Genomic DNA, 44,784 nt, shown 5'->3' with positions numbered 1-44,784 from the left:
TTTCCAATACCAATCTTACGCTGTCAATTCAATATGTTTATGAACTTATCTTTTTCTTTTCTTAACTCGTTTCCTTGTTAAGCGGGTGCAAATATAAAACCCTTTTTTAAATCTCAAAACTTTTTTTTGACTTTTTTTTGAAAAAAATTAAAATCAATACTCAGTGTTTTTTTTAAGAACTTTTAGGCTTTTTTATTACCCGTTTTTGCGGGTGCAAATGTAAAACCCTTTTTTCGTTTCTACAACATTTTTTTGAAACTTTTTTTTTAAAAAAATTTTAAGTCTTTCTTTATCTTTAGTTTCGCTTAATATTTAAGAACTTTCACGCTAAAACAGCTTCCTGTTTTTTGCGGGGTGCAAACATACAACCCTTTTTTGTTTCTGCAATACTTTTTTGAAACTTTTTTAAAGTTTTTTTTTAAAAACCTTTTACTACTTGTTTCTCTATTTGTTTATGAACGTTGCGCCAACAGTTGCCCGTTTTTGCGGGTGCAAATATACTCCCCTTTTTCTCTTTTAAACAAACTTTTTATAACCTTTTTTTAATCTTTTTTTAATTATTAAACGGAACTCCTTTATTACCCGTTATTTACACCATAATCTTTTTTGAATTTACTTTATATAAAATCCTTTTTTAACCTGGGTTTTATACTTTATCTTTAAAATGACCGCTTATAAACTCATGTTTTGGTTTCTTATTAATTGATTAGATGGTTCGTTTTTTGCAGCAATAAACCTTTATTCTTTATATGTTTTATATAAATAGATTATCTGTTACTGTTTTTTACTCTTTATATAGTAACCTTTTTGATACTCCTTTACCTTATTGCTTAAATCTGCCTCGCAATATTACCCGCATTAGGGATTGTAGCGGCATCCTTTTTGAAGGTACGCACAAAAAGATATAGCGCAAAGCCCGACCGCGACAACCTTTTTTTGGCGTGGGAATGCCTTGATTAACATTATTTGGTTACATAAAGAAGTTCCAAACTACACCAAAGCGAATTATAAAATCGCGGTAAGGGTAATTTGGCGCTGAATAATAGTTGTAACCTGTAAAGGATGAATTGAAATGTTCGGTTTTAAAGAATATGCGCGCTTGACGGATTTTGGCGTTTAAAAAGAAATCGACTAATGGGAAATTCCCGTACTGCGTTTCGTTTTGAACATAAAATTCTGCCAGTAATGGATTATACGCATTTAAATAATACTTGGTAAAGTAATTTACGGTTAGCCCAGTTTGAAGGTATAGTGCTTTTTTAAATAAATGACTTGAAAAATAAAGGGTGTTACGTGTATTGAGTTCGGGTACGTTTAAACTGTTATTGGGATCTTGTACGTTTTGGTACATGATGGTGTTGTTTAATGCAAACTTACCTACTGTAATTTCATTTTCGAATTTGGCTCGTAAATAGGTTATTGTTGAGCTGTTTTGAAACGGATTGACTTGTTGAGAGGTTTCGTCCTCTTTAAAGTATACGTAATCGGTTATTGTGGAATAATCGACGGTTAGATTTGCTAACTTTTTATATTTTGCATTGAACGATAGTTGCTGAGTTTGAATATTACTAAAATTATTTTGCCAATTGTAATTTATATAATCACTTTGATGTAACAGCGTATTATAATTTGGCACTTGAGAACTGTGATTTAATGAAGCACTTGCCGATATATCGTTTTTTATTTTAAATGAGGCTTGCGCTTTTATAAAGTTACCTTCGAAATCGCCCGCAAAATTTACTCCTGCTTCTCCGTTTAAATTAAATCCTTTGTATTGCTTGTTGTATTTTGCTCCCGCGGCGTATATATTGCCTTTTAAACGATTAATAATTGTGGTGCCATTTAATACTATTAGCTTATTGTAACCATAATTATAATTATTATGACTTACGTTAAATTGTACATCGCCTAATAGGTTATTACTATAATTTAATTGTAGCTGATTGTAAAAATTTTCGAGTGTTGCGCGTTCTTGAACTGTGGACACGAAGGATTCGCCAAAGTAATCGGTATCGGCACTGGTTTGATCGAACTGGTAAAATTTATCTTCGAAAGACATTATATGAGCAAAACTTAGTTTGTTTTGCGATAGCGAATCGGCTTTATGAATGAGTTTATAATCGTGTTCTAGATGAAAACGTTTTCCTTTTAGAAAACTTTCAGCATTTTCAAAATTGACTTCGAAGATGGAACGATCGAGAAACTCCGGGTCAGCGTTTTCGAATTCGTCTATATTATCATCTATTATACCGCCGTTTTCTTGATTTAAGAAATCTTGCATGGTTATATGCCCACGCAAATTATACTTTTTGTTTTTAGTTTGATAGTTTGTTGTAAATGTAAAGTTTCCTGTACTGGCTAAAATATTTTGATACTTACCTAAGGAACGAAGTCCTTTATACTCTACCGAAAAGTTTAATTGTGGCGAAGTATTTATTGTAAAAAAAGAATCGGCTAACTGACCTTGCTCGAATGCTGTTTTAAAAAACAACTCGGTTAGTGGTGTTGGCACGCGATAATAATTTACATCGCCTATTTCTGTATAATTAAAATGTTTCGCTCTTGCACCAAAACCTGGCATTAAACTAGTATTGCTAAAATTATAAGTTAAACTGTTATAGGTTTGCCCAAGGTTAGAAAAACGAAGTAGCCCAAAATTATCTTTACGTAGATAATTAAATTTATATTCTTTTTGAATGGTTAATGAGGTATCGACATAAGTAGTATCTCTGTTTTGAGAGATAATTAAATAGTCTTTTATATTCGCTTTTAGCTCTTTATCCTTTTTATTTTCTTTTTTGTTTGCATCTACTTTTAAAGAATCTTGGGATTGACTCTGTCCATTCTTACTTTTTATAGACATTATTTTCTCGTTTTGTTGCGCATTTAAAGCACTTAAAATACATAAAAACAATAAAGTAGTTACTAATTTATTCATAGTTGCAAATTTCCAGAGGCAAAAGTAAATATTTGAACGCAAAGTGAACGCAATTATTTTAAATATTGAGCTTGATAAAAAAATAACACGATTTATTCTAATAAAAAAAGCCTTAACACATATTTGGGTTAAGGCTTTTATTTGTGCTTTATTAGCTCTATGCTAAATTTTTAAAAGAATAAACCATACACTCTTAACGATGGGTCTTCTAAACTTGCAAAGGTAACTGCTAAATTTATATAGCTAAATGTATCACTTTGAAACGAACCTTCAAGTTCTCCAACCATACCTTGTGAGCTATTGAAAAAGTCAATAATATCTTGAGCTAAAAATTGCAAATCGAAACTATCTTGATCTGCCGCACCTTGGAAGCTCATTGTAAAAGTTCTATCATCGTTAATTGTTGCTCCAGAGAAGCAATAGTTTAAAGATGGTAAACCATTAATTCTAACCCTAAGTAATCCTTCACATATATTTCCGTTATCATCGAAATCGAAAAAGAAAATATAATCGAAAAATGAAAGACCAAACTGAGCTAAAAATGCATCTAAACTTTCAATAATATTATCATGTCCGGCGGAAGTAAGTGGATTTGCACCCAAACCTGGTCTGTATAAGAAAATTGGTAAACCGCCATCGATTTGAGCCATTTCATAAATATCGTTAGAGATATATGCTGGCCAATCTGAGAACAAAATAGTAGCTGTTGTACCATTTACAGTAGAGATAAAGCTATTTGAATCTTCATCATAAATAAATTCTGTATAAGATTCGCCCTCGTATTCGATTGCAGGGTTTACATTAAGACCTGTATCGGTGAAAATTATACCAAAACTAAGTTCTTCTAAATCGCCAGAATCTAATGTTAAGGTTGGTGTTGCAAAAAGTCTTAACGTATCGTAATTAAGATTGAAATCTACAGTACCATTGGCATTATCCATTCTTAATACTTGAAAAACAGAAGAAGTAACTTCTGGCAAAATATTATTTTTTTGCTCTATAGAAGCTTCAACCATTTCAATACTTTCTGTTTCAAAATCTGTAAAACCTGATGGTTCCAGTACGAAAGATGACGTATCTCTGTTTCGCACATCTTTAAACTCAAGTTCTCCATCTTCGTTTGAGAAAAGCTGAAATACTGATGTCCCTTTAAAACCTGTACCAATTAAACCACCTAATAAAGGGTCGCTTACTTTTTGAATATGGTTTCTTGTAGTAAACACAAGTTCTGTAGTTGTACCAACTCTTACCTCGTAAGATGATGATGCAATTTCGATATCATCATCGAAATCTGAAGTCATATCTACAGTTCCGTCGGTGTTAAACCTCATAAAAAAGGTAACCCCACCAAATTCGTCGTTTTTGGTAAAGTAACTCGCTTTAAAGCCTTGAGTGTTCGATGTTAATATATTTAATAACTCCTCGTTTGCTTGGGTTAACCTATTAGCCGGAGCCTCATCGAAAACCTCGTTAGAATCGTCACTATTACATGCCACTAAAAGAATAGACATGATAAATAGTAACACATAATTATTTTTTAAAATATTTTTCATAGTATTTTTTTAGTTTACAAGTTCTTGAATTGCAGCATAAGTTAACTCTTGTAGCTCGTATATATCAATATCGAAATGCGTAAGGTAATATTCTGCAACCATTGATTCTTTTAAACGAATTTGAGCTTTAGCCTCTTCATCTTGAATACTTTCAACAATAGCATCGAACTGCTCTTTTGAATGTGTTAACATTTCTGAAACCATTTCTACAAAATCTTCACCTTCACTACTAGAACCATATGCCGTGATATAGCCTAATTCACGAGCAAATTCGTCGGTTCTATTAAACCATTGAGCGGTATAATTTTCTGGATTAATTTGTCCGTATGCAGGATCTAAAGGCACATTTTGATTTAAAATATGCCCATACTCGTGATGTACCGTTTTTAATGGTTGAATGATGCTGTTAATATCTGTAAAATCTAAATAATCTACATTAAATAACGTAATTCTTGTACCAGCTTCGGCAACCCCTAAAGTAATTGTTGGACTATTAGGATTAAAGTTAAAACTACCAGCAAAAACAAATTGACGTGGCGCTATTTCTTTAATAAAATTTTCTCCTCCTAAAGCAGTGTAAGGTTCTATCCATGCTTTTTGTAAAGCTACTGCGGCAGGTTTAACACTTGCCTCGTATGGTGGATGTAAATATCTGTCGATATCGGTGTTATTAATGTTCCACTTATATAAAATTTCGATATTATATGGAGAAACAAAATTTTCTCTTAACCATACATCTGTTTCATTTAAAATAGGTGCAGAAGTATCGATCTGCGTGGTTGAAACACCATCTTCATTTGCACAAGAAACAAAGATTAGCGATGCAAAAACCAAAAATGTATATATTATATTTTTTTTCATTTTTATTTGATTTTGGTTTAAATTTTATCTTGGATTTTCTTCAATTCCAAACGACTGTGCCGATTCTGGAATTTGAATTGCTCGTCTGTTATCTCCTTTAGGCAAAACAAATTCGTTCCCCAAATAATCGTAATGCGTTACCTCAACATCGTGACGTTTTAAGTCGAACCAACGTAAACCATCGTTATAAAACACCGTACGTTTAATATCTAAAACAGCAGCTACATAAGGCAGCGCTTCGGCAGAAATACCATAATAAGGTGTGTAAACATCGGCAGCTAAATCTTGGTATTCTGTTTCAATGTCTGAAGTTGTAAGCTCGTCTGAACTTGTATAACCAGTTGTTTTTACGGAAAGTGATAAGTTAATATCTGCCGTAGCATCTTCATACTGGCCTAACATGGCGTAAGCTTCTGCTCTATTTAATAAAGCTTCATCTGTAGATAATAATACATAAGTTACAAACGCAGATCCTGTATTTGCTGCTTGATTTGTTACTTTAAAGTATTCTTGAAATTTTGGTATGTTATAATATAAATCTGATGAACCATAAACCCCAAAAGACCAAGATTTTCCAGTAATATTTCCATCAAAAAATAAGGTACTTGCTACGCTGTTATTCATTTGGTATCTTGCATTAAAGTGATATCTTGAATAGGTTGAGGCAGAAGACACTAATAATAGGTTAGCCGGCTCTAAAGTAGAGGATGTATATAGAGCTGTTTGCTCTGCATAAGTTGCTGGCGCATAAAAGCTGCTCCAGTCTCTTATTTCGCCAACACCAGATCCGCCACCTAACGCCACCGTACTATGGTCTATTACTTCTTGCCATTCTCCAATATTTAAATAAAATCGAGATGCAAAAGCATTTGCCGCCTTTCTTGTGAAATGAAAGCCAGGTATTTCGTAGTCATCTTCAACTAATGGCAAACCTTCTTCAATGTCTTTTTGAATATTTTCATAAACATAAGCTAAGGTTCCTCTTTCGTATTCACCTAAAAGCACTGTTTCTGGCTCTAACACATAAGGTATACCTAAATTTGATGCTGAAGTTGCAGGATCGTAAGCTTTACAAAATATACTTGCCAACATAAAATGTGCATAAGCCCTACACATTAAAGCTTCTCCTTTTAAATAATCTAAATCAGCGCCACCACCAAGTTCTTCTATAGAAACTAAAGCTTGGTTTGCTTGTGCGATAGCTTTATATGCAGCATTCCAATAATTAGTGGGAGTATCTGAATCTGTAGTATTAATATCCTCCCAAAAGTACATACGTTCGTTTAGGGTTCTAAAAGCATCACTACCTCCTGTAGCGTTAGGGCCTTTATCTCCGGCATTATCAGAGAATGGCTCTAAAAATGTTACGTATGCCGCCTCTGGATAAGCTCCAACCAATAGCTCTGCTACTTTATCTGGAGAATCGATTGTGGTTCTATTATCGGGATTTTCATCTAGAATATCGTTACATGAAATAGAAACGAAAGCTATTGCACACAATAATAAAACTCTATTTTTTATATTTTTCATAGTCATTTAATTAAAATCCAATATTAAGAGAGAATGTGTATAATTTAGAAATTGGGTAAGCAACACCACCAGATCTAAAGAATTCTGGATCTTGACCTCCAAGTTTGGAATCGGAATAAATTAAGAATGGATTTGTGCTTTGTAAGCTAAATCTAAACGAACTTAATCCTAATTGTTTTATTGTTTGAGAATCTAGGCTGTAACCTAACGTTATGTTTTTCATTCTTACAAAACCTCCATCGGCAGTTCTTTCGGTAGAATAATTATAAGCGTTATAAGCACGTTCTAAATTATTAGAACCATAAGATTGTAATAAACTTTCTGACGCTAAAACAGGAACATTAGTTACGTTTTCATCTCCAGGAACTAACCAACGGTTAACAAATTCTCTTGGAAAAACATCTAAATCTGTGTATTCTGACTTATAAGCTGGATTTAGTCTTATTTTGTTACCTGCAGAGAATGACACGAAGAAGCTAAAATCCCAGTTTTTATATTTAAAGGTGTTTGATAAACCTCCAGTTAAATTTGGTTCTGTTGGTCCTTCGTAAACTAAATAATCAAGCACGTCTTCTGTATCTTGGAAATCGATTAAATCGTAAGGATTCTCTGGATCGTAATCTTCGTCGTCTGTTAGGAATTGAGGTAAACCCCATTCGTTTAATCCCTGGAAATCGAAAGAGAATAATGCACCCTTAGCATAACCAACGGCATTACCATTTCCTTGACCAGTAACTAAATCGAATACATTTGGTTCTTGTTTAAGCGATGTAACTTCTTGATTAAAATGAGAAATATTAAAACCTGTTTTCCATCTAAAATTTTCTTTATCGATGTTAACAGTATTTAACTGAAACTCGACACCATTTGTTTTCATTTCAGAGTTGTTTCCAAGTTTTAGCGACTCACCACCAATACCAGTTGTTCTAATTAAATCAATTAAATCAATACCTTTTCTAAAATAAGTATCAAAATTCATCATAATTCGGTTGTTAAAGAAACCAATATCTAAACCAAGGTTTAACTCTAAAGTTTTTTCCCAAGTTAACTCGGTATTTTGTAAATCTTCAATATTGATATAATTTTCTCTATCGTTAGAACTAAATCTATCGGTAACTTCATTTCTAAAAACCGCTAAGTTGTTAGTTGCATTATCTGCTAATAAAGCTACAAGACCATAACTTGGTCGGAACGCCATACTTGAAATTAAGTTGGAGTTTCTAATAAAATCTTCTTTATCTACATTCCATTTACCTCCAATAGTATATGTTGGTAACCATCTTGAATCTGAAGATTTACCTGCACGGTTAGAACCTTCGAGGTTTCCGGTTACGTTAAGCACGTACTTTTTGTTATAATCATAAGTAATATTTGAGAAGAAAGACACTTCACGCTGTCTTGTTTCTTGAGAAGAGAAATAATCTCTACCTTCTAAAATTGCTTTTTTAAGAATTCCAGGATCTGTAAATACAGTTCCTCCTCTATCAAACTGATAACCGTAGCCCGTATTAGAACTACTTGTTCTATCGGTATAACGATATTCTTGACCACCATAAATTCTTAAACCATGAGTATCGTTAAATCTTGTTGAATAGTCTAACGTATTTCTAAAAGTATAAGTTACTAATGTATTTTTAGTTGTTGTTAAAATACCTCCAACTGGAAGCACAACGTATGGTCTTGAGTTTGGCTCGTCTGGATCGGTAAATAAAAATGTATTAGCATCTTGTACAATTGTTGTTTCGTCTGCTCTATATGCTCCAGCTACATTAGAATTTTCTGTAGCACCTTGCTCTCCGTTTGAAGTTACATAACGTGCAGAACCTAAGAAATTATAATTTAACTTATCGTTAATTTTATATTCTGATTGCATTTGAAATTTAATATCCGAAACATTTAACTCTAATGAGTTATTATTGATTTCGTTTATAATATTAAAAGGAGCCCAATTGTATCTAGAATATTCTAAATCGCCATTATCATCGTAAGCTCTTAAAGCTCTACTGGTGTTTAAGGCATAACTAAATGGGTTAATATCGAAATCTCTAGTAAAGGACCCACCTACAACATCTTCTTGTCTTTCAAATGTTCCAGGTGCTTGTTGATTTCTTATAGAACCCTGTATTTGTGTAGTTAACTTTAACTTATCATCAAAAAGGTAATATGTATTTCTTAAGTTACCAGTAATTCTTCGAACGCGATCTGCGATTGTCCATCCGCTATCTGTATAATATCCTAAAGAAGCGTAAGATGTAGAAGTTTCGCTACCACTAGAAAAACTTAGCGTATGTGTTTGTGTTGGTGTGGTTCTAAACAAGGTTTTAAACCAATCGGTATTAGCCAGCTCGTATTTTTGTAAAAATGCTGCTCTGGCTTCAGGTGTATTTTCTAAGTCATATTGTCCGGTATCAGTATTATAGTTATCTATAGCTCTATACATTATATTGTATATACCACCATATCTACCTTGAAAAGCAGATGGCATACTTAAAAACCCTTTCGATTCCATTTCACGATAAACTGAAACCGTTTCTTGTGAATTTAATAAATCGTAATTCGCATAGGTTGGGCGCGCTCTTACGGCATATTCAGCCGCATAATTAAAAGTTGGCTTTTGGTTTTTCTTACCTGTTTTTGTTGTAATAACAACCACACCGTTTAATGCTCTTGCTCCATAAAGTGCCGAAGCTGACGCATCTCTTAAAATTTCGAAACTCTCAATATCGGCAGCATTTAAACCAGCAACAGCCGAACTAAGTAAGGTGTTTGGATCACCAGATACTAAATCGGCGACCGATAGGTTAACAATTTCTTCCTGAATTACACCATCAATAATCCAAATTGGTTTGGTGTCTCCTAAAATAGATGAAGAACCACGAATAGTAATTCTTGGTGCGGCACCAAAAGTACCTGTAACGTTTTGAACGCTTACACCAGCTGCTCTACCCTCAAGTGCGCGAGAAATATCGGCAACACCATCAAGTTTAACATCTGCTGCTTTAATAGTTTGAGAAGCTCCTGTAAAAAGTTCACGTTGCACGTTTTGATAACCTGTAACTACTACGGCATCTAAACTTTCTACATCTTCTTTCATAGTTACGTTAATCGTTGAACTATCGGCAACGGTAACAAGTTGGGTTTGCATACCAACATAACTAAATTTTAAAACATCTCCTACTTTCGCAGAGATGAGATACTCACCATCAAAATTTGATGTTACTCCTTTACTTGTTCCTTCAACAATAATGGTTACACCTGGAAGCGGCAGACCACTCGCATCAAGAACAGAACCAATAATTTGCTTTTCTTGAGCAAAGGAAAATTGCAATGCCAATACTACTAATAGCACGACATAGCCTTTTAGTTTTAATTTCATAAATTATGTATTTGAATTAGTCTCATGACGAATTTCTTAATATTATCTTAATAAAGCAAAATTTTAACGCCAAACTCTTTTAAATTTCACGAAAAACGAAAGTGAAAAATAGATAAAGCCCAACAAATTGTTAGATTCACAAGAAATAAAACTTAAAATGCGACGAAACATTAAATATTTTTTAATGGAAAAATTTTAGTGACACATCTCCAAATTGGCGCATTTTTACTTTATTTGTTTAAGTTTAAACTATGCTTTTATCTCATTTTTCGAATCATTTATTAGAATGTGGCACCGACGAAGCTGGCCGTGGTTGTTTAGCAGGTCCTGTAACTGCTGCTGCCGTAATTTTACCCGAAGGTTTTAATAATAAAATATTAACAGACTCGAAACAACTTAGCGAAAGCAAACGCGATATTTTAAAACCTATTATTGAGCAAGAAGCTTTACATTATGGAGTTTGCCATATTTTTGAAGATGAAATAGATCAAATAAATATACTTAATGCTTCAATTTTGGCTATGCATAAAGCCATTGATAAGTTACAAATAACACCCGAGTATATAATTGTTGATGGCAATAAATTTAAATCTTATAAAAACGTTCCTCACGAAACCATAATAAAAGGTGATGGTAAATATTTAAGCATTGCCGCAGCTTCGGTTTTAGCAAAAACACATCGAGACTTATATATGAGTCGCATTCATGAGGAATTCCCCATGTACAACTGGAATAAAAACAAAGGCTACCCAACAAAACAGCATCGCGAAGCCATTAAAAAATATGGCATTACAAAGTATCATCGAAAATCGTTTAGATTATTACCGGAACAATTAAAGTTAGATTTATAAGTTTTTATATTTGTAAAAATTCATGCCTTTAATATGAGATTTCTTTTTTTAGTTCTTACAGCTTTATTATTAGTTAACTGTAATTATTCCAATTACGAGCGCCTTGAACTCATAGATTTAGTTCCTGAAAATGCCTCCGTAATTATAAAATCTTCAAATGTAGACGAATTAAAAAATAGTATTAAAAACAATGATTTTTTAAATAAACTATCTGCAAGCAACACTTACCAAAGTTTAGAAAACAAACTAAACTCAATAAGTTACTTAAATCCTAAAAACGAAATTTTAATTTGTTTGTTTAACGATGGTAACGACAGCTTACAATACAGCATAATTACTAAATTAAATCCTGATTTTTTTGTAACAGATTCTTTACCAAATTACTCTGAAGAAAGCCTAAAATACAAGAACATAACCATCACAAAATCTACCATAAACGAAGCAACTTTTTACAGCACTTTAATAGACAGCACGTTTTACGCCTCGTCTTCGAAACAAGCCACCGAAGCTCTTTTTAACAAACCGATAAGCAAAAATATTTTAAAACCCTATAAAGCTCTAGACGAAAACAACACCTTTTCTGTATTAGTTAAAACAAGCAATTTTAATAATAACACCTTATTCATTGAAGACTCGTTATCCTTAAAACACTTTAGTAACTATATTGCCGCCGATTTTGATATTACCCAAGATGCCATTTTAATTAATGGTATTACAAATGCGTCAGACTCTACGGAAAGTTTAATTAATGTTTTTAAAAATACGATACCTCAAGAAAATCAAATTAAAAACATTGCACCGTCAAATTGCGATGGCTTTTTAAGTTTTACTTTTGATAGCTTTACAACTTTCAACAACAACCTTACTAAATTCAAAGAAAACGATTCTATTATTAGCAATTCCCTACTCCATGATGTTATTGAAGTTGGTGTTATTTACGAGGGAAACAAGCGCGCCATTGTTTTAAACTCTATTGATGTTATAGCAACTAACGATGCCTTAGTTGCCGAAAAAACCATTACAGGATCCTTTAGAGAAGTAGATATTTACAATTTTAGCACACCTAAACTATTTAAAGAAAACTTATCTCCTTTTGTATCGGTAAGTAACATTTCGATGTATTGCATAATTGATAACTTTTTTATTTTCAGCAATAACCTTGAAACACTGCAAAATATAATTGCCAGTTACCAAAACAAAACCACAATTATAAATACCAATTATTTTGAAGCAGTTAACGAAAAACTGAGTAAAGCATCGTCGTTATTACAAGTTATTAATCCGGCTTCGTTACAAAGTATAATTAATAAAAACGAAGGCACATCGGCTAATTTCAATGTTAGCAAATATGAGGCCTCGGCAATTCAATTTGTTTACGATAATAATTTTGCACATTTACATGCTGTAATAAAAAAGAGCAAGCGTATTATTCATCAAAACTCTGTGTCAGAATCCTTTAACATAAAGCTGGATAAAGATATTTTAAACGATCCTCAATTTGTAAACAACCATATTACGGCTCAAAAAGAAATTGTAGTGCAAGATATAAACAACAATTTATACTTAATTTCTAACCAAGGAAAAATTCTTTGGAAAAAAGCACTACAAGGCCCAATTTTAGGAAGCATTGAACAAATAGATATTTACAAAAACGGACGATTACAACTCGCCTTCGCTACACCTAAACGTGTTTATATTATAGACAGAAACGGAAACGATGTTGGCCCATTCCCAGTTAAATTTAAAGACAATATTACGCAACCCTTAGCCGTTTTCGATTACGACAAAAACAAAAACTACCGCCTATTAGTAACGCAAAACAAAAACCTACTTCTTTATAATACACAAGCCAAAATTGTAAAAGGATTTGGTTTTACAAAAGCCAATAACACCATAATATCGCAACCAAAACATTTTAGGTTAAGCCGAAAAGATTACATCGCGTTTAAAACAAAAAATAAACTTTATATTTTAGATCGACGCGGAAAAACCAGGGTTAGTCCTAAAATTCAAGAAAATTACGCCAATACACCTATTTATTTGTACCGCGATAATTTTACAACCACAACAGCTACAGGAAACCTTTTTACAGTGGACACCAAAGGCAACGTTAACGAAAATCCTATAAATTTAGGCGAAAAACACTTTATTGATGCTAGTAGCAAAACATTAGTTACACTTAGCGAAAATAAATTAACTATTAAAAACAAAACAACCGATTTAGATTTTGGCGAATACACCTCATGCAAATTCTTTTATTTAAACGATAAAATCTATATTTCGGTAACCGATTTACAAGCACACAAGGTGTATTTATTCGATAGCCAATCTAAATTATTAGCAAATTTCCCTGTGTACGGAAACTCAAGTATCGATTTAAACAATATAGACAAAGACAAAAACCTAGAATTTGTAACTAAAGGAGAAAGCAACTCCATAATAATTTATCAAATAAATTAATATTTTATTTTTTAGCTTTTGTATATAGAAACTAATTTCTATATTTAACAAACAAAATCGTTGTAAAACTATTTAATTAGCTCTCTCTTAAATGAAAAGCCCTAACAACCTTTCAATTACAAATATTTCCGTTAAAACATAACACCAACCGATTAAAATCGCAAGTCCTCGAATCTTTTTTGAGCGCCAAAGTTTTTATACTTTGGCGTTCTTTTTTTATAAAAATGTAAACTATATTTAATAGTATTGCAATCTTTAAACTTTAAACTTCGCTGTTATGATTTCACGTAAAAATGCTTCAATTTCAAAATTTATAATCCATAAAGTTGGCAATAAATTTAACGATACAAAAAATGCTTTTTCAGAGAAGTTAGTCGATTTCGACGAAGCTAGTTACGACTTAATGTTGCCGTTTTTATTGCGCCCATTTGGTACAGTGGTTCAAAGCTATCGTTTTAGCCATCATGCCAGTATTGCATTAAACGAAATTAACAGTTATAGTAACCAAATTTTTAACGATGATACTACTTTTATTGAAACATCGAAACACATGGTTACGCATTTATACGAACAATCGAACTCGGCAAATATAAAAACCGGCGACGTTATTGTAGTAGAATTTGAAGGTATAGAGTTTAGAGATATTACAACAAACGCTATTGGTATTTTTAAAATTGAAAATAAAATTAATTTTTTTCAAACCTATCTTGAAAATAACAGCTACGATGTTTTAGTGCAAAAAGGTATCAGTTCTAAAAAAGTAGATAAAGGCTGTTTAATATTAAATCAAAAAGATGAAGAAGGCCCCATTGTGTTTAGTATCGACAATAATAATTACGATGCGCAATACTGGATAAATCACTTTCTAAATATTAAATATGCAGACGATGCCAATAACCATACCCAACAATATATAGAATTGTGTAAAGATTTTGCAGACGAAATAATAAATACCAGTTACGGCAAACAAGAGCAAAATACATTTTTGGCTAAAACTATCGACTTTTTTAAGGAACACGAAACCGTAAATATAGAAGAGTTTAAAGAAGAATTATTTGAAGACGATAAACATAAACGCGAGTTCGACAATTACAAAAAAACCTTCGAAGACGAGCAAAATATAGTAATGCGAAATAGATTTGATGTTGCTGAAGCTGTTGTAACCAAAGAAAAACGAAAAATTAAAACCGATATTAAACTAGACACCAACATACAAATAAAACTAGATATTGATGCACCAGACGCCTCAACCGAATATTTAGAACGCGGTTACGACGACGAGAAAAAAATGCATTACTATAAAGTATTTTTTAATGCCGAAAATTAAACTAACAGCTTAATATTAGCATACGAATTTTTTATTGCTTCCTTAATTTGATCTGCGTTTAACCATTCAACTTTTGTAATACCTTCCTCTTCTTGAGCATGCAAACTACCCGTATAGTTAGTTTTCATCTCAAACCAATAAGTTACTTTAATTTTAAACTGGCCATTACGTTTAAAAATATGATAAGTAGTATCTAATTGTTTTACAATTTCTAAGCCTTTAACACCCGTTTCTTCTTCAACCTCGCGAATAGCGCTAGCTTCAATAGCTTCTTTTCGCTCTTTTTTTCCTTTAGGCAAATCCCATTTATCATTTCTATAAATGAATAAAACTTCCCCGTTCGAATTGTAAACTTTTCCGCCTCCGGCAACTACATTAGGCAGTTTTTTTAAAAACTTTTTTAAAAGCTTCTCTTCCTTTTTATAAACTAAATTTACACCGTGCAAATCCTGTTTAGACTGCAACTTTTTAATAACCTTTTTAATATTAACCGTACGTAGTTTATAGTTTTTAAAATGTGGTACTTTCTCCTTACTAGTTGTTAAAACTATAGGCTTATCACCAACAAAAGCTTTGTACATATGGGGTATGTGTTAAATTATAATTAGGGTAAAAATATCATTTTTTAATTACAACTTTGTTGAAAAATTTATTTTTTATCGACAATTAACACATAAATAAAATTAAATTTATGTGTAATTTTACCCACATGATTTTTAATAAAGATACCGCCAAAAAAACAGCTGAAGTTTTACTGCAAGTTAAAGCTATAAAACTTAGCCCGCAAGATCCATTTACCTGGGCTTCAGGATGGAAATCGCCAATTTATTGCGATAACCGCATTATTTTATCCTTTCCAACTATTCGAAATTATGTTCGCGAAACAATGGCAAAACATATAGAAGAACAATATGGCAAACCCGATGCTATTGCAGGTGTTGCCACAGGAGCTATTGGAATAGGCATGTTAGTTGCAGAATACTTAGGGCTACCATTTATTTATGTGCGCCCCGATGCCAAAGGACACGGACGTAAAAACCAAATTGAAGGATTTATAGAAAGTGGTCAAAATGTTGTAGTCGTTGAAGATTTAATTAGCACCGGCAAAAGTAGTCTTAATGCAGTAAAAGCACTTAGAGACTCCGGAATAAAAGTTAAGGGCATGGTGGCTATTTTCACCTACGGATTTAATGTTGCAAAAGAAAATTTTGAAAACGAAAATGTATTTTTACGCACTTTAGGTAATTACGAGACCTTGCTAGAAAAAGCATTAGAAACAAATTATATTACCGAAAAAGAAATAAAAACTTTATCGGCGTGGAATGCCAATCCTAGCGAATGGAACACAATTTGATTGTAAAAATGTAGTTGAGCTATTAAACTCGACTTTAAAACATAAAAAAACACATATAAAATGAATTTAGAATCCCCAAAGGTTAGTGTCTCAAAATCGCCTGAAGCTGTTTTTAATTTTTTATCAGACATTAAAAATTTTGAATCTTTAATGCCCGAAAACATAAGTAAATTTGAAGTTTTAGACGACGATAAATTCCTATTTGCACTTAAAGGCATGCCAGAAATTATCTTAAAAAAGAAAGAAGTTATACCGCCTAACAAAATTGTTTTAGGTGCTGCAGGTGGCAAAATAGATTTTTCGTTAATTGGAAACATTATTGAAGTTAATGCCAATTCAAGCGAAGTACAATTGCAATTTAGTGGCGACTTTAACCCAATGATGGCCATGATGATTAAAAGCCCAATTACAAAGTTTTTAGAAACCTTAGCAACCAATATGCCTAAAGCAGTTTAATACATTAATGTAATTTGTTTTAAGTCGAACTTTTCTATTATTTCGTCTTCAAGCAAAACCATTAATTTACCGTATTTGGAAACGCCTTTTATAAAACCAGAAAACATAACGCCTTCAGCATTTTTAAATGTTGAAGGTTTATTTTTTCTAAATAAATTAGCTTCATAAGCATCTTTTACAGCTTTGTAATTTTCGGCTTCAAGCATTTCAGAATAAAACTTAATATTCCCAATAATATCGTGCAATACTTCATCTACGTTATACTGCACGCCCGTAATTTTTTTTAACGAACTCGCTTTAGGTAAGCCCTTAAAATTTGTTTGGTTTACATTTAAACCCACCCCAATAATTGTAGATTCCAATTTATTTTTAATGACATTTTCTATTAAAACTCCACAAACTTTGTTGTTAGCTGACAAAATGTCGTTAGGCCATTTTATAGACAAATTAGGCACATTTAACCCTTTTAACGATTTTAATATCGCCAAAGAAACTGCCATACTTATGTAAAAAGGATATACCACTTCATGTTTACTTAAATCTTTAAACACACTAAACATAAGGTTTTTACCTTCTTCAGAATTCCACACCGTTCCCATTTGTCCGCGACCTTTGGTTTGGTTTTGGGTTGCAACAACAGTATAATCTGCCACTACTCCATTAGCAATCATATCCCTTAAAAACGAGTTTGTAGAATCGATGGCACTAAGTTTGATAATAGACATTACAGAGTTGTTATTTTTAGAAAATAAATCTTAAGAATTTTTAAACTGTAAAGAACTAAAAAAATAATAACTTTGCATAAATTAAATAAACTTAATGGCGAAAGAAAATATAAGCGCAGACCAACTCATATCTGTAATAATAAGTGGCATTGAAGATGTTAAAGGTAAAGAAATTAATCTGCTAGATTTAAGAGATATAGAAAATACAGTTTGCGATTACTTTATAATTTGTGAAGGTACTTCAAACACACAAGTAAACGCTATTGTTAACTCCGTTCAAAAAAAAGTAAGTAAAGAATTAAAAGATAACCCATGGCACACCGAAGGTGTCGATAATGCCGAATGGGTTTTAATTGATTATGTAAATGTTGTTGTGCACGTTTTCCAGAAACACATACGTGAGTTTTATGACATTGAGAGCCTTTGGGGCGATGCAAAAACAACAATTATAGAAACCAGTTACTAAAACACAAAAATGACAAACGAAAATAACAACTCGAAAGACAAAAAACCTAAATTTAGTCCTTACTGGATTTACGGAATACTAATAGCCATTTTTATTGGTTTTCAGGTTTTTAGTGGTGCAAATTACCAAAACGACCAATCTATTACACCATCAGAATTTTTTAAATATGTTGAAGAAGGTGATGTAGAAAAAGTGGTTGTGGTAAATCGTAAAATTGCTACGGTATACTTAACCAAAGAAGCCGAAGCTAAAGATGCACACAAAAACTCAATCCCGCAAACGTTCTTGCCTTCTGCTACCAAATTACCAAATTACAAATTTGAAGTTGGTAACCTAGAAAACTTCGAGAACGACCTAAAAGCCATAGGCAAATACAACATTTACAGCCTTAAAACAGACGAAAACTACTGGGGCGATTTCCTAATAGGAATTTTACCATTTATACTGTTAATTGGTGTTTGGTTTTTTATCATGCGAAGAATGTCTGGTGGTGCTACAGGTGGTGCTGGCGGCCAAATTTTTAACATAGGTAAATCTAAAGCAAAATTATTCGACCAAAACACTAAAGTAAAAACCACTTTTAAAGATGTTGCTGGTTTAGAAGGCGCAAAAGAAGAAGTTCAAGAAATTGTTGACTTCCTTAAGTTCCCAGAAAAATACACCACTTTAGGAGGAAAAATTCCAAAAGGAGCTTTATTAGTTGGGCCTCCGGGAACTGGTAAAACCTTATTAGCAAAAGCAGTAGCTGGCGAAGCCAAAGTGCCATTTTTCTCTTTATCTGGATCAGATTTTGTTGAAATGTTTGTAGGTGTTGGTGCATCTCGTGTTCGCGATTTGTTTAAGCAAGCCAAAGAAAAATCGCCTTCTATAATATTTATAGATGAAATTGATGCCATTGGTCGTGCTAGAGGAAAAAATGCTATGTCTGGTAGTAACGACGAACGCGAAAACACCCTTAACCAATTATTAACCGAAATGGATGGTTTTGGTACCAACACAAACGTTATTGTTTTAGCAGCAACAAACCGCGCCGATATTTTAGATAAAGCCTTAATGCGCGCCGGACGATTTGACAGACAAATTTATGTTGATTTACCGGATGTTCGTGAACGCAAAGAAATTTTTGAAGTGCATTTACGTCCGCTTAAAAAAGCCGAAGGTTTAGATTTAGATTTCCTTTCTAAACAAACACCAGGATTTTCTGGAGCAGATATTGCTAACGTTTGTAACGAAGCTGCCTTAATTGCTGCCAGAAATGGTAAAAAAGCTGTAGACAAGCAAGATTTTCTTGATGCCGTAGACAGAATAATTGGTGGATTAGAAAAGAAAAACAAGATAATTACACCAAGCGAAAAACGTGCTGTTGCTTTTCACGAAGCAGGTCATGCCGTTGTAAGTTGGATGTTAGAACATGCCGCTCCATTAGTAAAAGTTACTATTGTACCTCGCGGACGCTCTTTAGGTGCTGCTTGGTATTTACCAGAAGAACGTTTAATTGTGCGCCCAGAGCAAATGCTAGACGAAATGTGTGCTGCTCTTGGTGGTCGAGCTGCAGAAAAAGTTATTTTCGATAAAATATCTACTGGTGCGTTAAGCGATTTAGAAAAAGTAACTAAACAAGCCCGCGCTATGGTTACCGTTTATGGTTTAAGCGATAAAGTAGGAAACTTAACGTATTACGATTCGTCTGGACAAAGCGAATACGGGTTCTCAAAACCTTATAGCGAGCAAACTGCTGAAATTATTGATAAAGAAATTTCGGATATTATTGAAAAACAATACCAACGTGCTGTCGATTTACTTGAAGAACACAAAGATAAATTAACCGAACTTGCCGAAGTTTTACTTGAAAAAGAAGTTATTTTTAAAGATAATTTAGAAAAAATATTTGGTAAACGTGCTTTTGAAAAAGAAGAACCAGAAGTAAGTAAACCGGCCGAGGATATAGACAAAAAACAAGAATAGTAATTTATTCTTAACGTTTTGGTAAAAATCTTAAATTAATCACACGGTTAATTTAAGATTTTTTATATTTGGGCAACATCCAAGGAATTGAGATTAATAGCAAATCCACTAAATGAGTTTTTTTAGAAAATTTTTTGGTTCAAAACCTAAATCGTCAGACGTAGAAATAAAATCTGACGATCGTGGCAAATATATGCCTGAAATTAAGCTACCTATTGACGAAAAGTTTACCATAAACTTTAAAGCCAATGGTGGTAAGTTTCTGTATTGCGAGAATTTAAACGAAATATTCGATAATTTTGAAAACATTATTATTGAAAATAACTGGGCTAACGATAAAGCTTTCGTTTTAGATAAAAACCTAAGAAATAAGTTTAAAACTACAAGCTTAAAACCCACCTTAAAGCTCTCTGAAGCGACTTATTTTTTAACCACATGCGAGAATTTAATTGCCAACGATGGTTCTTTACTAATATCCTCGAAACAAATTTTCGAAAAAAAATTGCATGAATTACCATTTAACCTTATTGTATTTGCCACCACTAGCCAATTTGTTGAAAATATAGGTGAAGGTTTACGCGGCATAAAAAACAACAACAAACAAAATATACCAACCAACATAACTACTATTAAAAATTTTAAATCTGAAGAGGAAGATAAAAACTTTTTAAGTTACGGCAGTAGTTCCAAAAATTTATACCTTCTTCTTTTAGAAGATTTATAGTAATGAAAGAAACTCTCACGCGCTCACTTTCTGGTTTACTATATGTTGCCTTACTGGTTTTCTGTTTACAATACAAGCATTTACTTATTGCCTTATTTTTTATTTTTGGTTTAATTTGTTTAACCGAGTTTAAAAAACTAATTCAGTTTAAAAGTTATATCCCCTACTTTATATTTGCAGTGCTGTATGGTATATTTGGGTATTGGCAAACTATTTTAAATACTGGCTTAGGTTTAAGCGAAGCCATAAAAATCCTTACAGTATTTTCAATTTTTATTAATTTATTTTTAATACAAGATTTATTTTCGGTAAAACGAATTCCTTTATTCTTTACAAAGCGTTATTTACTAACCACTTTTTACTTATCAAGTTCTTTCGTATTTTTAGTTTTAATAGCGAACTACTTTAACAGCTATAACTCATATATTTTGTTAGGTTGTTTTATTTTAGTTTGGAGTAACGACACTTTTGCCTATTTAGTTGGTAAAAATTTTGGTCGCCAAAAACTATTCGAAAAAATATCACCTAAAAAAACGGTTGAAGGCTTTTTAGGCGGATTATTCTTTTCGTGCGTAATTAGTTATTTAATTGCTGAATTTACAAATACCTTAAATTTCACCAATTGGCTAATTTTAAGTATAATAATTAGTGTTTTTGGCACTTTTGGCGATTTAATAGAATCGAAATTTAAAAGACAAGCGCACGTAAAAGATAGTGGTGGTATTATGCCCGGTCATGGTGGTTTACTAGACCGCTTAGACAGTATTATTTTTGCAGCGCCATTTATTTATTTATTTTTAAGAATACTACATTATGTTTCATAAAGAAGGTCATAAAATAATTTTTATTACGCTAGTAACCGTTGTTGCAGCGTGTTTATTAGTTGATAGTTTTGTATCTATAAACTGGCTACGAACTTTAATTTTAATTGCTTTAGTTATTTTTTTAATATTGATTTTGCAATTTTTTAGAAACCCAAAGCGAAATACTGTATTAAACGACAAGCAAGTTGTATCGCCAGTTGATGGCAAAGTAGTTGTTATTGAAGAAGTTTTTGAAAAAGAATATTTTAACGAAAAACGCCTGCAAGTAAGTGTATTTATGTCTCCTTTAAATGTACATGTAACGCGTTACCCAATAAGCGGAAAAGTTATATTTAGCAAATACCATCCTGGAAAATATTTAGTTGCATGGCACCCAAAAGCAAGCGAAGAAAACGAGCGAACAACTGTAGTTGTTGAAAACACTACTTATGGTAAAGTTTTACATAGGCAAATTGCTGGCGCTTTAGCAAAACGTATTGTAAACTATGCTAAAGTTAACGATGCTGCCACGCAAGGCGGCGACTCTGGCTTTATTAAATTTGGTTCGAGGGTAGATTTGTTTTTACCTTTAAATACAGATATAAAAGTAAGCCTTAACCAAAAAGTTCGAGGAGGAGAAAGTATAATAGCAGCACTTAATGAATAAGCGAGACCTTGATAAAGCCTTTATTGAAGCTGTGCAACGTGTAAACGGCCACAAGGAACCATTTCCTGCCGACACTTTATTAAAACTATATGCTTATTACAAGAAGGCGACAAATGATTACAGCAGGCCAAAAAGTAAAAAAGCAATAATTAATGCCTTTAAAACAAATGCCTTATTTCAAGTTAAAAATATAACTCAAGATAAGGCAAAAGAAATTTATATCGATTTAGTAAATAACTACTTTTTATACCGTAAGTAAACTTACTTTTTTTTAAGCTCTAACTTTTCTGCGAAATAATCGCAAAAATCTTTCATCGTTGCAGTCATTTTCTCGTCTTGAGTTGCTCTGTTAAATGTATTACTCATGGCCACTAATGTTTGATGAAAAAACACTTTCATTTCGTCTACTGGCATATCTTTGGTCCATAAATCTATTCGTAAACTTTCTTGTGCTTTATGGTCCCAAACAGCTAGCATCATAGCCTTAGCCTCTTCGTTAGTAATGCCTCCATCTTGCGCTGTCCAACTTAATTTTTCTGGCACACGATTTTCATCGAGTTCTACATTAAGTTCTATTTTCGAGGTTGTATTCGCCATTATTTTCTTGGTTTAAATTTTGTGTTATTATATATATCTTCAGTATTTTTTATAAGCATCTCTTTAAAAGAAACATCATTTTGACTCATGTATGCACGCACTATTTGCCACCCAATAAATTGCCCGATTCTCCCTGGCGAACTGTTATCAACTTCTTCTAAATAAAATTTACTAAAAGGGGCATCAACAATAAAACGCCCAGGTAATTTAGAGTCTGTACTAAAAAGCAATTCGCGCTCGACAAAATACTGCCAAATATAACTTTCGTTTTCTATAGCCCAATTTAACTGATCTTCGGTATAACCAATGCGCTGTGCTTCGGTTTTAAACGGTACTACTTTATCTTTAAAATAAAGTATTTTTCCGAAGTAAATCATTTCATCTAGCAAGGTGCGATGTTGCGGATGATAAATATATTTTTGGGCATATTTTTCGGCCAAATCTACAACCAACTGCTCTTTATTAAAATTAGCCCGAATAAATTTTTGAATCCCACCATAAAACTCATGGTCGTTTCCTAAATACGTATCTAAGGACAAAACAGCAATGGTATCGGTTACAATTACTTTATTTCGGTAATCCACATCGTTAGTAGTTGTAATAACTCGTGGCGGATAAAATTCTGGAAAGTAATATTTTAAATGATTAAAAAGCGACTCTATTTCGACTTGAGACTCGTTAAAATCTCCAAAAGTTTTGTTTACTTCATAAAAAAGCTGTCGTTGTAGCGTATCATTTTTTTTTGCAAGCCAAAATGAGTCGCTAAACTTTTCGGCAAACATAAAAGGGTAAGCTTCTTTTAATTTTGGTAATTTTTCGGCATTTACATTTGCAAAATACTTATCAAAACGCTCAACATTTATTGCAGTATTAATTCTAGCAATGTTAGCTTCTAACTTATTTTCTTTTTTACAAGAAGTTACAACCATTAAAAAAAGTAGTGAAACAATTTTAATTTTAGGCTTAAAGTTAAACACCATAAATTTTTATAAATTAATTGTAAAGGTTATTTTTGTTTACAAAGGTACTATTATCATAATTAAATACACTTAATATGCAAACAGAAAAAGTTGTAGATTACATAGTAAACTGGTTAAAAGATTACGCAACAAAAGCAGGAGTTAATGGTTTTGTAATTGGAATTTCGGGAGGTATAGACTCTGCAGTAACCTCAACATTATGTGCTAAAACCGGATTACAACTTTTATGTTTAGAAATGCCTATTCATCAAGCTCCTTCGCAAGTAAGTAGAGCTTTAAACCATATTAGCTGGTTGCAAAAAAACTTTAACGATGTTCGCATGACCCAAGTTAATTTAACACCAGTTTTTGATACCCTAGTGGACAGCTTACCTCCGGTTGATAATGAGGAAGACCGTTTTATGTCTTTGGCCAACACCAGAGCTCGTTTACGCATGACATCGCTTTACTATTTTGCAGCATTAGAAAAACTTTTAGTTGCTGGAACTGGTAATAAAGTAGAAGATTTTGGTGTTGGTTTTTATACCAAATATGGTGATGGCGGTGTAGATTTAAGCCCAATTGCCGATTTACTTAAAACCGAAGTTTACGAAATTGCTAAATATTTGGGTGTTAACCAAGAAATAATTGAGGCCCAACCTACCGATGGTCTTTGGGGAGACGACCGTACCGACGAAGACCAAATTGGGGCATCGTACCCCGAACTGGAATGGGCTATGAAAATGAATGACGAAGGCAAAACCGCCGATGATTTTAAAGGTAGAGAACAAGAAGTTTTTAAAATTTACAAACGCTTTAATAATTCGAACAAACATAAAATGATTCCCATTCCTGTATGCGAAATTCCAACTTCATTTAAGTAACAAAACTTATAACCTACTTACAAAAAGAAACATTTTATCGAAATAAAACTACATTTAACCTAAACTTTTAGCCTATTAGTTAATTTTTTTTACTTTAGCCATCAGCTTAGTCTCTCACACAATTATATCTCAAATTAATTGTATAAAGCTTATATTAACTATGATAAAATTATTAATAGCAGACAGCCACCCTGTTACAAGAAAAGGGTTAGAGGTCTTGTTTACTGCAACCCAAGACATTGAGGTTGTTGGAAGTGTAGGTGATGGAGAAGCCATCATTGAATTTGTAAAAAGAAACCCTGTAGATTTGGTTTTAATGGAAACCGATTTACCAAAATTAAACGGATTAACGGTTTTACGTTATTTTAAAAAGGATTTCCCTAACATAAAAACCTTAATTTTTAGTGCGCAACCAGAAGAGGTTTACGCTTTAAATGCCATTAAAGCGGGTGCATCGGGTTTTATTTCTAAATCGGAAAACTTAATAACATTAAGCGAAGCTATTTACAAAGTTGCCGATGGCGGCATTTACTTAAGCAACGATTTAACACAGCAATTAGCTTTTGGTAATCGTGTAACTAGTAACGGTAAGGCAGCTTTTTACAAAAAACTTTCTACTAGAGAAGCAGAAGTTTTAAAATTGCTTACCATAGGAAAAAAGAACAAAGAAATATCTCAAGAATTAGATATTAACGAAAAAACTGTGAGTACTTATAAAGCTCGTTTAATGCGTAAGCTTAAAGTTACTAATTTGGTTGACTTGGTTAACCAAGCAAAACTTGCCGAGGAAGTTTTATAACACTCTATTAAGCTTTCTAGACAATAACATTTTTAGACCCGAATAGTCTTTTACTTCTTCCAGTATATTTCTATTCGTGTCTGCTTTGTTATTTATTGTTTGGGATTGAAACTCTTTTACTTTTAAATCTATTAAAAAACAACGCAAACTTAAAATGGTTTCGCTAACCAATTGCGCTACTGTTTCGGTTTTTGCCTTCGGGTAAATATTTTGCCGTTCCCAATCGTCGAGGGTATAGCGTTCATCGTCCATTAAAATGGTTGTTATTTCGCTAGCCATTGTAGTATCGACCGCATTTACAAATTGATTTAATTCGAAATTAGGATCTTGATTTAATTTCTCGATTATGGTATAATAAAGTGTTTTAAAATTGGGGTTCGTAAATTCCATTTCGTCGTCCTGTAAATCTAAAAACACTTTTTCGAACACTTTAGCTTCATGAATAACGGGCTCTAATCCTAGCTCTCCAGATTCGTTTTCTTTTAAAACTAAATCTTCAAACTCTTCGGTTTTATTTCCGTATAACAATAGTATTTCTATTATTTTTCGCTCTAACAAATATTGCACATCAACTTTTTTAACTGGTTGTTCATGCTTAATAACTTCGAAAGCTTTTTGTTCTTTTTTTAATTGTTTATCGGCTTCCTGTATGTCTTTCTTATTCATTTGAGCAAGCGTACTAAAAAGCACTTGTTCACTAATATCCATGATATTTGAACATTCGCGAATATAAATTTCCCTTTTTATAGTATCAGGAATTTTAGAAATAGAGGTTATAATATCGCGAACGGTATCGGCCTTTTTTATAGGATCGTTTTTTGACTCTTCGAATAAAACTGAAGCTTTAAATTGAATAAAATCTTTGGCGTTTTCATTAAGATAAAGCGCTAACTCATCAAATGTATTTTGTTTGGCAAAACTATCTGGATCTTCACCTTCTGGAAAGGTACACACCTTAACATTCATGCCTTGTTCGAGAATTAAATCGATACCACGAAGCGAAGCACGCATTCCTGCCGCGTCGCCATCAAAAAGCACTGTAATATTTTTGGTTAACCTGTTTATTAATCTAATTTGTTCACTGGTTAAAGCGGTTCCAGACGATGACACCACGTTTTTTATTCCAGTTTGGTGAAATTGAATTACATCGGTATACCCTTCAACTAAATAACAATTATCTTCTTTTGCAATGGTTTGCTTAGCATGATAAATGCCGTAAAGTACTTTACTTTTATGGTAAATATCGCTTTCGGGCGAATTTAGGTATTTGGCTGCTTTTTTATCGTTAACCAAAATACGTCCGCCAAAGCCTAAAACGCGCCCACTCATACTTTTTATGGGGAACATAACGCGACCTTTAAAGCGATCGAATCGCTTATCATCTTTTACAATGGTTAACCCTGTTTTTTCGAGAAAATCGATATTGTAACCTTGTTTTAAAGCTTCGTCGGTAAAAGCTTGCCATTCATTTGGCGAATATCCTAAATCGAAAGTTTTTATAGTTTCTGGTGTAAAACCACGCTCCTTAAAATAACTCAGGCCTATTGCTTTTCCTTGATCGGTTTTATGTAATATTTTTTGAAAATAGCTGTTTGCAAATTCGCTTACCAAGTATAAACTTTCGCGCTCGTTTGCTTTTTCTTTTTGCTCGTTGCTTTGCTCGGTTTCTTCAATTTCTATATTATATTTTTTAGCTAAATATTTTATAGCTTCGGGATATGTAAAATGTTCGTGTTCCATTAAAAATGCCACGACATTGCCTCCTTTTCCGCTAGAAAAATCTTTCCAAATTTGCTTTACTGGCGACACCATAAAACTTGGTGAACGTTCGTCGCTAAACGGGCTTAAGCCTTTAAAATTACTTCCCGCTTTTTTTAGCTGTACGAAATCGCCAATAACCTCCTCTACTCTTGCGGTTTCGAATACTTGATCTATGGAACTTGGTGATATCAATTTAAAACATTTAGAGTGTAAAATTACGTATTAACTATCGATTTTAGAAATATAAAAAATTGTTGTATTTTTATTACAAAACCTATTTATGCAAGCTCTTCCTTTAGTTACTTTAAAACGTCAATATCACAGAAAGGCGCACCAAATTATTATAAATTTTAAATTCGACAAAACCTTAATTCAACTTTTACGACAAAAAACAGAGGCTAAATGGAGTAAGACTCACCGCGCCTGGTATTTGCAGAATAATCCTGAAAATTTAAAAACCATTTTTACAATTTTTAAAGGTTTTGCTTCTGTTAACGCCGATGATATTTTCAATAAAAAGTTACCCGAAAAAAAGTTTCCGAAGAAAAGAATTAGACAATTAAATGATGCTAATCGCAAATTATTAAACAATTTTTATAAATACTTAAAAGGAAAACGTTATAGCGATAGTACTGTGAATACGTATTCGCAATTGGTAGCCGATTTTGTTGAATTTTATAATAATGAAGCTATTGAAACTTTAAATAACCGAAGTGTTGAACATTATATTGAAACTATTTACGTAAAACGGAATTATGCTATTAACACACAACGCCAATTTATTAGTGCTATGAAGCTGTTTGTTGTGTTTTACCAAAACTCGCAGATTAACGATTTGGAATTGCAACGACCTAAAAAGGCAAGAATATTGCCCAATGTTTTGTCGTATGTTGAAGTTATTAGATTGTTACAGGTTACTAAAAATTTAAAGCACCGAATGGTTATTGCTTTAATTTACTCGTCGGGTTTACGTATAAGTGAACTTATTAATTTAAAGGTTGCCGATTTAGAAATTGATAGACGCCAAATTTTTATTAAGAATGCCAAAGGAAAAAAGGATAGATATGTAAGTTTAGCCGAAAGTGTTTTACCACTTTTAAAAAATTATTTAATGACTTACGAGCCTAAAAATTATTTAATTGAAGGACAAAATGGCTTAGCTTATTCGGATAGTAGTATTAGAAAATTTTTAAAACAATCTTGTAAGTTAGCCAATATAAAGAAACTTGTTTCGCCGCACACTTTGCGACATAGTTACGCTACGCATTTACTTGAACAAGGTGTAAATTTAAGACATATACAAGAACTTTTAGGCCATGCAAGACCAGAAACGACAATGGTTTACACCCATGTAGCCCGAAAGGATTTATTGGATATACAAAGCCCTTTAGATAAAGTTGTAAGCCAATTAAAGCATGTTGATAAAGCGGAAGACAAATTCCTATTATCCCGTTAGGATTGATGGATATTTTGTTATATTTACCTTGATATAACTAGTTAGCAAACATTTAACCGATTCTATGAGTAGAAAGATTGAGTTTCCGAAGATTGATGAACGCACTCAAAAGGTTGTTGACCGAATGAGTGGTATGGATAAAAAAGAAGAACACGAAACATTATTACCGCTAAATGTAGTAGTGGTAAATGAGTTGAGAAAAGATATTGAAAGGAACAATAAGACTCAAAATTATTACAACATAGTAATACTTGTAATAACTTTGTTAAGTTTTTTAATAATGGCTATTGAATTTTTTAGCGACGACGAAGAACAATTAAAATTTGAATCGTCAAAAACAGAATATGAAGCCAAAAAGCCAACGTTAATCGATACGGTTGACCATTCTCATCTAAAGCACAACGAGGAGTTACAAAAACCACAAAACGAAGAAAAAGACTCTTTAAAGTAGACATAATAATTTTAAATTTTAGTTAATAATGAAAAGTGGATATTATTCAATTAATGGAAAAGGAAAATACATCTATTCTGAAAAAACAAAACAAGACAAAAACGGAATGGTTAAAGTTATTAATTCTCATACAAGCAAATCTGAGTTAGTTAAATTTAGTGAGCTTCGTCCTTGGTCGAATCCTGCAAAAGTAACTGTGATACGAAATCGATAAACTTGTTTCCAGTATGACTTTCATACATTTCAACAAGGTTTTGAGTTTCCTCTAATTGTTTAATGTAACTTAAATCAATAGCACCCATTACAATAAACTTTTCAGAAAGTTGTTTTTGAGCTTCGTCTGATTGTGACATAATAATAATTTTAAATTTTAGTTAATAATGAAAATAACAGTAAAAGATTTAATCGAAAGATTACAAAAAGAAGATGAAACACTACCAGTTTACTTTGGTGGTTTAGATTTTTACCGAGTTAGACAAGTTGGTGAACACGTTCATATTGAATTTAATCAGACAGTTTATCAAGATGATTCAGGACTCGTGGTGGTTGAAAACCATTAAGAACAGATGTAATCCAAACTTGCATGCATTCTTTTGACTCAGGGCGGTATTGTTCTTTTACTTTACCGTCTTTGTATCTTGATAAACTATATCTACCATCTTTAATTTCTATTCTAATTTCTTGATTTTCGAGGTCAGACTGTGCCATAATAAAAACGATTTGCTAACAAAGTATATAATTAATAAGGACTACAATGTTATAATTAATTTCAGTTTATTTGTTTTATTCCGTAATACAATACAATTAGCTTATATTTAACCCTTACTAATCATATACGTATTCCGTTGTGCGTCATTTAAGAAAAACCGTGAAATACAAGAAAATTAGAGGTTTAAAAAGAAAGGTTGCGAAAATTCAAAATTGGATTGAGGAATACTTGGAATTGGATATTGAACAGTTATCTAAACACAAATATCGCTATTCAAAAGTGTATGTACAACCTTGGGATAATCTGACATTAACTAAAAGTGAAATTCCTGAACCAAAAGGAAAAGCAAAAAAAGAGATAATAAACGGACTTGAAAAAATTTATGATAGTTGGAAAAAAGAATTGGACAAAATAAACCAACCTTATTATCTGAAAATATGGTTAAATGAACCTCGATTATCTAAATCCCAAGTTGTTTGTGCACTTGGAGAAAGAATTGAACATTATGAAAACCTATTTACAGAAGCCGATTTTAAACAAAATGATTCCTCGTTCACTAAACAAATGAGTTCTGACTTTAAATGGGAACCAAAACTTGATGAATGTCATTATTGGAAAAATGATTTATTGTGGCCAATTGACCAATATGACAAAATAGAAAATGCATATTCCGACAGAAGGCTTTTAAAAAAATTAGAAAATGCAGATATTAAAAAAGAAAAAACCACTTATTCAGACGGAACAGAAGACACTATTTTCTTCGTCCCTGTTGGGAAAATTTGGATTGGAGAAAAATAAAAACGAACGCACAACAATGTATAACCGCAATTACGGCGGATTCGACTACGTCCGAATCCACTCGGAATTGCTAACGTCAGTGTTAAACCGAAAAATTTACGTACTTTAACCCGTAACTGACGGTTATACGAGACCGTTACCACACATTTGAGAAATGACAAACTTTGAAAAAGCCGATATTGAACCGTTAGATTTTATCATTGCAAAATGCTTGGAAACTAATTGGCCTGTTACTGCTGAACCTCTTATAAAAAAAGGATTTATAAAACTTACAGATAACCAAGGGTACGGAACTTTAATTACTGATTTTGAAGTTCGTAAAAGGTTCGTTAGATATTTATACATATTAGATTCATATGGTGTTTGTGAATGTAATTTTAATGAAGATTCTGAATCAGCTCGTGCTAATAATAAAACTGAGCATTTCCAAAAACAAGGCGGATTTAAAAAAGAATATAAAGAATTACGTAAAAACAAAAGACCATTAACAACATACCAAATAATATATTTACCAATATTCATTGCTTTTGGTTTAATTGGAGCATATAAAACATTCTTTCCTGCTGTTTCAAAATCTGAACACGAGACTTTAAAATCTGATTTTCAAACTCTAAAGACGCAATACGATTCCATTGTAAAACTGAAAAAAAAACCCACGCTAGAAAAGTTAAATGACACATTATAGGCCAAAAGTTTTGTCTATTTAAAAAGTTATTGATTTTCATAATATTTTAGTTAAATTTTAATCTGATTAATAAAAACGTGTGGTAACACCGTGTATAGTTCATTGCGGCTGATTTTCCTATCGGAAAATCATTGCTATTTTACTATATTTGGTTTACGGCGGAAAAACCTCGCGGCTTTTCTCGCAACGAAACCATACACAATTCCGTTGGCAAACATTTAGGAAAAACTGTATCATAAGAAAATGAAGAACTATTTAATAATCGTTTCAATCATCTTTTTCTGTAATCTGAATTACGGACAAGTTGCAGTCATAAAAGATGTTGATGGATTCACTAACGTTCGAAAACTTCCTAAAATTGACTCTGAAGTCATTTACAAACTCAAAGATTATGAAGTATTTAGTTATCAAGAAAACGAAACAGAAACGGATTGGATAACTGTCAACATTTCAAAAAACAAATATCAAATGGAATGCGGAGAAGATGATACTTTTACGGGTTATATTCATAAAAGTCGTTTATGTCCAATTGAGGATTTGAATAAATACAACGGAACTGAATTTTCATTTGAGTATAAGTTAAAGGAATTTAGTCTGGAAAATAAAATTTCAGATTTTGACGGAAAATGGTTGACTAAAATTAATGGACGTAGAATTTACGGAACTGACGGAAATATTCCTAAAACAGAAGTTGTCGGAATTGAAACCTCAATAAATGGAAAATCCATTGAGATTCCGACTATTTTTTACGAGGATATTTTTGATTGCGACAATGATTTTGAAATTAATAAAAACAAAGGTGATTATATAGTTCATCAATGGAATAGCGATGGAGCTGGCGGATATTTAATTGTTTGGGTTTTAGGAAACGAGAAATTAAAACAACGACTGATATTAATACCATAAATAAAAAACGATTTGCCAACAATGTATAACCGCAATTACGGCGGATTCGACTACGTCCGAATCCACTCGGAATTGCTAACGTCTGTGATAAACCGAAAATCATTAACTTTAATCCCGTAACTGACGGTTATACGAGAACGTTAGCTAAAATACGAAACAAAAATCAGCGAGTTTATAATAAGTTCCTTTCTATTAAGAGATTTATTGTAGTTCCGAGAATTAAAGTCATCTGATGAAATTGTTGAAATTTTGACTCAAAACAAAAAATTGATACCGATAAAATGGATTGAAAATCTTTGCGGATAAAAATTCAAAAAGAAAATTAGAACTTGGCGGACTTGAAATCACTCGGATGGAAAAAAGCAAACGGATAAATTGTTGCGGATAAAAATTTCTCAGCACTACTCTATTTATAAATCTTTACGGACAAAAAGTAAAACTTAAATTCGCTTTCAAAATATTAATTTGAATTTAGCGGACTGAAAAGCTCAAAAACGATAAAGTGGAATCGAAAATCCAAACGGAAAAAGTACTTTAGCTAACAATGTATAACTTCAATTGCTCCGTATTTGTGTCCTGCGGACACAGACGCTGGCGCGTCAAAGTCAGTTCTTTTTATTATCTTTAGTTCCAAAATCACGCAACTGAAAGTTATACGAGACCGTTGCCAAACATTTGAAATCACTCATACGCTGATATGAATCCAAAAAATAAAGAGCTTGCAGAAAAAGTAATTGACTTATTTAAAAAGTCTGATAAGTCAAAACTTATTCCACATAAAGACCTTTTACATATTTTGCCAGATAATAACATAGCTGAAAAAGTTATATATTCTTTAGAAAAAGACTACGGACTCATAGAACGTTGTGGAAAAGAAGCTTTTAGATTAAATGACAAAGGATGGAAGTTTACAACATTCGACCAGTTGGAAAAAGATTCTAGAAAAACACCTTTGACTCTATACCAGAAAATATATTTATTTTTCTTCATTCCTGTGTCTATTTTAGCTTTATCAAATAGATTTTTTCCCTCTGTTCCAAAATCTGATTTTCAAGAATTAAGTCGTGGTTTTGATTCTCTAAATATTGAATTCGATTCTGTGAAAAAACAAATAGAATTATTGACAAAGCAAAACCTAAATGACTCATCACAAACCAAAAGTTATCTCGATGTAAAAATTGATTGAATTTCATAATATTTTGAATTTTAAAAATTAATAATCTGAATTAAAAACGGTTGGCAACAACGTGTATAATTAATTGCTTTTTAAGTGCTTACTTACGAAAATTCCTGCGGAATTTTCTCGGGTTCGTAAAAGTTTGCTAACTTAGTTGCTTAACCACGCAACTAACCATACACACGCACGTTGGGCACAATATCCGAACAGAACGCAAATGAAAGAAAATAAAGATAGAGTGATAATCGCAAGTGACGTAGATGAACGTGACGGAATCGGAGTTGAAATCTATCGAAATGACGAATTGATTGCGGAAATTTTCAGAGACGACACAAAGAAAACCTGAACAATCCGAGTTTTTAAAGAAAATATTTCACTTGAATTAATGGAAGAATGTATTTCAACTTTTAAAAAGGAAATTCCTTGGGACTTTATTGATTACCCAGAAACAGAGAATGAAAAAAATTAACCGAGAAATAGAATCGTATTTATTTGATGGAGAGAATGGAGAATTTAGAGCTATTCCTTTCCATGAACTTTCTATTGACGAATCTGTAATTTATCAGAATCAAGAGCCTAAATATTTAATTGATTTTAATTACAGAGAGTCCTCGTTTGTAAAGCAAATTAAAAAAGCAATGGAACAAGGTGTTGACCTTGAAGAAATCATTAATGGATATGGAATTTATCTTGGTTTAGATTGGACCACGAAGCATAATATAGTAAGTAATGAAATTCACAATTCGCAACAAACAGAAAAAGTTGAATTAGAAAGAATTGAATCCTTCGGAGATGTTGCCAATGAGTTGATTTTTATTGCAACTGACAACTACAATAAATCTGACTTCATAAACGAAAATGAATTGTTGGATAAATTTAGGATTCAGGACAAAAATGGTTTTTATAGTTTGGAATCAATGGTTATTGACCGAAAAGAAAATATTGGAAAACTGTTAGAGTTTCTATTTCAAAGAAAAACGGCATTAACCGAAATTCAGCTATCAGAAAACATTTCAATTTTCGACTTGAGCAGTTTAATCGGAAAAAGTATTGACTTAAATCAACTTGAAAATGATTACCAAAAATGGATTAAAATTTCGGGTCGGAATAACACTATGGATGAATACGGAACGCTACTCGGATTGATTGGCTTTCTTGAACGGAATTCTGGTAAAAAACAACTGATTTTAAGAGTTGAAAATAAAATACTGTGCCCAACAACGTATAAAAATAATGGCGGAATTTCTGCCAATACAAAAGATAATAACAATAATAAACTTTGGTCTAAACTGAAAAGTCTGTGGTCTTAAAACCGCCACTATTCTTATACAAGACCGTTGTAAATCATAGCACTCACTCAAACGGCGGAAAATTCCGAATTTTAAATACTTCTGATTTCTGAAAAAATTAAAACTCTGAATTATTACGCTGAGAAAACCACTCAAACTTTGAATTTAAAAAACTTTACGCGGAATCTCACTCGAACGGAATTGAGCCAGTTTGCGGAATTTTAAAACGTGGAATCAACAAATATTGCGCGGAATATCACTCTTGCGGTTTGAAAATTGTTGCGGAAAAATCCTGAATCGAAATTTACTCAAACGCGGAACTTCAATCAAGCGGAATAACAAATCTGAAAATGCTACAATTTACAACACCGTATAAGTTTAATTGCTTCTGATTTTCCTACGGAAAATCCTCGCATTTTTATTATCTTAGTTCCTTAATCTGAAAATCCTTGCGGATTTCCAGCGCAACTAAGCTTATACAAATACGTTAGGCAACATTTTGAAAGAAACTTTGTGTCTTAAATTTAAATTCCATATTTTTGGACAAAAATCGTCCTAAAACAATTGTCGAAAAATATGGTATCAACGTTCGGAGAATATATTAAGCAAAGAAGAAGTGAATTAGGTTTTCCATTGAGAAAAGTAGCTTCACATCTTGATATTGACACATCCACACTCGGAAAAATAGAGCGTGAAGAAAGACGCTTATCACCCGAATTGGTTGAACTTCTAGCTGAAATTCTTGAAACTGAGAAAAGTGAACTTTTAAATCATTATTATTCATCAAAAGTAATTGAAGAATTAAATGAATATCCGCAATACAAGGATGTTTTAAATATTGTTAAAGAACATATGGATTTGTATGTTTCCAATCAAACCCGACTTTCATTTCAAAAAAAATGGACTGAAAAAGAATTTGAAAATCCAAAAGCTAAAACCCGAATTGCAACCTTATTTTCGGGAATTGGAGCAATAGAATATGCGTTTAAACGCTGCAAATTAAATACTGAAATTATATTTGCGAGTGATAATGACAAATTTGTAAAGGAAAGCTATTTTGCAAATTATGATATGGACGAAGAAAGATGGTATAATGATGTACGAGATATAAAAGCTAAAAAATATAAAGGTCAAATTGACCTTTTAGTTGGCGGTAGTCCGTGTCAATCCTTTTCAATGGTTGGTAAACGAAAAGGTTTAAAAGATACTCGTGGAACACTATTTTACGAGTTTGCAAGAATTGTCAAGGAAAGCCAGCCTAAAGTATTCATTTTTGAGAATGTAAAAGGCTTAATAAACCACGATAAAGGAAACACTTTTGAGACAATAAAAGCAACTTTTGATGAATTAGGGTACAAATATTTCTATCAAGTGATGAATGCCAAAGATTATGGAATGGCTCAACATAGAGAAAGAATATTTGTAGTAGGTTTCAAGGACAAATCGATTGATTTTGAATTTCCCGAGCCAATAAAGCTCGAACATAAAATGCAAGATTTTCTCGAAGATTATATCGACAGTAAATATTATCTAAAAGAAAAAGGTGTAAAATTCGTAACCAGTTCAAAAAACAGAAAAAAACGATATACTCAAATAAACGGTGATGTTGCTATTTGCCAAAAAGCTAATCAACAATTCAATTGGCACGGAGATTTTATTTTTGAGAGCCAAGAAAACCAAGAATTTGATGAATTCATCTTTGACGTAAACGAGGTTGAAGAAAAATATTATTTATCTGAAAAGACTACAAAATATGTGCTTTCAGAAGGAACAAAGAATTTCAAAACAAAAATTAAAACTGACCTTGAAGTTGCAAGACCTCTTTTGCAATCAATGCATAAAATGCATCGTGCTGGTGTGGATAATTATGTAACTCATAATAAAGGTAGGATTAGAAAATTAACACCTAAAGAGTGTTTACGATTAATGGGCTTTCGTGATGATTTCAAACAAGTAGTAAGCGATACTCAAATGTACCGTCAAGCTGGAAACAGTATTGTGGTTGATGTTTTAATCGCACTTTTAAAACAAATGGATATAACAAAATTTTCGAGCATAAATGAAGATACAGCTATTGAACGAGCCGTTTAAGGTTCTTGACACAAAGGAAAAAATAACGATAGCGGATTCTTTCGTTGTTAGACAAAATAAAATTGGAGGAGGAAATGGCGAAGCCAAACTTTACATAGGACAAGAAAACCAAGAAACAAGAGATTTTTTTGGCATCTATGGTTTTGGAATAAAATGTTTTTTGCTAAAAAAAGACTTACTAAAGTATTTAGAAGAGACTAAACAAGAATACCTAAATCCGGAGCAACCCTATTTAAATCGCGAAATACTTCCTAACCTTTGGAACGAAAGACTTAAAAAAGTAAGTGAATTACCTGAACGTATCGAATTTGAAGTTACTGAACAAACTCAAATAGATGGACCAAGAATTTATATCAAGTCTAATGACAAAGCGTATAAATTAATCCGAGAACTTTCTTTACCAAACATAACATACATTTCAGCAGTTAAACTGCTGGATGATAATGGTAAAGTATATTATTATTTCCGACTATTTGCAGATTATTTTGGGAACGTTGAACATCCTTATACAATTGAAAAAGAGCAACAAGAAATTGATGAACTTGAAAATACAGAAGAGAAAAAAGTATTATCAAGAGCTCGTATTGGTCAAGGAAAATATCGAGAGGAACTTTTAAAATTATGTCCTTTCTGCCCAATAACTTTAGTATCTGATGATAGAATGTTAATTGCAAGTCATATCAAACCTTGGGCAAAGTCAAGCGATTTTGAAAAAACTGACCCATTAAATGGATTTATGTTATCACCAACCTTCGACTTTATGTTTGACAGAGGTTTCCTCTCTTTTACTGACGACAAGAAAAGTATTCTGTCACCTTTCTTATCGAAAATGACATACTCAAAATTGGGAATTAGTGATGGAAAAACATTTAGCCATCTGCCAGTTGATGGTCGAAAAGAATATTTAGAATATCATCGAACTGAATTACTGAAAAGATAAAAAACGTTGCCTAACAATGTATAAAAATAATAGCTGTTTAATCGCTAAAACGAAACAAAGGAATTACAAAAAAGGTCTGTATTTAACCGAAAAGTAAGTGTATAAAGAACCGCTACTATTCTTATACGAGACCGTTGCAAGTCATAGCACTCACTCATACGGCGGATAATTCTGAATTTAAAAACATTTGATTTCTAACAAATTAAAACTCTGAATTGTCACGCGGAGAAATTCACTCAAACTCTGAATCTGACCAATATTACGCTGACTTTTACTCTTGCGGAATTGAGCAAGGTTGCGAATTTTTAAAACGCTGACTAAAAATATTATGCAGATTTTCACTCTTGCGGATTAACAACACTTTGCGGACGAAAAATAGCTGAATTTACTCAAACTCGGAATTTAACTCAAGTGGAAAACATAACTCTGAAAAAACTACAACTTACAACAACGTATAAAAAACATTGCTTATATTTAGTTCTAAATTGAAACGTGTTGCTCTTTTGCTTTCGTCCGATTTTCCTTCGGAAAATCGCCGCGCTCAAAATAGCAACGTTTCTTATACAAACACGTTGTAACACATTAGAAGCAAAAACTGTGGAAGAATTTCAAATAAGATACAATAAGACATCTGAATTAATTGAAAAAGTAGTAGATATGTATTATAACGGAAATTCTTGCGCTTGTGAATATCCGAGATTTATACAAATTGTTGGAATTAATTGTGTTGACTACGGAAAATCCTTTAAGACGTGGGAAACAACATTATTAATTGATAAAGCAAAAAAACATTTTGAAACTGAAACTCTGGAAAACGGACCTGAATGTTCAAATGAAAAGTGGACTTGCAAAAAGTGTAAATCTGAATATAATTATGGTTGGTCGGATTTTAGCATCGCAGTGGAAAGAGAAGTATTATTACCAATAAAGATAAAGGCAACAGAAAAAGGAAAAAAAACTATTAAACCGATTCCTCTTTACGCAGGACTTTATGGACATAGTTATCCTTCAAAAAAGGAAATTGAAAGCGTTACATTTGACAGTTTTGAAAAATATATAATGGAAAAATAACGTGTTACAACAATGTATAACCGCAATTACGGCGGATTCGACTACGTCCGAATCCACTCGGAATTGCTAACGTCTGTACTAAACCGAAAAATTTGCGTACTTTAACCCGTAACTGACGGTTATACTAGACCGTTGTGCCTAATTTGAAGAACCAAAATGAAAGCTGAATTAATAATCGAAATTATACTTTTATTTATAGCAGTATATCTTGCTTTTTTTAAAAGTTATCTGACTGAAAAAGGGAAAAGTGCAGCTTTAAAAGAGGACTTACAAGACCTAACACGAGAAGTTGAATCCGTAAAAAACGAGTTTGTAAAAGAACAAGAAATGATGAAAACGGATTTACAACGGATTTTGGACAATGAAATTTCCTATCGAAGTGAAGAAAGAGACGCAATCATTAAATTTCACGGAATTGTTAATCAATGGCTTTATTCAATTTTAGAAGTAAGTTTAGGTAATTATGATAAAACCAATATTGCTGAATTAGTAAATATTAGAAACACCAATTCTTCTTATTATGCAAAAACTGGAATCGCAAAATCAAAAATCACTCTTTTAGTAGAGGATAGTAAACTTACAATAGCTGCTAATGATTTATACCTGTCAGTTATGAAGTTTCACTATTGGGCTGATGAAGTTTTTCTAAAATATCAACATAATTGCGAAAAACAAAAATCTTTAACAGATAGGTTTATCATCATTATGAAAAATTATGAAGAGAACAAAGAATTAGCTAAAGCAATGGCAGATGATGAACAAAATTTAAAAGCTGAACAGAGGAAAATCTATGAAGATTATATAAAAACTGATAGAAATAAAGAACTCGAAAAAACACAACCATATAAAAGTGATTTTGAGAATTTAGCAAAAGAATATTTAAAAAATTAAAAAACTAGGCACAACAATGTATAAAAATAATTGCGGTTATGTGCCTAATCAAAGGTAGTTGCAAGTTTACTACGTCTGATTTTCCTTCGGAAAATCCTCGCACGTAAACCCGCAACTATTCTTATACGAGACCGTTAGCAAACAGTTGAAAAAACAAATCCACATATTAATTTTAAGTCTGATTTCGACTTTTGCATTTGGACAAACCGAAAAAGAATCCTTTTGGAATCCTTATATCGAGTCTGACCGAATTGAAATTGGATTAAAACATTACGACAGTCTAAATTTTGAAAAAGCTTACCGAATTTGGACAGATTATCAGGTTGTGGAACTGATTAAAATAACTGACTCAACTTATAACGGAACTTTGACAAATTTCGTGACAGAAAATAAAAGAAAGAATAATTCAGAGATTATTTATCAAAAAATAAAAATTCCAAACATAATTGTTGAGAAATTAATCAACTCTCTAAATGCGGAAAATATTGAGACGTTAAAAGATTGTGCAGAAATTGAAAACTATCCTAAAGGATTTGACGGAAAGACATATGTTTTTGAAGTCGGAAATGGAAAAACAAGACGTGTCTACTCATATTGGGAACCTGAAAACGAAAGATATCAAGACCCAGAAATGTCTGAAATAAAAAACGTTCGAAACATATTAAAGTTAATTAACAACGAATTTAACTTGTGGAAATATTTTAAAGATTTTAGAGACAGATTACCAAAAGGAAGTTATTCTTATGGAATGATAAATATGATTAAAACATAAAAAACCGATTTGCTAACATCGTACATAATTTATTGCTAGTTCTAGCCTACTTACGAAAATCCTTGCGGATTTTCTATTCGGTTTTTATTTGCTAACTTTAGTGCTTAAACAACGCAACAAACCATATACAAACACGTTGTGGGTAATTTGAGAAAACCGAAATGAAAGAATCAAAAAGACTGAATTTTTTAAAATCATTTCTCAAGCTTTACGGAGTTGAGAGAATTAAATTGACAAACGAAACGGTCGACTCAATAAACGGAATTGCAATTTATGACGAAAATGACCCAGAAGAACGACAGGAATTTATTTGGCATAAATCTGAAATGGAAATTCCCTCACCTGAATTGAATATTCTGATTGAAAAAATTGTGGCGGAAAAATGGCATAACGGAGACAAAATTTCGGAACATATTGAGGAACTGGAATTTGAGGAGTTTGACAATTCGACTAAAGAAAAAATCTTGAATGAATTGTTTGACATCCAAATTAGAATGGTTGACGACGGAGAAGAAACGGACTCATATTGGGTGCATTACTAATTGAAAATCGGAATATGAAAAATAAAAAACTACCCACAACAATGTATAACCGCAATTACGGCGGATTCGACTACGTCCGAATCCACTCGGAATTGCTAACGTCTGTGCTAAACCGCAACATTTGCGTACTTTAACCCGTAAACTGACGGTTATACGAGTACGTTGCCAAACATATGAACAAAAAACATTTTTTTATAATACTAATAATTGCTTTTTCAAGTATTTACAGTTTTGCACAACCTGAAGATGCAACTATCTATTTCAAAGATGGTGATTCCATTCCAGGATATGCATTTATTAAGCACAATGAAATAAATTTCAGAGTTTCAATGGAAAGTGAAGATGACTTTTGGGATTATGAAATGGTAGACAAAGTTGAATTTGAGACATTTTTCGGACCTAAAATATACAAGTATATCAAGCTTAATGAATTTGACAAACCTGTTCTTTTAGAGCTTGTTACAGAAGGAGAAATATCTATGTACAGACAAAGAAGTACTTCGTGGATATTAGATTCTGACTTCCCACAAAATAATTTTCCTAATAACCGTCAAGTGACTAAAGTAACTAACTTTTTGATTAGAAAAAATGACGACTATCCATCTTGTTTGAACTGTGGAATTATCAATAAATGGAAAAAGCGAACTATGGACTTTGTAATTGACTGCTCTTCATTGGTAAAGAAAATTAAAACAAACGAATTGAGAGAAATTCACTTACAAGAAATTGTTGAATACTATAATGACTTTTGTACGGATTATTAAAAAATACGTTTGGCAACAACGTGTATAATTCATTGCTTCTGATTTTCCTTTCGGAAAATCCTCGCGCTGAATTATCACCTTTTATTTTTTACTAAATTAGTTGCTGAAACACGCAACGAAATCATACACAAAACCGTTGGCAACAAGCTGAAAAACCAAACTAAAAAGTGAATTTCATTTTAACTACCTACATATATCCAATAGACAAAGAAATTCCAATTTCAAGTAGATTTAGTTTTTACCTTGATAACCCAAGAACTGAGGAAGAAATACAACTGGTTACTAGCTATCTGGAAAAATCAATGAATAGTCCAGCTGAATTTTACCAAGATGGTTGGAATGCGAACTTACCAATTCATATAACAGAGGAAACAAAGGACTATGTTTCCGTTGAAAGTACATTACAAAATTTTGAAGAAAACTATTCAAAGGTTGATAAATATGTAGAACAATTTTTCAAGAACAATAAGGGCAAAAGCATACTTGAAAAGATTGCAAGAATGTGGATAGTTGGGAGATTTGATGACGAAGGGCATTTTGAGAGTATGAAAATTACAAATAAAGAAATGCAAGAAAGAGGAGAACGAGGCTTTATTATGTTAGATAAAGGTAATCCTGTCGTTGACAACTCAAATAAACTTACTAATTTTTCTCATTTAATATCACTTTTACTTCATACAGAAGGAACAGATTATTTTGGAAAATCATTTTTTCTGCACCAAGAACATTTATCATTACAAGAACTAAAAATTGATAGATTCTTAAATCAAACTATCTTAACGTTTGCATTTAAATCGCATACATCCGAAATTCATCACGAACAAGAGAGATGGTTATCAATTCCACATATAAAGGAGGATTTAATAAGATTAAGTAATGAATTAGATTCTATCATAGATGAATCCAATGAAGATAAAATTCTATTTGTATCTAATCTACTAAAAATTGCAAGGGAAGAAATCAAGGATTCAAGGTATAAACTTGTGACTTTGATAAGTATAATTGAACTACTATTAACCCATAGTCCAAATTACCAAAGGTTTAATGTTGAAGATTCAATTAGTAAACAGTTTAAATTAAAGACAAGTATTTTAGTATATCAGAACAATAAGGAAATTGATTTAGGTTGGTTAAAAAATAGATTACGAGACATCTATAATCAAAGGTCAAATATTGCACACGGAAATTTCAAAGAATTAGAAAAGTATTTAGAAAAAGAAGTTAAAAAATTAGACCCAAAAGAAAATACACTCAACTGGTCAAATGAAGTTCTTAAAGATACAATACTAGACAGTTTAATAAGTGATGTTTATTCTTTTATCAGAGCCATTATGGAGGAATATATCAAGGATAGAAAAATGGTTGAGTATTTAAAAGAAAACTAAAAGCCAGTTGCCAACACGGTGTATAAAACATAGCTCGTAAGTTCTTAATCGAAAGGTTAGTGTATATTTAGAAAGTCCGCCAAATTTTTAATTTGGCTTTTAAAAAATGATAAATTAAAACAAAATATAAAAATTCGGCTCTGTGTTAACCCGAAAATTTAGTGTCTTTTTGCACGCTACGTTTCATACACTAGACCGTTGTAAGCTATATAAGAACCAAAATCAGAAGAATTGAAAGAAAACCTTAAAAAGAGAATGAAAGTATTAGAGTATTCTCTAACTTTAGAATTCGTAGCTAGTTGTTCTTTAGGATATTTATTAGATATTGATATACTTGACCTAGATAAATCAAAATCATTAGGAAATAGTTCTAGTGCATTAAGTTTTAGTCAAAAAATTAATTTACTTCTTGACAATAAATCTATTTCAAAGGATGATAAATTGAAACTAGAAGCATTTATGAATGTTAGAAATCAATTTATACATAATAAAAAAGCTAATTCATACACGAAAGCATTTGGGATGATTTCAGGTCTTATTAATAGAATGAAAAAAACTTTCCCTGATAATTTTATTGATTCAGAATTAGAAAACTCTTTAGAGATTTGTGTTAAAAACTTATATTCAGACAGTTTAGATGTGTTAACTGATTTTAAAGGTGGGAGAGAAAAGAAAATGACAATTCAAGTGCAAAGAGATGTTTATATGAAAAGATATAAAATCTTCCAAAGAGTTACAAAACAGAAAATTGATGAGTTTTATAAATATCTTAATGATTTTAAATCTAAGAAAATTGATAAAGAAGAAATATTACCAAAATTAGATTTACTTAAATATGAGATAATTCTTCAAACCAATATTGATTATGAAAAGGAGGAATAAACAGCTTACAACAATGTGCATAAAAAATTGCTAAAGAGAAAATATAGAATGTTTCTAAAACAAAATAAACTTAAATTTAACAGGCTGAAAATTGCAGTTTTAAAACCGCAACTTTTCATGCACTAACCCGTTGTAGCCAATTAAAACAAAATCAATATGAAATTTTATCTGACAATTACAATTACTCTTTTAATCTCGACATTAGGATTTTCTCAAACTTCTGAAACTGACTCAATTTATAAAGCTAAAATAAAAAAATTGGATTTTATGGTTGGCAACTGGAAAGGAACTGGTTGGAGGATGGAACGAAATGGAAAATCAGAATTTGAACAAACAAATAGAATTGAATTTAAATTAGACTCAACTGCTGTTCTTATTGAGGGAAAAGGAATATCGAAAGGGAAAATTGTCCACAATGCACTTTCAATATTAACGTATGATAAAACTAATGACAATTATATATTTCGCTCATATTTACCAAACGGAATGAATGCAGAGTTTAAAGCTGAAATTATCGAGAACAAACTATACTGGTATACAAATGATAATATACGATTTAGAATATGGCAAAATGAGAAAGGACAATGGTATGAAACTGGTGAATATAAGAGAGAAAACTCTTGGATTCAGTTTTTCGAAATGACACTTAATAGAGAACAATAACTGGCTACAACAATGTATAGCCGCAATTACGGCGGATTCGACTACGTCCGAATCCACTCGGAATTGCTAACGTCAGTGCTAAACCGAAAAACAGTAACTTTAAACCCGCAACTGACGGTTATACTAGACCGTTGTGTGTAATTTGAGAAATGAGACAAACGATGACCAAAAGTGATAAAAATTTAAGGATTCTGAACAAGTTAATTGTGAACGGATTCTATAATGGATATATCGGAACTGAAAAGTTTGAATTAAT

Annotated in this window: 42 protein-coding genes; 31 read left to right on the top strand and 11 right to left on the bottom strand. The window is 32.1% G+C overall.

The annotated features are described in order from the left end of the window. Nucleotides 1–970 precede the first annotated feature (970 nt). From LG651_RS15500 to LG651_RS15480, 5 genes are all read right to left on the bottom strand, one after another. A complete protein-coding gene (locus LG651_RS15500) occupies nt 971–2,938 on the bottom strand; it encodes a putative porin (RefSeq protein WP_226697022.1) in 1,968 nt (655 codons plus the stop codon). A 170-nt stretch (nt 2,939–3,108) separates the two neighbouring features. Further along, the gene (locus tag LG651_RS15495) at nt 3,109–4,491 is read right to left on the bottom strand and encodes a DUF4302 domain-containing protein (RefSeq protein WP_226697021.1); all 1,383 of its coding nucleotides are present in this window, start codon (nt 4,489–4,491) and stop codon (nt 3,109–3,111) included. 9 nt (nt 4,492–4,500) lie between these two features. Further along, nucleotides 4,501–5,352 (bottom strand): substrate import-associated zinc metallohydrolase lipoprotein, encoded by an 852-nt coding sequence (locus LG651_RS15490; protein WP_226697020.1) that lies wholly within the window; start codon nt 5,350–5,352, stop codon nt 4,501–4,503. Between the two features lie 24 nt (nt 5,353–5,376). Continuing rightward, nucleotides 5,377–6,882, bottom strand: coding sequence for a RagB/SusD family nutrient uptake outer membrane protein (locus LG651_RS15485; RefSeq protein WP_226697019.1), 1,506 nt, complete (start codon nt 6,880–6,882; stop codon nt 5,377–5,379). Between the two features lie 10 nt (nt 6,883–6,892). Continuing rightward, nucleotides 6,893–10,258, bottom strand: coding sequence for a SusC/RagA family TonB-linked outer membrane protein (locus LG651_RS15480; RefSeq protein WP_226697018.1), 3,366 nt, complete (start codon nt 10,256–10,258; stop codon nt 6,893–6,895). A 251-nt stretch (nt 10,259–10,509) separates the two neighbouring features. On the opposite strand from LG651_RS15480, the gene LG651_RS15475 reads away from it, so the two are divergent. The 3 genes from LG651_RS15475 (at nt 10,510) to LG651_RS15465 (ending at nt 14,896) form a co-directional block, all read left to right on the top strand. Continuing rightward, on the top strand, nt 10,510–11,109 hold the full coding sequence (locus tag LG651_RS15475; protein ID WP_226697017.1) for a ribonuclease HII: 600 nt from the start codon (nt 10,510–10,512) through the stop codon (nt 11,107–11,109). 33 nt (nt 11,110–11,142) lie between these two features. Further along, nucleotides 11,143–13,569: a ribonuclease HII gene (locus LG651_RS15470; RefSeq protein WP_226697016.1), complete on the top strand. Its 2,427-nt coding sequence runs from the start codon at nt 11,143–11,145 to the stop codon at nt 13,567–13,569. Between the two features lie 277 nt (nt 13,570–13,846). After that, nucleotides 13,847–14,896: a nucleoid-associated protein gene (locus tag LG651_RS15465; RefSeq protein ID WP_226697015.1), complete on the top strand. Its 1,050-nt coding sequence runs from the start codon at nt 13,847–13,849 to the stop codon at nt 14,894–14,896. Here the strand turns inward: LG651_RS15465 and LG651_RS15460 are convergent. Continuing rightward, on the bottom strand, nt 14,893–15,477 hold the full coding sequence (locus LG651_RS15460; RefSeq protein ID WP_226697014.1) for an NUDIX hydrolase: 585 nt from the start codon (nt 15,475–15,477) through the stop codon (nt 14,893–14,895). The two genes, LG651_RS15465 and LG651_RS15460, sit on opposite strands and share 4 nt — an antisense overlap. A 128-nt stretch (nt 15,478–15,605) precedes the next feature. On the opposite strand from LG651_RS15460, the gene pyrE reads away from it, so the two are divergent. Continuing rightward, nucleotides 15,606–16,250, top strand: a complete 645-nt coding sequence (pyrE, locus tag LG651_RS15455; protein ID WP_226697013.1) for an orotate phosphoribosyltransferase — start codon at nt 15,606–15,608, stop codon at nt 16,248–16,250. Between the two features lie 60 nt (nt 16,251–16,310). Beyond that, nucleotides 16,311–16,706, top strand: a complete 396-nt coding sequence (locus tag LG651_RS15450) for an SRPBCC family protein (RefSeq protein ID WP_226697012.1) — start codon at nt 16,311–16,313, stop codon at nt 16,704–16,706. Here the strand turns inward: LG651_RS15450 and LG651_RS15445 are convergent. Beyond that, nucleotides 16,703–17,431: a biotin--[acetyl-CoA-carboxylase] ligase gene (locus tag LG651_RS15445; protein WP_226697011.1), complete on the bottom strand. Its 729-nt coding sequence runs from the start codon at nt 17,429–17,431 to the stop codon at nt 16,703–16,705. The genes LG651_RS15450 and LG651_RS15445 overlap by 4 nt on opposite strands. Before the next feature lie 94 nt (nt 17,432–17,525). Here LG651_RS15445 and rsfS point away from each other — a divergent pair, with 94 nt between their 5' ends. The 6 genes from rsfS to LG651_RS15415 all read left to right on the top strand — a co-directional run bounded on the left by rsfS (nt 17,526) and on the right by LG651_RS15415 (nt 22,315). Next, complete coding sequence (gene rsfS, locus LG651_RS15440) at nt 17,526–17,897, top strand: ribosome silencing factor (RefSeq protein WP_226697010.1); 372 nt, start codon at nt 17,526–17,528, stop codon at nt 17,895–17,897. Between the two features lie 9 nt (nt 17,898–17,906). Continuing rightward, entirely contained in the window at nt 17,907–19,862 is a 1,956-nt protein-coding gene (gene ftsH, locus LG651_RS15435) for an ATP-dependent zinc metalloprotease FtsH (RefSeq protein WP_226697009.1), read from the top strand. A gap of 112 nt (nt 19,863–19,974) precedes the next feature. Beyond that, nucleotides 19,975–20,586 (top strand): LUD domain-containing protein, encoded by a 612-nt coding sequence (locus LG651_RS15430; RefSeq protein ID WP_226697008.1) that lies wholly within the window; start codon nt 19,975–19,977, stop codon nt 20,584–20,586. A 2-nt stretch (nt 20,587–20,588) separates the two neighbouring features. Continuing rightward, entirely contained in the window at nt 20,589–21,410 is an 822-nt protein-coding gene (locus LG651_RS15425) for a phosphatidate cytidylyltransferase (protein ID WP_226697007.1), read from the top strand. Further along, a complete protein-coding gene (locus LG651_RS15420; RefSeq protein ID WP_226697006.1) occupies nt 21,400–22,056 on the top strand; it encodes a phosphatidylserine decarboxylase family protein in 657 nt (218 codons plus the stop codon). The genes LG651_RS15425 and LG651_RS15420 overlap by 11 nt, the downstream gene beginning before the upstream one ends. Beyond that, nucleotides 22,049–22,315, top strand: a complete 267-nt coding sequence (locus LG651_RS15415) for an acyl-CoA-binding protein (protein WP_226697005.1) — start codon at nt 22,049–22,051, stop codon at nt 22,313–22,315. The genes LG651_RS15420 and LG651_RS15415 overlap by 8 nt, the downstream gene beginning before the upstream one ends. Nucleotides 22,316–22,317: 2 nt before the next feature. Here LG651_RS15415 and gldC read toward each other — a convergent pair whose 3' ends face one another. After that, nucleotides 22,318–22,653: a gliding motility protein GldC gene (gene gldC / locus LG651_RS15410; protein WP_226697004.1), complete on the bottom strand. Its 336-nt coding sequence runs from the start codon at nt 22,651–22,653 to the stop codon at nt 22,318–22,320. After that, entirely contained in the window at nt 22,653–23,633 is a 981-nt protein-coding gene (gene gldB / locus LG651_RS15405; RefSeq protein ID WP_226697003.1) for a gliding motility lipoprotein GldB, read from the bottom strand. The genes gldC and gldB overlap by 1 nt, the downstream gene beginning before the upstream one ends. A 74-nt stretch (nt 23,634–23,707) precedes the next feature. Between gldB and nadE the strand changes: the two genes are divergently transcribed. Together nadE and LG651_RS15395 are read left to right on the top strand one after the other, a co-directional pair. Next, nucleotides 23,708–24,496, top strand: coding sequence for an NAD(+) synthase (gene nadE / locus LG651_RS15400; RefSeq protein WP_226697002.1), 789 nt, complete (start codon nt 23,708–23,710; stop codon nt 24,494–24,496). Between the two features lie 160 nt (nt 24,497–24,656). Then, nucleotides 24,657–25,295, top strand: a complete 639-nt coding sequence (locus LG651_RS15395; protein ID WP_226697001.1) for a response regulator transcription factor — start codon at nt 24,657–24,659, stop codon at nt 25,293–25,295. Here the strand turns inward: LG651_RS15395 and dnaG are convergent. Beyond that, the gene (gene dnaG / locus LG651_RS15390) at nt 25,290–27,248 is read right to left on the bottom strand and encodes a DNA primase (protein ID WP_226697000.1); all 1,959 of its coding nucleotides are present in this window, start codon (nt 27,246–27,248) and stop codon (nt 25,290–25,292) included. The two genes, LG651_RS15395 and dnaG, sit on opposite strands and share 6 nt — an antisense overlap. An 88-nt stretch (nt 27,249–27,336) precedes the next feature. On the opposite strand from dnaG, the gene LG651_RS15385 reads away from it, so the two are divergent. Together LG651_RS15385 and LG651_RS15380 are read left to right on the top strand one after the other, a co-directional pair. Beyond that, nucleotides 27,337–28,512, top strand: coding sequence for a tyrosine-type recombinase/integrase (locus tag LG651_RS15385; protein WP_226696999.1), 1,176 nt, complete (start codon nt 27,337–27,339; stop codon nt 28,510–28,512). Nucleotides 28,513–28,576: 64 nt separating this feature from the next. Continuing rightward, nucleotides 28,577–28,963 (top strand): hypothetical protein, encoded by a 387-nt coding sequence (locus LG651_RS15380; protein ID WP_226696998.1) that lies wholly within the window; start codon nt 28,577–28,579, stop codon nt 28,961–28,963. Nucleotides 28,964–29,118: 155 nt separating this feature from the next. Here LG651_RS15380 and LG651_RS15375 read toward each other — a convergent pair whose 3' ends face one another. Then, nucleotides 29,119–29,316 (bottom strand): hypothetical protein, encoded by a 198-nt coding sequence (locus tag LG651_RS15375; RefSeq protein ID WP_226696997.1) that lies wholly within the window; start codon nt 29,314–29,316, stop codon nt 29,119–29,121. Between the two features lie 27 nt (nt 29,317–29,343). Here LG651_RS15375 and LG651_RS15370 point away from each other — a divergent pair, with 27 nt between their 5' ends. From LG651_RS15370 to LG651_RS15295, 16 genes are all read left to right on the top strand, one after another. Further along, on the top strand, nt 29,344–29,523 hold the full coding sequence (locus tag LG651_RS15370) for a hypothetical protein (RefSeq protein ID WP_226696996.1): 180 nt from the start codon (nt 29,344–29,346) through the stop codon (nt 29,521–29,523). 308 nt (nt 29,524–29,831) lie between these two features. Continuing rightward, nucleotides 29,832–30,470 carry a hypothetical protein gene (locus tag LG651_RS15365; RefSeq protein WP_226696995.1) on the top strand — a complete coding sequence of 213 codons (639 nt, stop codon included), beginning with the start codon at nt 29,832–29,834 and terminating at the stop codon, nt 30,468–30,470. A gap of 154 nt (nt 30,471–30,624) precedes the next feature. Beyond that, nucleotides 30,625–31,155, top strand: a complete 531-nt coding sequence (locus LG651_RS15360; RefSeq protein WP_226696994.1) for a hypothetical protein — start codon at nt 30,625–30,627, stop codon at nt 31,153–31,155. A gap of 243 nt (nt 31,156–31,398) precedes the next feature. Next, nucleotides 31,399–32,061 carry a hypothetical protein gene (locus LG651_RS15355; RefSeq protein WP_226696993.1) on the top strand — a complete coding sequence of 221 codons (663 nt, stop codon included), beginning with the start codon at nt 31,399–31,401 and terminating at the stop codon, nt 32,059–32,061. A 697-nt stretch (nt 32,062–32,758) separates the two neighbouring features. Further along, the gene (locus LG651_RS15350) at nt 32,759–33,247 is read left to right on the top strand and encodes a hypothetical protein (protein ID WP_226696992.1); all 489 of its coding nucleotides are present in this window, start codon (nt 32,759–32,761) and stop codon (nt 33,245–33,247) included. Nucleotides 33,248–33,693: 446 nt separating this feature from the next. Then, nucleotides 33,694–34,548: a hypothetical protein gene (locus tag LG651_RS15345; protein ID WP_226696991.1), complete on the top strand. Its 855-nt coding sequence runs from the start codon at nt 33,694–33,696 to the stop codon at nt 34,546–34,548. A gap of 555 nt (nt 34,549–35,103) precedes the next feature. Then, nucleotides 35,104–36,618, top strand: coding sequence for a DNA (cytosine-5-)-methyltransferase (gene dcm / locus LG651_RS15340; RefSeq protein WP_226696990.1), 1,515 nt, complete (start codon nt 35,104–35,106; stop codon nt 36,616–36,618). Further along, complete coding sequence (locus LG651_RS15335) at nt 36,587–37,558, top strand: HNH endonuclease (protein ID WP_226696989.1); 972 nt, start codon at nt 36,587–36,589, stop codon at nt 37,556–37,558. The genes dcm and LG651_RS15335 overlap by 32 nt, the downstream gene beginning before the upstream one ends. Nucleotides 37,559–38,155: 597 nt before the next feature. Beyond that, nucleotides 38,156–38,629: a hypothetical protein gene (locus LG651_RS15330; RefSeq protein WP_226696988.1), complete on the top strand. Its 474-nt coding sequence runs from the start codon at nt 38,156–38,158 to the stop codon at nt 38,627–38,629. 156 nt (nt 38,630–38,785) lie between these two features. Then, entirely contained in the window at nt 38,786–39,520 is a 735-nt protein-coding gene (locus LG651_RS15325) for a hypothetical protein (RefSeq protein ID WP_226696987.1), read from the top strand. Nucleotides 39,521–39,665: 145 nt separating this feature from the next. Continuing rightward, the gene (locus LG651_RS15320) at nt 39,666–40,292 is read left to right on the top strand and encodes a hypothetical protein (protein WP_226696986.1); all 627 of its coding nucleotides are present in this window, start codon (nt 39,666–39,668) and stop codon (nt 40,290–40,292) included. Between the two features lie 161 nt (nt 40,293–40,453). Continuing rightward, entirely contained in the window at nt 40,454–40,834 is a 381-nt protein-coding gene (locus LG651_RS15315) for a hypothetical protein (RefSeq protein WP_226696985.1), read from the top strand. Nucleotides 40,835–41,007: 173 nt separating this feature from the next. After that, nucleotides 41,008–41,598: a hypothetical protein gene (locus LG651_RS15310; RefSeq protein ID WP_226696984.1), complete on the top strand. Its 591-nt coding sequence runs from the start codon at nt 41,008–41,010 to the stop codon at nt 41,596–41,598. A 167-nt stretch (nt 41,599–41,765) separates the two neighbouring features. Then, complete coding sequence (locus LG651_RS15305; protein WP_226696983.1) at nt 41,766–42,983, top strand: hypothetical protein; 1,218 nt, start codon at nt 41,766–41,768, stop codon at nt 42,981–42,983. A 231-nt stretch (nt 42,984–43,214) separates the two neighbouring features. Then, nucleotides 43,215–43,865: a hypothetical protein gene (locus LG651_RS15300; protein WP_226696982.1), complete on the top strand. Its 651-nt coding sequence runs from the start codon at nt 43,215–43,217 to the stop codon at nt 43,863–43,865. 156 nt (nt 43,866–44,021) lie between these two features. Further along, the gene (locus LG651_RS15295) at nt 44,022–44,528 is read left to right on the top strand and encodes a hypothetical protein (RefSeq protein WP_226696981.1); all 507 of its coding nucleotides are present in this window, start codon (nt 44,022–44,024) and stop codon (nt 44,526–44,528) included. The last annotated feature ends 256 nt before the right edge of the window (nt 44,529–44,784 follow it).

Origin of the sequence: Neotamlana sargassicola (assembly GCF_020523965.1) — a bacterium.
Taxonomy (GTDB): domain Bacteria; phylum Bacteroidota; class Bacteroidia; order Flavobacteriales; family Flavobacteriaceae; genus Neotamlana; species Neotamlana sargassicola.
The sequence above is the reverse complement of the archived record's forward strand: the minus strand, read 5'-3'. Positions and strand labels throughout refer to the sequence as shown.

Coding starts and splice junctions, on each gene's coding strand:
- LG651_RS15345 (WP_226696991.1), top strand. CDS start 33,694: ATGAAAAAAATTAACCGAGAAATAGAATCGTATTTATTTGATGGAGAG.
- LG651_RS15490 (WP_226697020.1), bottom strand. CDS start 5,352: ATGAAAAAAAATATAATATATACATTTTTGGTTTTTGCATCGCTAATC.
- LG651_RS15470 (WP_226697016.1), top strand. CDS start 11,143: ATGAGATTTCTTTTTTTAGTTCTTACAGCTTTATTATTAGTTAACTGT.
- LG651_RS15415 (WP_226697005.1), top strand. CDS start 22,049: ATGAATAAGCGAGACCTTGATAAAGCCTTTATTGAAGCTGTGCAACGT.
- LG651_RS15360 (WP_226696994.1), top strand. CDS start 30,625: ATGACAAACTTTGAAAAAGCCGATATTGAACCGTTAGATTTTATCATT.
- LG651_RS15370 (WP_226696996.1), top strand. CDS start 29,344: ATGAAAATAACAGTAAAAGATTTAATCGAAAGATTACAAAAAGAAGAT.
- LG651_RS15460 (WP_226697014.1), bottom strand. CDS start 15,477: ATGTACAAAGCTTTTGTTGGTGATAAGCCTATAGTTTTAACAACTAGT.
- LG651_RS15295 (WP_226696981.1), top strand. CDS start 44,022: ATGAAATTTTATCTGACAATTACAATTACTCTTTTAATCTCGACATTA.
- LG651_RS15420 (WP_226697006.1), top strand. CDS start 21,400: ATGTTTCATAAAGAAGGTCATAAAATAATTTTTATTACGCTAGTAACC.
- LG651_RS15380 (WP_226696998.1), top strand. CDS start 28,577: ATGAGTAGAAAGATTGAGTTTCCGAAGATTGATGAACGCACTCAAAAG.
- LG651_RS15495 (WP_226697021.1), bottom strand. CDS start 4,491: ATGAAAAATATTTTAAAAAATAATTATGTGTTACTATTTATCATGTCT.
- LG651_RS15475 (WP_226697017.1), top strand. CDS start 10,510: ATGCTTTTATCTCATTTTTCGAATCATTTATTAGAATGTGGCACCGAC.
- gldB (WP_226697003.1), bottom strand. CDS start 23,633: ATGGTGTTTAACTTTAAGCCTAAAATTAAAATTGTTTCACTACTTTTT.
- LG651_RS15355 (WP_226696993.1), top strand. CDS start 31,399: ATGAAGAACTATTTAATAATCGTTTCAATCATCTTTTTCTGTAATCTG.
- gldC (WP_226697004.1), bottom strand. CDS start 22,653: ATGGCGAATACAACCTCGAAAATAGAACTTAATGTAGAACTCGATGAA.
- LG651_RS15315 (WP_226696985.1), top strand. CDS start 40,454: ATGAAAGAATCAAAAAGACTGAATTTTTTAAAATCATTTCTCAAGCTT.
- LG651_RS15385 (WP_226696999.1), top strand. CDS start 27,337: ATGCAAGCTCTTCCTTTAGTTACTTTAAAACGTCAATATCACAGAAAG.
- LG651_RS15485 (WP_226697019.1), bottom strand. CDS start 6,882: ATGAAAAATATAAAAAATAGAGTTTTATTATTGTGTGCAATAGCTTTC.
- LG651_RS15430 (WP_226697008.1), top strand. CDS start 19,975: ATGAGTTTTTTTAGAAAATTTTTTGGTTCAAAACCTAAATCGTCAGAC.
- ftsH (WP_226697009.1), top strand. CDS start 17,907: ATGACAAACGAAAATAACAACTCGAAAGACAAAAAACCTAAATTTAGT.
- LG651_RS15375 (WP_226696997.1), bottom strand. CDS start 29,316: ATGTCACAATCAGACGAAGCTCAAAAACAACTTTCTGAAAAGTTTATT.
- LG651_RS15425 (WP_226697007.1), top strand. CDS start 20,589: ATGAAAGAAACTCTCACGCGCTCACTTTCTGGTTTACTATATGTTGCC.
- LG651_RS15500 (WP_226697022.1), bottom strand. CDS start 2,938: ATGAATAAATTAGTAACTACTTTATTGTTTTTATGTATTTTAAGTGCT.
- pyrE (WP_226697013.1), top strand. CDS start 15,606: ATGATTTTTAATAAAGATACCGCCAAAAAAACAGCTGAAGTTTTACTG.
- LG651_RS15325 (WP_226696987.1), top strand. CDS start 38,786: ATGAAAGCTGAATTAATAATCGAAATTATACTTTTATTTATAGCAGTA.
- LG651_RS15465 (WP_226697015.1), top strand. CDS start 13,847: ATGATTTCACGTAAAAATGCTTCAATTTCAAAATTTATAATCCATAAA.
- rsfS (WP_226697010.1), top strand. CDS start 17,526: ATGGCGAAAGAAAATATAAGCGCAGACCAACTCATATCTGTAATAATA.
- LG651_RS15335 (WP_226696989.1), top strand. CDS start 36,587: ATGAAGATACAGCTATTGAACGAGCCGTTTAAGGTTCTTGACACAAAG.
- LG651_RS15350 (WP_226696992.1), top strand. CDS start 32,759: ATGAATCCAAAAAATAAAGAGCTTGCAGAAAAAGTAATTGACTTATTT.
- dcm (WP_226696990.1), top strand. CDS start 35,104: ATGGTATCAACGTTCGGAGAATATATTAAGCAAAGAAGAAGTGAATTA.
- LG651_RS15310 (WP_226696984.1), top strand. CDS start 41,008: ATGAACAAAAAACATTTTTTTATAATACTAATAATTGCTTTTTCAAGT.
- LG651_RS15450 (WP_226697012.1), top strand. CDS start 16,311: ATGAATTTAGAATCCCCAAAGGTTAGTGTCTCAAAATCGCCTGAAGCT.
- LG651_RS15445 (WP_226697011.1), bottom strand. CDS start 17,431: ATGTCTATTATCAAACTTAGTGCCATCGATTCTACAAACTCGTTTTTA.
- LG651_RS15480 (WP_226697018.1), bottom strand. CDS start 10,258: ATGAAATTAAAACTAAAAGGCTATGTCGTGCTATTAGTAGTATTGGCA.
- nadE (WP_226697002.1), top strand. CDS start 23,708: ATGCAAACAGAAAAAGTTGTAGATTACATAGTAAACTGGTTAAAAGAT.
- LG651_RS15395 (WP_226697001.1), top strand. CDS start 24,657: ATGATAAAATTATTAATAGCAGACAGCCACCCTGTTACAAGAAAAGGG.